This is a genomic window from Nonomuraea aurantiaca, assembly GCF_020215705.1.
GTDB classification, from domain to species: Bacteria; Actinomycetota; Actinomycetes; order Streptosporangiales; family Streptosporangiaceae; genus Nonomuraea; species Nonomuraea aurantiaca.
Genome location: NZ_JAIWNB010000032.1, coordinates 54,921 through 108,997, shown reverse-complemented (window position 1 = coordinate 108,997; position 54,077 = coordinate 54,921). Strand labels below are relative to the sequence as shown.

The 54,077-nt window shown below is 68.9% G+C and carries 57 protein-coding genes and 1 pseudogene (1 of these 58 only partly in view); 23 read left to right on the top strand and 35 right to left on the bottom strand.

Annotated elements, in window-relative coordinates; genetic code table 11:
- The first annotated feature begins 147 nt into the window (after nucleotides 1-147).
- Both LDL49_RS46875 and LDL49_RS46870 read left to right on the top strand, forming a co-directional pair.
- Nucleotides 148-420, top strand: a complete 273-nt coding sequence (locus LDL49_RS46875) for a hypothetical protein (protein ID WP_225301426.1) — start codon at nucleotides 148-150, stop codon at nucleotides 418-420.
- Nucleotides 378-707: an RpnC/YadD family protein gene (locus tag LDL49_RS46870; RefSeq protein ID WP_225301425.1), complete on the top strand. Its 330-nt coding sequence runs from the start codon at nucleotides 378-380 to the stop codon at nucleotides 705-707. The genes LDL49_RS46875 and LDL49_RS46870 overlap by 43 nt, the downstream gene beginning before the upstream one ends.
- A gap of 118 nt (nucleotides 708-825) precedes the next feature.
- On the opposite strand, the gene LDL49_RS46865 is transcribed toward LDL49_RS46870, so the two are convergent.
- Nucleotides 826-1,911 (bottom strand): epoxide hydrolase family protein, encoded by a 1,086-nt coding sequence (locus LDL49_RS46865; RefSeq protein WP_225301424.1) that lies wholly within the window; start codon nucleotides 1,909-1,911, stop codon nucleotides 826-828.
- 113 nt (nucleotides 1,912-2,024) lie between these two features.
- Here LDL49_RS46865 and LDL49_RS46860 point away from each other — a divergent pair, with 113 nt between their 5' ends.
- From LDL49_RS46860 to LDL49_RS46850, 3 genes are all read left to right on the top strand, one after another.
- The gene (locus LDL49_RS46860) at nucleotides 2,025-2,498 is read left to right on the top strand and encodes a MarR family winged helix-turn-helix transcriptional regulator (RefSeq protein ID WP_225301423.1); all 474 of its coding nucleotides are present in this window, start codon (nucleotides 2,025-2,027) and stop codon (nucleotides 2,496-2,498) included.
- 224 nt (nucleotides 2,499-2,722) lie between these two features.
- Nucleotides 2,723-3,013 carry a hypothetical protein gene (locus tag LDL49_RS46855; RefSeq protein ID WP_225301422.1) on the top strand — a complete coding sequence of 97 codons (291 nt, stop codon included), beginning with the start codon at nucleotides 2,723-2,725 and terminating at the stop codon, nucleotides 3,011-3,013.
- A gap of 179 nt (nucleotides 3,014-3,192) precedes the next feature.
- On the top strand, nucleotides 3,193-3,870 hold the full coding sequence (locus LDL49_RS46850) for a DUF6461 domain-containing protein (protein ID WP_225301421.1): 678 nt from the start codon (nucleotides 3,193-3,195) through the stop codon (nucleotides 3,868-3,870).
- A gap of 50 nt (nucleotides 3,871-3,920) precedes the next feature.
- On the opposite strand, the gene LDL49_RS46845 is transcribed toward LDL49_RS46850, so the two are convergent.
- Nucleotides 3,921-4,151, bottom strand: a complete 231-nt coding sequence (locus tag LDL49_RS46845) for a DUF397 domain-containing protein (protein ID WP_263656404.1) — start codon at nucleotides 4,149-4,151, stop codon at nucleotides 3,921-3,923.
- A complete protein-coding gene (locus LDL49_RS46840) occupies nucleotides 4,133-4,960 on the bottom strand; it encodes a helix-turn-helix domain-containing protein (RefSeq protein WP_225301420.1) in 828 nt (275 codons plus the stop codon). The genes LDL49_RS46845 and LDL49_RS46840 overlap by 19 nt, the downstream gene beginning before the upstream one ends.
- A gap of 262 nt (nucleotides 4,961-5,222) precedes the next feature.
- Here LDL49_RS46840 and LDL49_RS46835 point away from each other — a divergent pair, with 262 nt between their 5' ends.
- Nucleotides 5,223-5,501, top strand: a complete 279-nt coding sequence (locus LDL49_RS46835; RefSeq protein ID WP_225301419.1) for a hypothetical protein — start codon at nucleotides 5,223-5,225, stop codon at nucleotides 5,499-5,501.
- On the top strand, nucleotides 5,498-5,776 hold the full coding sequence (locus tag LDL49_RS46830; protein WP_225301418.1) for a hypothetical protein: 279 nt from the start codon (nucleotides 5,498-5,500) through the stop codon (nucleotides 5,774-5,776). The genes LDL49_RS46835 and LDL49_RS46830 overlap by 4 nt, the downstream gene beginning before the upstream one ends.
- Before the next feature lie 264 nt (nucleotides 5,777-6,040).
- Here the strand turns inward: LDL49_RS46830 and LDL49_RS46825 are convergent, their stop codons facing one another.
- Nucleotides 6,041-7,588 (bottom strand): FAD-dependent monooxygenase, encoded by a 1,548-nt coding sequence (locus LDL49_RS46825; RefSeq protein WP_225301417.1) that lies wholly within the window; start codon nucleotides 7,586-7,588, stop codon nucleotides 6,041-6,043.
- Nucleotides 7,589-7,683: 95 nt separating this feature from the next.
- Here LDL49_RS46825 and LDL49_RS46820 point away from each other — a divergent pair, with 95 nt between their 5' ends.
- Nucleotides 7,684-8,328, top strand: a complete 645-nt coding sequence (locus LDL49_RS46820; RefSeq protein WP_225301416.1) for a TetR/AcrR family transcriptional regulator — start codon at nucleotides 7,684-7,686, stop codon at nucleotides 8,326-8,328.
- A gap of 248 nt (nucleotides 8,329-8,576) precedes the next feature.
- Here the strand turns inward: LDL49_RS46820 and LDL49_RS46815 are convergent, their stop codons facing one another.
- Together LDL49_RS46815 and LDL49_RS46810 are read right to left on the bottom strand one after the other, a co-directional pair.
- Nucleotides 8,577-8,963, bottom strand: a complete 387-nt coding sequence (locus LDL49_RS46815) for an SCO5389 family protein (protein WP_225301415.1) — start codon at nucleotides 8,961-8,963, stop codon at nucleotides 8,577-8,579.
- 77 nt (nucleotides 8,964-9,040) lie between these two features.
- The gene (locus LDL49_RS46810; protein WP_225301414.1) at nucleotides 9,041-9,982 is read right to left on the bottom strand and encodes an ATP-binding protein; all 942 of its coding nucleotides are present in this window, start codon (nucleotides 9,980-9,982) and stop codon (nucleotides 9,041-9,043) included.
- A 69-nt stretch (nucleotides 9,983-10,051) separates the two neighbouring features.
- Here LDL49_RS46810 and LDL49_RS46805 point away from each other — a divergent pair, with 69 nt between their 5' ends.
- Nucleotides 10,052-10,681 (top strand): tetratricopeptide repeat protein, encoded by a 630-nt coding sequence (locus LDL49_RS46805; RefSeq protein ID WP_225301413.1) that lies wholly within the window; start codon nucleotides 10,052-10,054, stop codon nucleotides 10,679-10,681.
- Here LDL49_RS46805 and LDL49_RS46800 read toward each other — a convergent pair.
- The 4 genes from LDL49_RS46800 to LDL49_RS46785 all read right to left on the bottom strand — a co-directional run bounded on the left by LDL49_RS46800 (nucleotide 10,651) and on the right by LDL49_RS46785 (nucleotide 13,800).
- A complete protein-coding gene (locus LDL49_RS46800; RefSeq protein ID WP_225301412.1) occupies nucleotides 10,651-11,046 on the bottom strand; it encodes an RrF2 family transcriptional regulator in 396 nt (131 codons plus the stop codon). The genes LDL49_RS46805 and LDL49_RS46800 overlap by 31 nt on opposite strands.
- Nucleotides 11,046-11,900: an ABC transporter permease gene (locus LDL49_RS46795; protein ID WP_225301411.1), complete on the bottom strand. Its 855-nt coding sequence runs from the start codon at nucleotides 11,898-11,900 to the stop codon at nucleotides 11,046-11,048. The genes LDL49_RS46800 and LDL49_RS46795 overlap by 1 nt, the downstream gene beginning before the upstream one ends.
- A gap of 62 nt (nucleotides 11,901-11,962) precedes the next feature.
- Complete coding sequence (locus LDL49_RS46790; protein ID WP_225301410.1) at nucleotides 11,963-12,763, bottom strand: ABC transporter ATP-binding protein; 801 nt, start codon at nucleotides 12,761-12,763, stop codon at nucleotides 11,963-11,965.
- A 5-nt stretch (nucleotides 12,764-12,768) separates the two neighbouring features.
- Nucleotides 12,769-13,800, bottom strand: a complete 1,032-nt coding sequence (locus tag LDL49_RS46785; RefSeq protein WP_225301409.1) for an ABC transporter substrate-binding protein — start codon at nucleotides 13,798-13,800, stop codon at nucleotides 12,769-12,771.
- A 105-nt stretch (nucleotides 13,801-13,905) separates the two neighbouring features.
- Between LDL49_RS46785 and LDL49_RS46780 the strand changes: the two genes are divergently transcribed.
- On the top strand, nucleotides 13,906-14,634 hold the full coding sequence (locus LDL49_RS46780) for an SAM-dependent methyltransferase (protein WP_225301408.1): 729 nt from the start codon (nucleotides 13,906-13,908) through the stop codon (nucleotides 14,632-14,634).
- A 25-nt stretch (nucleotides 14,635-14,659) separates the two neighbouring features.
- Here LDL49_RS46780 and LDL49_RS46775 read toward each other — a convergent pair whose 3' ends face one another.
- Nucleotides 14,660-16,027, bottom strand: a complete 1,368-nt coding sequence (locus tag LDL49_RS46775; protein WP_225301407.1) for an LCP family glycopolymer transferase — start codon at nucleotides 16,025-16,027, stop codon at nucleotides 14,660-14,662.
- A 126-nt stretch (nucleotides 16,028-16,153) separates the two neighbouring features.
- On the opposite strand from LDL49_RS46775, the gene LDL49_RS46770 reads away from it, so the two are divergent.
- Complete coding sequence (locus LDL49_RS46770; RefSeq protein ID WP_225301406.1) at nucleotides 16,154-16,981, top strand: class I SAM-dependent methyltransferase; 828 nt, start codon at nucleotides 16,154-16,156, stop codon at nucleotides 16,979-16,981.
- Here LDL49_RS46770 and LDL49_RS46765 read toward each other — a convergent pair.
- The 4 genes from LDL49_RS46765 to LDL49_RS46750 form a co-directional block, all read right to left on the bottom strand.
- Nucleotides 16,936-17,853 (bottom strand): NAD-dependent epimerase/dehydratase family protein, encoded by a 918-nt coding sequence (locus LDL49_RS46765; protein WP_225301405.1) that lies wholly within the window; start codon nucleotides 17,851-17,853, stop codon nucleotides 16,936-16,938. The genes LDL49_RS46770 and LDL49_RS46765 overlap by 46 nt on opposite strands.
- Nucleotides 17,850-19,079: a cytochrome P450 gene (locus tag LDL49_RS46760; protein ID WP_225301404.1), complete on the bottom strand. Its 1,230-nt coding sequence runs from the start codon at nucleotides 19,077-19,079 to the stop codon at nucleotides 17,850-17,852. Before LDL49_RS46760 ends, LDL49_RS46765 begins: the two co-directional genes overlap by 4 nt.
- On the bottom strand, nucleotides 19,076-20,026 hold the full coding sequence (locus LDL49_RS46755; protein ID WP_225301403.1) for a 3-oxoacyl-ACP synthase III family protein: 951 nt from the start codon (nucleotides 20,024-20,026) through the stop codon (nucleotides 19,076-19,078). Before LDL49_RS46755 ends, LDL49_RS46760 begins: the two co-directional genes overlap by 4 nt.
- A gap of 124 nt (nucleotides 20,027-20,150) precedes the next feature.
- Complete coding sequence (locus LDL49_RS46750) at nucleotides 20,151-21,131, bottom strand: polyprenyl synthetase family protein (protein WP_225301402.1); 981 nt, start codon at nucleotides 21,129-21,131, stop codon at nucleotides 20,151-20,153.
- A 277-nt stretch (nucleotides 21,132-21,408) separates the two neighbouring features.
- On the opposite strand from LDL49_RS46750, the gene LDL49_RS46745 reads away from it, so the two are divergent.
- Nucleotides 21,409-22,410: a hypothetical protein gene (locus LDL49_RS46745; protein ID WP_225301401.1), complete on the top strand. Its 1,002-nt coding sequence runs from the start codon at nucleotides 21,409-21,411 to the stop codon at nucleotides 22,408-22,410.
- A gap of 209 nt (nucleotides 22,411-22,619) precedes the next feature.
- Here the strand turns inward: LDL49_RS46745 and LDL49_RS46740 are convergent, their stop codons facing one another.
- Entirely contained in the window at nucleotides 22,620-24,062 is a 1,443-nt protein-coding gene (locus LDL49_RS46740) for an ATP-binding protein (RefSeq protein WP_225301400.1), read from the bottom strand.
- Between the two features lie 178 nt (nucleotides 24,063-24,240).
- On the opposite strand from LDL49_RS46740, the gene LDL49_RS46735 reads away from it, so the two are divergent.
- Nucleotides 24,241-25,194 carry a serine hydrolase domain-containing protein gene (locus LDL49_RS46735; RefSeq protein ID WP_225301399.1) on the top strand — a complete coding sequence of 318 codons (954 nt, stop codon included), beginning with the start codon at nucleotides 24,241-24,243 and terminating at the stop codon, nucleotides 25,192-25,194.
- Between the two features lie 44 nt (nucleotides 25,195-25,238).
- Here LDL49_RS46735 and LDL49_RS46730 read toward each other — a convergent pair whose 3' ends face one another.
- Nucleotides 25,239-26,198, bottom strand: coding sequence for a quinone oxidoreductase family protein (locus LDL49_RS46730; protein ID WP_225301398.1), 960 nt, complete (start codon nucleotides 26,196-26,198; stop codon nucleotides 25,239-25,241).
- Nucleotides 26,199-26,282: 84 nt separating this feature from the next.
- Here LDL49_RS46730 and LDL49_RS46725 point away from each other — a divergent pair, with 84 nt between their 5' ends.
- The gene (locus tag LDL49_RS46725) at nucleotides 26,283-26,891 is read left to right on the top strand and encodes a TetR/AcrR family transcriptional regulator (protein WP_225301397.1); all 609 of its coding nucleotides are present in this window, start codon (nucleotides 26,283-26,285) and stop codon (nucleotides 26,889-26,891) included.
- A 35-nt stretch (nucleotides 26,892-26,926) separates the two neighbouring features.
- Here LDL49_RS46725 and LDL49_RS46720 read toward each other — a convergent pair whose 3' ends face one another.
- A complete protein-coding gene (locus tag LDL49_RS46720) occupies nucleotides 26,927-27,796 on the bottom strand; it encodes a LysR family transcriptional regulator (RefSeq protein WP_225301396.1) in 870 nt (289 codons plus the stop codon).
- Nucleotides 27,797-27,867: 71 nt separating this feature from the next.
- Between LDL49_RS46720 and dapA the strand changes: the two genes are divergently transcribed.
- Nucleotides 27,868-28,746 carry a 4-hydroxy-tetrahydrodipicolinate synthase gene (gene dapA, locus LDL49_RS46715; RefSeq protein WP_225301395.1) on the top strand — a complete coding sequence of 293 codons (879 nt, stop codon included), beginning with the start codon at nucleotides 27,868-27,870 and terminating at the stop codon, nucleotides 28,744-28,746.
- Here dapA and LDL49_RS46710 read toward each other — a convergent pair.
- Entirely contained in the window at nucleotides 28,708-29,853 is a 1,146-nt protein-coding gene (locus LDL49_RS46710; RefSeq protein ID WP_225301394.1) for an FAD-dependent oxidoreductase, read from the bottom strand. The two genes, dapA and LDL49_RS46710, sit on opposite strands and share 39 nt — an antisense overlap.
- Nucleotides 29,854-29,937: 84 nt before the next feature.
- On the opposite strand from LDL49_RS46710, the gene LDL49_RS46705 reads away from it, so the two are divergent.
- Nucleotides 29,938-30,381: a MarR family winged helix-turn-helix transcriptional regulator gene (locus tag LDL49_RS46705; protein WP_225301393.1), complete on the top strand. Its 444-nt coding sequence runs from the start codon at nucleotides 29,938-29,940 to the stop codon at nucleotides 30,379-30,381.
- A 67-nt stretch (nucleotides 30,382-30,448) separates the two neighbouring features.
- Here the strand turns inward: LDL49_RS46705 and LDL49_RS46700 are convergent, their stop codons facing one another.
- Genes LDL49_RS46700 through LDL49_RS46690 form a run of 3 tightly spaced genes read right to left on the bottom strand, consistent with a single transcriptional unit; the run spans nucleotide 30,449 to nucleotide 37,962 of the window.
- The gene (locus tag LDL49_RS46700; protein WP_372470673.1) at nucleotides 30,449-35,305 is read right to left on the bottom strand and encodes a DNA repair ATPase; all 4,857 of its coding nucleotides are present in this window, start codon (nucleotides 35,303-35,305) and stop codon (nucleotides 30,449-30,451) included.
- A 6-nt stretch (nucleotides 35,306-35,311) separates the two neighbouring features.
- Complete coding sequence (locus tag LDL49_RS46695; RefSeq protein ID WP_225301392.1) at nucleotides 35,312-37,408, bottom strand: flotillin family protein; 2,097 nt, start codon at nucleotides 37,406-37,408, stop codon at nucleotides 35,312-35,314.
- Nucleotides 37,408-37,962 carry an OB-fold-containig protein gene (locus LDL49_RS46690; RefSeq protein WP_225301391.1) on the bottom strand — a complete coding sequence of 185 codons (555 nt, stop codon included), beginning with the start codon at nucleotides 37,960-37,962 and terminating at the stop codon, nucleotides 37,408-37,410. Before LDL49_RS46690 ends, LDL49_RS46695 begins: the two co-directional genes overlap by 1 nt.
- A gap of 132 nt (nucleotides 37,963-38,094) precedes the next feature.
- Between LDL49_RS46690 and LDL49_RS46685 the strand changes: the two genes are divergently transcribed.
- The gene (locus LDL49_RS46685; RefSeq protein ID WP_225301390.1) at nucleotides 38,095-39,039 is read left to right on the top strand and encodes an NADP-dependent oxidoreductase; all 945 of its coding nucleotides are present in this window, start codon (nucleotides 38,095-38,097) and stop codon (nucleotides 39,037-39,039) included.
- Nucleotides 39,040-39,112: 73 nt separating this feature from the next.
- Here LDL49_RS46685 and LDL49_RS58790 read toward each other — a convergent pair whose 3' ends face one another.
- The gene (locus tag LDL49_RS58790; RefSeq protein ID WP_225301389.1) at nucleotides 39,113-39,622 is read right to left on the bottom strand and encodes a CGNR zinc finger domain-containing protein; all 510 of its coding nucleotides are present in this window, start codon (nucleotides 39,620-39,622) and stop codon (nucleotides 39,113-39,115) included.
- A 124-nt stretch (nucleotides 39,623-39,746) separates the two neighbouring features.
- Here LDL49_RS58790 and LDL49_RS46675 point away from each other — a divergent pair, with 124 nt between their 5' ends.
- Nucleotides 39,747-40,607 carry an alpha/beta fold hydrolase gene (locus LDL49_RS46675; protein WP_225301388.1) on the top strand — a complete coding sequence of 287 codons (861 nt, stop codon included), beginning with the start codon at nucleotides 39,747-39,749 and terminating at the stop codon, nucleotides 40,605-40,607.
- 33 nt (nucleotides 40,608-40,640) lie between these two features.
- Here the strand turns inward: LDL49_RS46675 and LDL49_RS46670 are convergent, their stop codons facing one another.
- The 5 genes from LDL49_RS46670 to LDL49_RS46650 all read right to left on the bottom strand — a co-directional run bounded on the left by LDL49_RS46670 (nucleotide 40,641) and on the right by LDL49_RS46650 (nucleotide 45,582).
- Nucleotides 40,641-41,555 carry an aminoglycoside phosphotransferase family protein gene (locus tag LDL49_RS46670; RefSeq protein WP_225301387.1) on the bottom strand — a complete coding sequence of 305 codons (915 nt, stop codon included), beginning with the start codon at nucleotides 41,553-41,555 and terminating at the stop codon, nucleotides 40,641-40,643.
- Between the two features lie 79 nt (nucleotides 41,556-41,634).
- Nucleotides 41,635-42,657: an MBL fold metallo-hydrolase gene (locus LDL49_RS46665; RefSeq protein ID WP_225301386.1), complete on the bottom strand. Its 1,023-nt coding sequence runs from the start codon at nucleotides 42,655-42,657 to the stop codon at nucleotides 41,635-41,637.
- 198 nt (nucleotides 42,658-42,855) lie between these two features.
- Complete coding sequence (locus LDL49_RS46660; protein WP_225301385.1) at nucleotides 42,856-44,064, bottom strand: hypothetical protein; 1,209 nt, start codon at nucleotides 44,062-44,064, stop codon at nucleotides 42,856-42,858.
- 117 nt (nucleotides 44,065-44,181) lie between these two features.
- Nucleotides 44,182-45,060: a 1,4-dihydroxy-2-naphthoyl-CoA synthase gene (locus LDL49_RS46655; protein WP_225301384.1), complete on the bottom strand. Its 879-nt coding sequence runs from the start codon at nucleotides 45,058-45,060 to the stop codon at nucleotides 44,182-44,184.
- Nucleotides 45,061-45,069: 9 nt separating this feature from the next.
- Entirely contained in the window at nucleotides 45,070-45,582 is a 513-nt protein-coding gene (locus tag LDL49_RS46650; RefSeq protein WP_225301383.1) for a PadR family transcriptional regulator, read from the bottom strand.
- Nucleotides 45,583-45,658: 76 nt separating this feature from the next.
- Between LDL49_RS46650 and LDL49_RS46645 the strand changes: the two genes are divergently transcribed.
- Nucleotides 45,659-46,234, top strand: a complete 576-nt coding sequence (locus tag LDL49_RS46645) for a hypothetical protein (protein ID WP_225301382.1) — start codon at nucleotides 45,659-45,661, stop codon at nucleotides 46,232-46,234.
- A gap of 34 nt (nucleotides 46,235-46,268) precedes the next feature.
- Here LDL49_RS46645 and LDL49_RS46640 read toward each other — a convergent pair whose 3' ends face one another.
- Nucleotides 46,269-46,601 carry an ArsR/SmtB family transcription factor gene (locus LDL49_RS46640; protein ID WP_225301381.1) on the bottom strand — a complete coding sequence of 111 codons (333 nt, stop codon included), beginning with the start codon at nucleotides 46,599-46,601 and terminating at the stop codon, nucleotides 46,269-46,271.
- Between the two features lie 86 nt (nucleotides 46,602-46,687).
- Between LDL49_RS46640 and LDL49_RS59475 the strand changes: the two genes are divergently transcribed.
- A complete protein-coding gene (locus LDL49_RS59475) occupies nucleotides 46,688-46,858 on the top strand; it encodes a DUF3073 domain-containing protein (protein WP_225301380.1) in 171 nt (56 codons plus the stop codon).
- On the opposite strand, the pseudogene LDL49_RS46630 reads toward LDL49_RS59475, so the two are convergent.
- Nucleotides 46,821-47,834, bottom strand: a pseudogene (locus LDL49_RS46630) (cytochrome P450); the annotation flags it as partial. The gene LDL49_RS59475 and the pseudogene LDL49_RS46630 overlap by 38 nt on opposite strands.
- Before the next feature lie 207 nt (nucleotides 47,835-48,041).
- Between LDL49_RS46630 and LDL49_RS46625 the strand changes: the two are divergent.
- A complete protein-coding gene (locus LDL49_RS46625) occupies nucleotides 48,042-48,638 on the top strand; it encodes a TetR/AcrR family transcriptional regulator (protein ID WP_225301379.1) in 597 nt (198 codons plus the stop codon).
- A 44-nt stretch (nucleotides 48,639-48,682) separates the two neighbouring features.
- Here LDL49_RS46625 and LDL49_RS46620 read toward each other — a convergent pair whose 3' ends face one another.
- The 4 genes from LDL49_RS46620 to LDL49_RS46605 all read right to left on the bottom strand — a co-directional run bounded on the left by LDL49_RS46620 (nucleotide 48,683) and on the right by LDL49_RS46605 (nucleotide 51,829).
- Nucleotides 48,683-50,089: an LCP family protein gene (locus LDL49_RS46620; protein ID WP_225301378.1), complete on the bottom strand. Its 1,407-nt coding sequence runs from the start codon at nucleotides 50,087-50,089 to the stop codon at nucleotides 48,683-48,685.
- A gap of 114 nt (nucleotides 50,090-50,203) precedes the next feature.
- Nucleotides 50,204-50,470 carry a DUF6510 family protein gene (locus LDL49_RS46615; protein ID WP_225301377.1) on the bottom strand — a complete coding sequence of 89 codons (267 nt, stop codon included), beginning with the start codon at nucleotides 50,468-50,470 and terminating at the stop codon, nucleotides 50,204-50,206.
- Nucleotides 50,471-50,503: 33 nt separating this feature from the next.
- A complete protein-coding gene (locus LDL49_RS46610) occupies nucleotides 50,504-51,229 on the bottom strand; it encodes a ferredoxin reductase (RefSeq protein ID WP_225301376.1) in 726 nt (241 codons plus the stop codon).
- Nucleotides 51,230-51,829, bottom strand: coding sequence for a molybdopterin-dependent oxidoreductase (locus tag LDL49_RS46605; RefSeq protein WP_225301375.1), 600 nt, complete (start codon nucleotides 51,827-51,829; stop codon nucleotides 51,230-51,232).
- Nucleotides 51,830-51,959: 130 nt separating this feature from the next.
- On the opposite strand from LDL49_RS46605, the gene LDL49_RS46600 reads away from it, so the two are divergent.
- Together LDL49_RS46600 and LDL49_RS46595 are read left to right on the top strand one after the other, a co-directional pair.
- Nucleotides 51,960-52,556: a TetR/AcrR family transcriptional regulator gene (locus LDL49_RS46600; RefSeq protein WP_225301374.1), complete on the top strand. Its 597-nt coding sequence runs from the start codon at nucleotides 51,960-51,962 to the stop codon at nucleotides 52,554-52,556.
- Nucleotides 52,557-52,911: 355 nt separating this feature from the next.
- Nucleotides 52,912-53,373: an STAS domain-containing protein gene (locus LDL49_RS46595; protein WP_225301373.1), complete on the top strand. Its 462-nt coding sequence runs from the start codon at nucleotides 52,912-52,914 to the stop codon at nucleotides 53,371-53,373.
- A 13-nt stretch (nucleotides 53,374-53,386) separates the two neighbouring features.
- Here LDL49_RS46595 and LDL49_RS46590 read toward each other — a convergent pair whose 3' ends face one another.
- Nucleotides 53,387-54,077, bottom strand: partial view of a TetR/AcrR family transcriptional regulator gene (locus LDL49_RS46590; protein ID WP_225301372.1) — the 3' portion only. Its footprint extends 23 nt past the window's final position; 691 of the gene's 714 nt are visible here — the last part of the coding sequence; the start codon falls outside the window, past its right edge; its stop codon occupies nucleotides 53,387-53,389.

The following is a 54,077-nucleotide window of genomic DNA, read 5'->3' as shown; positions in this document are numbered from 1 at the left end:
GCGACGGTCGGCCGTCCCGGCGAGGGGATCTGACCGCGGTACAACCGGACCGCCTGCTGTTTCTTGCCCAGGCCCATTCACCAACACCTCCAACGGCGAAGTGTTGCGAGCACCGGTTGAATCCACCCCCACCGCCCTCAACTGGCGGTGGAGATCCTGCGCGACTTCCTTGGGGTGGACCTGCCCGCCACTCCGCTGATCCGGCGGGAGGCGAGCACCTTCAACACCCGCCCTTCCGATGACATCGAGGCCGACCTGGTTCTGGTGCTGGGGCCACCACAATCGCCCGTCCACGCCATCATCGTGGAGATCCAGCAGGACAAGACCAAGGACCCCCAGCAGTTCGCCCGTTACGCCGCCGCCAATACGCATACAGCATGTCCGCGCCCGACATCCGCCGCCTCTTGGAGGAGATCATGAAGTCCGCGTCCACTGAATGGCCGGTCTACAGCCCCTTCGCCCGCGAGCACTTCGGCCGCGGCAAAGCCGAAGGTAAGACGGAGGGCAAAGCGGAGGGCAAGGCGGAGGGCAAGGCGGAAGAGGCTGGTAGGTCGGTGCTGCTCGTGTTGGCTGCCCGTGGCTTCGATGTGCCCGACGACATCCACGCCCGGATCGTCACCTGTACGGACCTTGCCCAACTCGAGACCTGGCTCGCCCGAGCGGCCACCGCCCAGACCCTCCAAGGGCTGTTCGACGAAGTGAGCTGAGTGCCGGGCCGCCTGGTCGGCGTCGGCTCTACCACCTGCTCCGTACGATGACCTTGACCGGATCCCGGGCTCTGGGCCGGAGTGTCACCGGATTACCAGCGGGTGCGAGCCGGTAGCCCTACTTGACGCGGGTCAGGAAGAAGTCCCTGACGTCCTCGGCGAGCAGTTCCGGCACCTCCATCGCGGCGAAGTGGCCGCCACGCTCGAACTCTGACCAGTGCCTGATGTCGTACAGCCGCTCGGCCAGCGGTCGCACCGACTGCGTGATGTCGTGCGCGAACACCGCCACGCCGACCGGCACCTGGCACTGCACGGTCCGCCCCCGCGGGGCGTCGTGGTGCAGCCGCGCCGAGGAGGCCGCGGTGGCGGTCAGCCAGTACAGCGAGATGTCGGTGAGCATCCGATCGTCGCTGATCTGCGAGCGGGGGTCCGTCCACTGCGCGAAGCGCTCGGCGATCCAGACCAGCTGGCCGACCGGCGAGTCGGTCAGGGCGTAGCCGATGGTCTGGGGGGTGAGGGCCTGCAGCGCCTGGTACGGCGGACGATTCGCGATCAGCTGCCTGACCTTGTCCAGCCGGGCTTCATCCGTCGCGGACAGTTCGATACCGGCATCCGGGTCCGGCCGGGTCGGCAGGTAGTTGATGTGTGCGCCGACGACTTGCTCGGGTGCCACCGCGCCGAGCGCCAGGGAGATGCCCGCGCCGAAGTCGCCGCCCTGTGCGCCGTAACGCTCGTACCCGAGACGGCGCATCAGCTCGGCCCAGGCCCGCGCGATCCGGAAGGCGTCCCAGCCACGCTCGTGGGTCGGCCCGGAGAAGCCGTACCCCGGGATGGACGGGATCACCAGGTGAAAGTCGCGCGACAGCGGCTCGATCACGTCCAGGAACTCCAGGAACGAGCCGGGCCAGCCGTGGGTGAGGATCAGCGCGAGCGCGTCCGGCTTCGCGGACCGGACGTGGACGAAGTGGATGTTCTGGCCCTCGATCTCGGTGGTGAAGTGCGGGAGCTCGTTGAGCTCGGCCTCGTGCTCGCGCCAGTCGTACTTGGTCCGCCAGTGCTCGGCGAGCTCCTTGAGCCGCGCCAGCGGGAAGCCGTAGTCCCACCCGGCGTCGGCGACCTCGTTGGGCCAGCGGGTACGGGCAAGCCGGTCGGTCAGGTCGTCGAGGTCGGCTTGGGGAATGTCGATACGGAACGGCTTGATCATGGTCTCAGCTCCAGAGGGGTTCGTTCGCTCGCCAAACGTTCGAACGACTAACGTTTATGCTGTGAACGATAGCACAATCATTAGTGCGCCAAACGATTCGTTAGACTTGGCACATGGAGAACCCATCCGAGGAGACGCCCACCCGATGGGCGGGCCTGCCCAGCTGGCTGCTCAGCCAGACCGCCAACCACGCGCACCGCCTGGTGGGCGACGGGTTCTCGTCTGTCGGCGCTCGCGGATACCACTACCGCCTGCTGGCGACGCTGGAGGAGTCCGGCCCGGCCAGCCAGGCCGCGCTGGGCCGCCGCAGTGGCATCCACCTCAGCGACATGGTCGCGACGATTAACGAACTCGCCGATGGCGGACTGGTGGAGCGCGCCCCGGACCCGGCTGACCGGCGACGCAACATCATCTCGCTCACCTCAACGGGCAAGCGGCAACTGCGGCGATTGAAGAAACGGCTGGCCGAAAGCCAGGACGAACTGCTGGCTCCGCTGTCACCCGAGGAGCGACGGCAGTTGACCGAACTGCTGTCCAGGCTGCTGGATCACCACGACCAGCGAACCGGCACCCCAGAAGAGCAGTAGCGCTAACTGGGAACACACGCAAGAAGTCCTCGCAGGCCCCGCCCATGTATCACACGGCCTTAGCGTTGAGACGTGCAGCATCAGTGCCTTCTCGGACTGCTCCAGCGCCGAACCGAGGATCCACTGCACCCGATCCGCTGTCGCGTGTTCGTCAGCCGTCGAGTGCAGATGTGACCGACAGTGGTCGCAGCGGAAACTCGACTGTACTGGGGCATGCTGGAGTCATGACTGATGATCAGGTAGCCGCAGCTGTCCGTGCATTGATCAATCGGTACGACCCCGAAGGTCTGTTGGACATGGGGGCTCCTGAAGACGAATACGACCCCCAGGTGGGTGATCTCATCGCTCTCGTATGCGGTAGGGAACAGATCACCGCTGACGCTGTCGGCTCCGTCTGGAACCGATGGTTCGACGATGTCTCCGATTGGTGCACCCGGCAGCCTGAGCAGGTTCGTGAGGTCGCGGCCGCGCTGGAGAAACTTCGTGGCCAACGACGGCGCTCAAATCTTTCCTGACAGTAGGCGCGTTACTTACTGGTGGAGTCGCCCATTCAACTATCGCGAGTTCTCGGTGCCGAGGGGCGCGGTAGTGACTATCAGTGATTCCAGCGGCAGCAGGTCGCTCTCGAACACAGGTGCGCGCGCAAGGTCGGATTGGGCCTGATTATGTCGGTAGGCCCTGCCAAGATCCCGGTATGACGATCGATGCGCTGGCGCCGTTCCGCTGGCTGCAACCGCCGTACGGCGATCGGGGCGACCTACTCGGCGAGATCTATTGCGTGACCTTGCTGCGCGGGCTCGACCCGGCCGAGGTGCTGCGCCGGTTCGGCGCCCGCACGAGCACGGAGATGAGCTTCGCCGAGCTGGATCTGGCGAGCTCCGACTTCACGATGGTGACCGGTGGCGGCGAGGGAGGCGGTCACGTCGGAGTGGTCGCAACCGGTGATGGGTGCGCGGCGGTGGAGCCGTACGGCTGGTCGGGGACGGGCGACCCGACGCTGGCGCGGCTGTCGGTCGGCACCGAGGTGGTGTCCGTCTCGCGGCATGACTACGCCTGCGACTACTTCCACTACGCCGCCGACGGCATCGTGATCACAGCTTTCGACCCGACCGCTCCTGAGGATCGCTCCGGTGCCGACACGGACCGGCTTGCCGGCCTCATGCGCGAGTTCGGCCTGCCCCTGGAAGAGGGCTCGGACGAGGAGTGGGACCAGCGGTACGACGATCTGTCCGAGCACGGCCTCGCGCGGATGTTCGCGATGGCGGCCCGCCTCGCCGGCGTGACGTTCACCGCCGACCTGCTGAACGGACCACTGCTGGTGGGGGCGATCGCCGACCTGCCGCAGGAAGACCTTCAGCGCGAGACACCCTGAGACGGCAATAACCCCTATGCGGCTGACAAGAGTCGCGCTGCCGGAGACGGTCAGCTTGGTCGGTCGAACTCGCCGTCCTTGACGCCGCTTAGGAAGGCTCTCCACTCGCCGGGAGTGAAGGTGAGTGCGGGGCCACCCCGGTCCTTGCTGTCGCGGACGGCGACGATTCCGGGGATGTTACTTGCGACCTCTACGCACTGGCCGCCGTTTGAACCGGAACGGGAACTCTTCCGCCAGACGGCCCCGGACAAGTCGATGTCGTTCAGGTCTGCTGCTTCCATTGGTTCCGCCCTTCCTTGATCATCTCTAGAGACGGACCGGGGCGGAGCGCCTCTGTGCGTAGTTTGTCATAGATGTCCCAGACCAGAGAAACGAGTTTATGATCTGCCGAGACTTCCGCCTTTGCTGCGGAGTCTACTGAGACAGTGGTCGGGGCGTCGGAAAGCTCGGCAATCGTGAATGCGGACATCATGCCTGTCGTGCAGGTGGTGTCATGGGGGACGATCTGTATCGTCACGTTGGGCCGCTCTCCCGCGATGAGCAGGTAATCAAGCTGCTCCTCCATAACCTTGGCACCCCCGATGGGGCGACGAAGCACCCACTCATCCAAGAGCACGAGCAAGGTGGGCGGCTTGTCTTGTTGAAGTATTCCTCTACGCCGCATACGAGCATCAACCTTGTCTTGTATGTCCTGCTCGGAAACGAATAAGCCACCGAGAAAAACGGCTCGCGCGTATGCCTCCGTCTGGAGGATGCCGGGAATCTGGAGCGGGTCCCAACTTCGGAGCGCCCGTGCGTAGGGTTCTATTTCCTCTGTCCAACGGATGTACCAGTCGGGGCCGGTGGGAGAGGTGATATTGCGGCATAGGCGTTTGAACCGGTCACCTGTCCCGAAAACCTCATCACACCCTGCGGCAAGGTCGGGTTTCGGGGTCCTGTCGCCTTTCTCGAGATGCGCTACGAGGGATGACGAGCAGCCCAGGTGTTTCCCCAGCCGGACTTGTGTCATGCCTACTTCTCTGCGAACACGACTGAGCTCCTTGCCAAAGCGCTGAGCTGCCGTCAGGCGCGGGTCGAGATCGTTGGCCATGTTCGTCCTCCACCTGTATCTACCCAAGCGTGACGCATCTTTGACAAGTATTGACGGTCATCCCCTCTGGTGGGGGCGTTTTGGGCCCCGACTGTGCGCCCCCTTCGTCTACTGCACAAGTTCCTTCATGGGCATTCTGGAAGTTCAAGGCGTTAGGCCTGAGTGCGGCCATGACATGAATGGACAATTCGGTCAAGAAGCCCGGGTTATTGTGACAGGCCAAGATCTCGAATGGATGGCCTCAGAGGTGCGGCGGTGATCTGTGGACAGTGGCTCCTTCGATGTGCAAGAGCAGTTCGTTCGGCTGTGGCAGCTCGGGTTGGGGCTGACGGATCTCGGCGAGAATGTCGCCGTCGATCTTCCGCGCGGGAAGTGTCCGGTGCTGCTGGTGATTTATCAGCCTTTTCCGCTACGGATACGAGCGAAGCTTTACAAAGGCGAGCGCGTCTTCGCGTGGGGCTGGATGCCTTGGTGCCGAATACCGGTGCTGGAAGACACAGCTGTGTCGGCGGAACGGCTTCTCAAGTTGGTGGCCCGGTGAATATCTGGGGCGCGGATCAGGACGGCTTCTTCGTGTGGGGTGCCACGGACGGCCGCGGCCGTGGCTCAGGTGGAGTGGCCGGGACTGGTCTGAAAGCTGCCTCACAGCTGTACGCCGCGATCAGCGCTCTGGGGGGCGACGCGGTCGGGTCCATGCACGTGGTCCATCTCGACCGCTATGCGCGTCAACCGTCCTACATCTACGGGCCGGTGGTCCTGCGCATTCGCCGAGAAAGAGCGACGGGCGAACTCAGTCTCAGCATCGGTGATGACTGACACATCTGAAGCCGGGAACGCGAGCTCGTGTGCCTGCTCGCCACCGGCCGCACCGACGAGAAGGCGGGTAGGAAGCCGGGGCCGTCTGTACGGACAACCCGCCGCATGATGGCACGCCTGATGTCGATGCTGAAGGCCCGCAGCCGCTTCGAAGCGGGCGTGCTGGCGGCTGGCGCGGCTGGATGTGAACTGCTGCTCAACACCCCGTGCATGAGGTGATGTCATAGCCGACAAATTTGATCACGAGTGTATGCAGCGTGTTGATCAAGGCGTTCCGCCAGGGCATGAACGTCGGCTTTGTTGCACCCCGAACCAGGAGGTGAGGGCGTCCGCCAGGCCCTCGGGGTCGGCTGTTGCGCGGGCCCAGGCGACGTAGCCGTCCGGGCGGATGAGGAGACCGGCCAACTCGCTGCGGGCTGTGCTGGGTGTGGTGATGATCTGTACCCGGTCGGAGTGCCCGGCCGCCACTGAACGGATCCGCGCCGAGTCGGCCAGATCCAGCAGGACCGCACGGCCCTGCCGCAGGGGTACGGCGACGAGTTCCCGGACTTCGGGGTCCAGGTCCGGCATGAACCGGCCTACCAGCGGGTGTGCCGAGCCGGGCGAGTAGTCGATCTCAGTGCTGTTGGCCATCGCGACGAAGTGGCGCATGACCGCGGGGATCTCCAGCACCTCGGCGAACACCTCTCGCAAGGCTTCGACCTGCGGACCAGGCCGCATCAACGCCACCTGCGCGCGGCTGTTGCGCAACACCCACGCGCCGATCGGGTGCCGTTCGGCGGTGTAGGTGTCCAGCAGGGACTCCGGCGCCAGGCCGCGGACCACCAGGCCGAGCTTCCAGCCCAGGTTCATCGCGTCCTGTAGGCCAAGGTTGAGCCCTTGGCCCCCGATCGGCGCATGCACGTGCGCGGCGTCACCGGCCAGCAGCACCCGGCCCTTCCGGTACGTGGCCGCCAGCCGGGTGTTGTCGCTGTACCGGCTGGCCACGGTCAGGCTGGTGACCGTGGCGTCGACACCGCCGGCCCGGCGGATGCTGGCCTGCATCTCCTCGAGGGTGACCGGCGCGGTCCGGTCACCGGGCCCGCCGTCGAACTCCATGGTGGTGATCTCCCCCGGGACCAGCGGGGACACGGTGACCATGCCGCCCGGCCCGCGTGGGTTCGAGGGAAGTGCGGCGAGATCGGCCACCTCGACCATGGCTACACGACCGGTCATGGTCGGCTCAGTGCCGACGAACTCGATCCAGGCGCGCTTGCGCACAGTACTGTGACCACCGTCGCAACCAACCAGGTAGGACGCGCGGACGGTACTCCCGTCAGCCAGTACCGCGACCACGGCCTCACCCTCCTCGACCACATCGACGACCTCACTGCCGTGCCGGACCCGCACGCCCAGTCCGGTGGCCCAGTCGAGCAGGAACTGTTCGAACACGTGCTGCCTCAGCAAGTGCGGCTCCCGCTGCAGGGTGTTGTCGCCGGCGCCTTGCTGAAACAGCCTCAGTCCGGCGAAGTGGCCTCGTGCCCTGGCGGATCGGAGTTCGGGGACCGGGGCGGCGGAAGAGTCGTCGTGGCCGCGTGCGGCGTTCAACCGCGCGAACGTCTCCTGCTGCACGCGTGCCAGCGGTTCGGTCAAACCGCGCAACCGCAGGCTCTGCGTGCTGCGGCCATTGATGCCGCGCAGGCCGAGGCTGCGAGTACGTCGTTCGGCGCCATCGGCGGTTTCGAGTACCAGCGGCTCCAGCCCCGCCAGACGCAGTTCACCAGCCAGCAGCAGGCCGACCGGTCCGCCCCCGACAACAAGCACATCGGACATGCCAACTCCTATTTACGCTGTATATATTTACGCCGTAAATGGCAGCATGTAGGCTGTGATTCTGTCAAGCGGGGAAGCGACGGAAGGACGAGCGCGTGGCACCGAGGCAACCACTGACCAGGCGACGCATCCTGGACGCTGCCCTGGCCCTGGCCGGCACGGAAGGCTTGGACGGGCTGTCCATGCGCAAACTCGCCAAGACCCTCGGCGTGGAGGCAATGGCCCTGTACAACCACGTGACCAATAAAACAGACATCCTCGACGGCATCGTCGACCGAGTATTCACCGATATCGACCGCGCCGACCCCGACCTTCCCTGGCCTGACCGAGTACGCGCCACCGCGCTGAGCATGTACCGGGCGCTACGCCGCCATCCGGTCGTCCCGCTGGCCCTGGTCACAGACCGGGCCAACCCGACATCACTACGGGCTCTGCAGCCGATGGACGACCTCTTCGGAGCCTTCTCCGAGGCGGGACTGAACGATGACGGCGTACGCCAGGCATTCGGAGCGGTACAGAGCCTGATCTATGGATCGATCTTGCTGTCGACCACTGGATTCATCCACGACGCCGGCCAGGCCATCCCACGTGAACAACTCGCCCCTTACTCCCACCGCCTCGACTCGGACAAGCTGCCACACTTCAGCCGTATGTTGCCCGCGCTGTCATCCGGGGATGCCGAAAGCGACTTCGTACGCCAGTTGGACGTATTGATCGCCGGCCTGTCGGTGCTGAAGTGAGCTGCGACGGCACAGGTCGGCACTGCGACCTCTCAGAAGGCATCTGATCTAGATCCAATGCCGTGTAGTTAAGTCTTGGGGATGAGAGTCAAGGGTCTGGCGTGGCCAGAATGTCGATGCTTGCCACTGGCCTTTCCGGCGGATCGTGCTGATGGCCCGTATTGACCTTGGCTCGGTACAGCATCGCCATCCAGGCGCAAAGGGAGAGCGGCGGGCCGGGAGAACCGGCCCGCCGTGGATGGATGGAGCTAGCAGTCCACCAGTTCGGGCTTCTGGTTGAGGATCTGCGCGCGTGGCGTGACGAACTCCCGCCAAGCGTCCGCGGCCGACGGAGCGAACACCGCCACCCGGTGGCAGTTCTGGAAGGCCAGGCGGACGCCGAAGTGACGCTCCAGCGCGCCGCGCATCGAGTCGCTGGCCAGGCAGCGCAGGAGCTGGCCCCGGGCTTCCTCGCTCGGCGGCGGCACCTGGTTGTCGGCGAAGTCGGCGCCGGTCCTGTCGCGCTGCTGGACCAGCTCGCTGATCACCGACCAGGCGTACGGCAGAGAGTCGCGGACGCAGGCGATGAACGCCGCGTCGTCGACCTCGCCGGCTCTGGCCTGATCGAGTAGATCGTTCGGAACGGTCAGCGACATGCTGTCTCCTCTCAACGGGGATTGATGCGAACGCTAGGCGGGCTCGGTGAGGGCTTCCAGATGACCGGAGGGGACAGTCATGTGGTCGGCCGGCCGCCGTAGACGAACTCCGGGTCGATCTGGTCGGCCAGGTCGAGGCCGGTCTTGGCGTTGGCCCAGGAGCGGGCGTTGCGCAGGTGGAACTCCTCGGTCTGGCGGCCGAAGCGGGCCCAGTCCTTGTCCTGCGCGTCGAGGTGCTTGCGCAGGATGGCCAGCGCGTCGGCGTTGGTGGGTTCGAGGTCGTCGAGGGAGAAGCGGTGGCCCTGCTCCATCGCGCGTATGGCGGAGGAGTGCTCCATCCACGTGAGCAGGTCGTCGCCCACCTGGCTGTGCAGGAAGTCGACGTCGGACGGGCTGTGCACCTTGTTGCCGATCACGGCCAGCGGCACGTCGTAGTCGGCGGCGTAGTCGCGGTATTGCCGGTAGACGCTGACACCCTGCCTGGTCGGCTCCGCGACGAGGAACGTCAGGTCGAAGCGGGTGAACAGGCCGGAGGCGAAGGAGTCGGACCCGGCGGTCATGTCGACCACCACGTATTCGCCCGCGCCGTCCACCAGGTGGTTGAGCAGCAGCTCGACGGCTCCGACCTTGGAGTGGTAGCAGGCCACTCCCAGGTCGTCCTCGCTGAAGGGACCGGTGGCCATCAGCCGCATGCCCTCTGCCGTGGTGACCGCGAACTCGCTGGTCGCCAGGTCCTTGAAGCTCAGCAACCGGGAGCCGCGGCCCGGCGGGGTCGTCTTGACCATGGCCTGGGCGGAGGGGATGCGCGGGTTGTCGCCGCGCAGCAGCTCCTTGATCTCGGTGAGCCGGGAGCCCAGCGGCTCCGGCGGGTCCTCGACGCCGAGCACCAGTGCCAGATGCTGGTTGATGTCGGCGTCCACGATGACCACCGGGCCGCCCTGGCTCGCCAGATATCTCGCGAACAGCGCCGACATCGTCGTCTTTCCGCTGCCGCCCTTGCCGACGAACGCCACTTTCATGAGCACCCTCCCGATGGTTATGAAAACCGTTACCGTTTCATGTCGCACTCATCATGCCAGACTGAGTGCGTGAGTGACGACGAATTGGCGCAGGCTGCGGGGCTGCGCGCGGCGGCCATCGAGGCGACCACGATCGTGACGGCGGGCGAGCGGGGCGACGACTCGGCGCGGGCCGTACGGCTGCGGGATGCGGGCGAGCGGGGCGACGAGTTGGCGCGGGCCGTGGGGTTGCGCGAGGCGGGCAAGCGGGACGAGGCTCGCGAGCTGCTGGTGGCGCTGGCCGCGCGGTATCCCGATGACGCTGAGGTGGCCTACCAGACCGCGTGGGTGCACGACGCGCTCGGCCTGGAGGCCGAGGCGGTGCCGTTCTATGTACGCGCGCTTGCGGGTGACGGGCTGAACGCCGAAGACCGGCTGGGCTCCTTCGTCGGTCTGGGGAGCACCTACCGGGTGCTGGGGCGGGTGGCGGAGTCGCTGGCGACCTTCGAGCGCGGGCTGGCGGAGTTCCCTGGCGACGCGGGGTTGCGGACGTTCAACGCCATGGCGCTCTACAGCTCCGGCCGGGCGCGCGAGGCCGTCAGTACGCTGCTGGCGATCGTCGCCGAGTCGGACCGGGCGGGCGGCTACGCCAGGGCCATCTCCTACTACGCCGAGAACCTGGACGAGCGCTACGTCGAGAACTTGGACGAGACGATCTGAGCGAAGGTCACCTCCGTGAGCAGGCGTTCCTCGTGCTCGCGCAGCGCGCTCCAGACGTCGGCCAGCGGGCCCGCGACACCTGGATAGCCGCCGTGCGCCGGATACTCGGGCTTGCCCTCGATGACCGCGATCACGTCGGCGAGGGTGATGTCGTCCGCCGGGCGGGCCAGCCAGTAGCCGCCCTCAGGGCCGCGCAGGCTGTGGATGAGCCCGGCCCGCCTGAGTTGCAGCAGGATGTTGTCGAGGAAGCGGCGCGGGATGTTCTGGGCCGAGGCGATGCGCTCGGCCGGCACCGGTCCCGGCGGTGCCGCGGCTAATTCGGTGACCGCCCGCAGCGCGTAATCGGTTCGCGCGGAGACCCGCATCACACCGGATTGAGGCCCCAGCGCCGGCGTAGGGCGCTGTCGGCGGCCTCGAACAGCATGTCGATCACGATGCCGATCACCAGGATCACGATCATCGTGCCGATCAGTCCCGGCGAGTCGGACAGTTCCCGCGAGATCGCCAGCTGCTCGCCGAGCGACGACTGGTACGCGATGATCACGAGCAGCTCGCCGGCCATCAGCGAGCGCCAGGCGAACGCCCACCCCTGCTTCAGCCCCGCCAGGAACGACGGCAGCGACGCGGGCAGGATCACGTGCCGGTAGAGCTGCAGTCGACGGAACCCGAGCACGTGCCCGGCCCGCAGCAGCAGCGGAGGCGTGTAGTCGACACCGGTGATCAGGCCGTTGGCGATCGACGGGGCGGCACCCAGGATCACCACGAACGTGATGGCGCTCTCGGTCAGCCCGAACAGCAGGATCGCGAACGGGAACCAGGCGATCGACGGCATGGTCTGCAGGCCGGTGATCAGCGCGCCGAAGGCGGCCCGCAGCACCTTCACCCGCGACACGGCCGCGCCGACGATCAGGCCCACGAGCATGGCCAGCGCGAAGCCGGTGACGGCCCGGCGCATGGTGGTCGCCACCGCCTGGTAGAACTCGGGGTCGCCGAGGCGGTGCCCGAGGTCCTGGAAGGTGGTGATCGGGCCGGCGAAGACGTACTCGGGCCAGCGGCCGCTCAGCACGACCAACTCCCAGGCGACCAGCACCAGCGCGACCGCGGTCAGCATCGGCCAGAGCCTCGCCCAGGCCCGGGACGCCACTCCGGCGCGCTGCTCACCGGCCAGCTCCAGCGCGTCGAGCCCGGCGAGCTGACGCGCGTGCGTGTCAACGGCCATCGCTCGCCTCCGATCCGTACGCGGCCGGCCTGTGCGCGGCCGGCCCGTGCACCGCTGTTCCGTCAGTGACCATGGCGCAGCACCTCTTCCTTCAGGCGGTCGGTGATCGTCGCGGCGAGCCCGGCGACCTCCGCGGAGTCGGTGCGGCGGGGCCGGGCGAGCTCGACCGGGAACTCCTCGACCACGCTGCCGGGACGGCTGCTGAGCAGCACGACCCTGTCGCCGAGCCGGACCGCCTCGCGGACGTTGTGCGTGACGAACAGGACGGACAGCGCCTGCTCCCGCCAGATCCGCTCGAGCTCGTCGTGCAGCAGGTCGCGGGTCATCGCGTCGAGCGCGCCGAACGGCTCGTCCATCAGCAGCACCGCGCCGCCCTCCGAAGAGGAAGAGGACGAGGACGAGGAGGACTGGGCGAGCGCGCGGGCCAGGGCGACGCGCTGGCGCATGCCGCCGGACAGCTCATGCGGGCGCTTCTTCCCGAACCCGCCTAGGTGCACCATCTCCAGGAACTCGCCCGCCCTGATACGACGCTCGCGCTTGGCGAGGTTGTCGGCGCGGAAGGCCATCTCGACGTTGGCCGACACCGTGAGCCACGGGAACAGCGCCGGCTCCTGGAACATCATCGCCACCTGTCGCCCGGCAGTGGAGATCTCCCCCTGTGTCGGCCGGTCGAGCCCGGCGACCAGCGAGAGCAGCGTGCTCTTGCCGCAGCCGGAGGCGCCCAGGAGGCAGACGAACTCGCCGGGCCGTACCGACAGCGAGACCTTGTCGAGGGCGAGCAGCCCGTTGCCGCCGTGACCGTAGACCTTGGAGACGGCCTCCAGCCGGACCGCCGTCGTACGATCGACCACCTGCGTCGTCATGTGCGTCACCTGTCCGAAATCGACTGCTGACCCTGCGCGGCCAGCACCTCGTTGAGTGGCTTCAGGTTGTAGATGCCGTTCAGGTCCACCGGCTTGAGCAGCCCGACCTTGACGGCGTGGTCGGCGCTGCCGGTGAGCGAGGAGGCGATGGGGTCGTTCGTGAACGTGATGTTCTTGAACGCGCTCTGCAGCACCTCGGGCTTGAGCGGCTTCTGGGTGAGCTTCTCGATCGCGGCGTTGACGGTCTGCGCGGCCGCGGCGGGGTCGTCGTTGAGGTACTTGGTGGCCTCGACGTGCGCCTCGATCAGCTTCTTGAGCAGGTCGGGGTTGGCCTTGGCCCAGTCCTGCCGGACGATGAGGTGGGTGATCACGAACTGCTTGTTCGGCCAGAGGTCGCGCTCGTCCTGAAGGATCTTGCCCTTGCTCTCGATGACCAGGCGGCTGGCGAACGGCTCGGGCACCCAGGCGCCGTCGATGTCACCGGTCGCGAACGTCTGCAGCGTCTGCGCGTTCTCCTGGGGCACGATGTGGACGTCGCCGCCGCCCTTGGTGTCGGTCTTGAGCCCCTTGCTCTCCAGCCAGTAGCGCAGTGCGACGTCCTGGGTGTTGCCGAGCTGCGGCGTGGCGATCTTCTTGCCCTTGAGGTCCGCGGCCGAGTTGATCCCGGGCTTGACGACCAGGTACACACCGCCGGACGCGGCGCCCGCGACGATGTTGATGGCCTTGCCCTTGGACTTCTCCCAGGCGTTGATCGCCGGGTTCGGGCCGATGTAGGTGGCGTCGACCGCGCCGGAGAAGACCGCCTCGATCGCCGCCGGGCCGGCGTTGAACGTGCTGGTCTTCACCGGTACGCCGAGGTGCTTGGCGTAGAAGCCCTTCTCGACGCCGACCAGGGCGGTGGCGTGGGTGATGTTCGGGAAGTAGCCGAGGCGCAGCTCCTTCGCCGCGCCGGTGGGAGAGGCGCTGCTCCCGCAGGCCGCCACGAGCGCGGTGAGTGCGGTTGCGGCCAGAGCGGCTAGCACCCTGCGAGCGTTCATGCCCTACTCCCTATTTCCTACTTAATAAGTCGGCTATGTGCATATGAAACTCTCCAAATCCCGACACGTCAAGTTGGTATAGGGGGATAACTAGGATCTGTCCGTATGGAGAGACAGCTGATCAGCCATATCGCGCACGCCGACCACCCGATCGCCTCCCCGATCAGCGAGGCGAACCTGCTCCGCTTGCTGCGCCGGGCCAAGCTGCCGAGCGGCGCGCGGATCCTGGACCTGGGGTGCGGCTCGGGGGTCTGGAGTGTTCGGCTTCTTGAGCTGTACGGCGACGCCACCGCCGACGGTGTGGACCTGTCCGACGCGGGCTTCATCGACGCCCGCCGGATGGCGGCCGAGGCCGGGGTGGCGGACCGGCTGACCCTGCATCATGGCTCCGCGACCACCTTTGCCGCAGCTGAGCCGTACGACCTGGTGCTGTGCGTCGGCGCCACGCACGCGTTCGGCGGGCTGACGCCGTCGATGGAGGCGATCGGCGGCCTGCTCGCTCCCGGCGGGCTGGCGCTGGTGGGTGAGGGGTTCTGGGAGCGGCCGCCGGGCCGGGAGATCGAGGCGGAGATCGGCGAGTACGCGGACCTGCCGGGCACCGTGGCACAGGCCGAGTCGGCCGGGTTTCACACCGTGTACGCCCACGTCAGCGAGCGGGGCGAGTGGTACGACTACGAGTGGTCGTGGACCGGGACGCTCATCGACTGGGCGTTGCGGCATCCCGGCGACGACGGTGACGCCGCGATGGCCGCGGCGCTGGAGCACCGGAAGATGTGGCTCGACGGATATCGTGACCTGCTCGGGTTCGTGACGCTGCTGCTCAGACGCGCCTGACGGCAGGTGGCTTGATGGCGGGCCGCTAACGGCAGACCGAGTCCAGAGTGATCGGGTTCTCCGGACTTCCCGTCTGCGGGGCGGCCTGCGGGTGCCGAGTGGGCGAGCTCTGCTCGGCCAGGGCCTGGGTGACCTTGTGCCGGATCAGGAGCCAGTCGGGGTAGACGGTGTCGATCAGCGGCGGTACGAAGTTCAGGCTCTTGATCTTGTGCTCCTTCACCTTCTGCGCCAGTTCCACCAGGTCGGGCAGGACGTTCTGCGGGATGTCGGTGGAGATCGCGCGCTTCGTCGCCACGGCCAGCTTCTCGAAGCTGTTCAGCACGGTCACCGGGTCGGCCTGCTTGGCGACGGCGTTGAGCAGGCATTTCTGGCGGCCCATGCGGACATAGTCGTCGCTGTCCGTACGCGAGCGGCCGAACCAGAGCGCTTCCGCGCCCGAGAGCTTGCGGGTGCCGGGGCTCAGCAGGCCCTCGCGGTACTTGCCGTAGACGATCGGCTCCTTGATGGTGACCGTCACACCGCCCATCGCATCGATGATCTGCGCGAAACCTCTCATGTCGACCAGGGCGTAGTAGGTGATGGGGATGCCGAGGATGTCGCTGATCGTCTTCTTGAGCAGGGTCGGGCCGCGCTGTCCCTTGCGTACGCCCGGCTCCATCTCCGGATAGTCCTCGGCGTACTGGAAGACCTCGTTGAGCAGGCCCGGAGTGTCGGGGCCCGCGCCGGTGAAGCCGTCGGGGAAGCGGTCCCTGGGCGGGCCTTCCGGCATCCGTACACGCTGCAGATTGCGCGGCAGGCCGAGCAGGGTGGTCGCCCCGGTGGCGACGTCGACGCTGGCCACGGTCATGCTGTCCGTGCGCACGCCGGGACGGCCGGGGGCGGCGTCGCCGCCGAGGAGCAGGAGGTTGATCCGCCTCGCGCCGTTCCACGGGTCCTGCGACACGATGGGGGAGACGCTGGCGGTGAACAGGGTGTTGACCACGTCCCGCGACACGTAGGCCACGCGGGCCGCGTAGACGGCCGGGGCCAGGATGAGCCCGCACAGGGCGATGGTCAGGACGGTGGTCACCGCGCGGCCCACGCGGTTCGCGGGCGCCGGCCGTACCAGCAGGTACGACCAGATGATCACGCTCGTCCAGACGACCCCGAGCGTGGCCACCATGATGGTGAGAGCGGTGAGCCAGGCGGGCTGCACGGCCAGCGAGAGCAGCCTGCTGCTGAACACGGTGAGCACGATGAGGATCGAGGCGAGCATCAGCACGTACGTCACCATGAGGGCGATGCCGGTCCGCCGCCGGTCGGCGGCCAGGTGAGCCACCCCCCACAACAGAGCTGACGCCAGGGTGAGCGCGATGCTGAAGCCGAGGCCGTACCCGCGTTTTCTGACTGTCATCCCTGGTCAACCCCTTGTTCTACGAACTATGGCCAAGGTTAGTAACGGTTTGGAGACGGGCGAATTGGTGAAAAGGCAGTGTCGCGGCAAGTTTCGGTGAAGTCCATCTTGAGATATAACGTGTGTGTGAGACGCGGAAGCTACGGATTCGACGCCCCATGGGCACTCGCCGGGCTCTTCTTCGGGGCGGTGGTGCAGCTGGCGTTGGTCGCGGTCTCGTTCGCCTTCGACGTACCGGCGGCGGGGATCGCGTTCCTGCTCGGTGCGCTCTACACGCTGGCCAGCGCGGGCAGTTACCTCTATACGACCCGCCGGGGAAAGTTCGCGGTGTGGGGCGAGGAGCTCGGCCGGATCGAGGGCGACGAGCAGGTGCTCGACCTCGGCTGCGGGCGCGGGATGGTGTTGCTGCTCGCGGCCCGGCGGCTGCGCGGCGGCCGGGCCACCGGCATCGACCTGTGGAGCGGCAAGGACCAGTCGGGCAACGCCGAGAGCGTCACCAGGGCCAACGCCGAGGCCGAAGGGGTGTCGGACCGGGTCAATCTGGTCACGGGGGATATGCGCGAGTTGCCGTTCGAGGACGGGCGGTTCGACCTGATCGTGTCCAGCCTGGCCATCCACAACATCCCGACCGCCGAAGGACGCGACCAGGCCGTCAAGGAGGCGCATCGGGTGCTGCGGCCGGGTGGGCTGATGCTGATCGCCGATTTCCGGCACACGTCGTGCTACGAGGATGTGCTGCGTGGGCTGGGCGTGGTCGATGTGCGCAGGCGTGACCTGGGGTGGCGGTTCTGGTACGGCGGGCCGTGGTTCAAGTCGGAGATGCTGGAGGCCCGCAAACCAGGTTCAAACGGTGTGGAGGCGCGTTCGGCCGACGGTGAGGGCGCGGCCGTGCCGAAGGTGGGGCGGCTTCACCAGGATGCGGCGCCCGTGAAAGACGTCGGCGACGGCGCGTAGCCCAGTCGCTCGCGGGCCGCGGTGATGTCCAGCGTGCGCTCGACGGCCAGGTGGCCGACGGCGTAGCGGGTCAGGCGCGGCTCTCGGGCGAGCCGCGCGGAGACCGCCGCCACACCGTGGGCGAGCGTCTCGGAGATCGTCGCCAGGCCGTGGGCGAGATGCCGGGGCAGGTAGAGCGGGGTCGCGTCGATGCCCTTTTCCCTCAGTACGGCACGGAGCGCGTCGTCCAGCACGACCGGCTCGGCGTCGGTCACGTTGTACGTCCCGAGCGGACCCGTGACGGCCAGCAGGCAGGCCAGGGCGAGGTTGGACACCGATGTCAGGCTGACCCGCTGCCGCCCGTCGCCGACCGCGACCAGCCTGCGGCCTCTGACCGCCCGCAGCACCCGGGGGAGCAGCGTGGTGTCGCCCGGACCGTAGACGGCGTGCGGGCGCAGGATCACCGCCCGTCCCTCGACCAGGCGTTCGGCCGCGGCCTTGGAGGCGCCGTAGGCGTTGACGTACCGGCTCACCGGGGCCTCGTGCTCGCGGGCCATGATCGTCGGCCGTCGCGGGTCGTACACGCTGGCCGTGCTGACGTGCACGAACCGGGCGTGCGGGAAGGCGGCCATGGCGTTCGCGGTGCCGGTGTGGTTGGCTCGCCAGATCCCGGCCGGTGGGCCCCAGTCGGTGACGCTGCCAGCGCAGTGGATCAGCGCGTCGAGGTCGAGGTCCGGGCGCTCGTCGCCGGTCAGGTCCCACGTGCGGTACGTCGCTCCAGGGATCTCCGCGGGCCTGCGCCCGAAGCCGTACACCTGCCAGCCCCTGGCCACAGCCGCCCGGCAGACCGCGCCCCCTACGAAACCGGACGCCCCGGTGACCCCGATCCTCACGCGGCCCTGATCAGCAGGTGCTTGTAGGTCGGGAGGAGTACGCCCCTGGCGGCTCGCCGCGCCACCACCTTGACCGGGCGGGCGAGCACGACCCCGGCCACCGCGCGGATCTCGGCCAGCGCCAGCGGGTAGCCGATGCAGAAGTGCGGCCCCGCGCCGAACCACAGGCGGCGCAGCTCCGGCGGGTGCGGCCGGGACGGATCGAACGGGCCGTACGCGCGGGCGCAGTTGTGCGTCACGATCAGCACGCGGTCACCGGGCCGGGCCAGGACCTTGCCCAGGCGTACGGGCTCGGCGACGGAACGCAGCATCACCGGGGTCGGCGTGGTGATCCGCATCGCCTCCTCGATCGCCGGCTCCAGGTCGGCGCCGAAGGCGTCGTGGTCGTGCAGCAGCGCGACCAGCCTGGGGACGAACGTGGCGACCGTCTCCGTCCCGGTGAGGAAGAACGCCCCGGCCGCCCCGCGGGCCTCCGCGGCCGACAGCCCGAGCTCGCGCATCCGGCCCATCACCGTGGTCGAGTCCCCGGCGTCGTAGGCGGCCTGCGCTATGTCGCCGATCCCGTCGAGCACCTCGCGGGCCACGGTGAGCTGGCGGGCGTTCAGTCCCCGGGTACGCAGCGAGACCATCGACACCACCCGCTCCCCGTCGGCGAACAGCCGCCTGGCCCTGGTCGCCGGCACCTCGCCGAGCCCGATCACCCGGCAGATCACCGCCCCGGCCAGCAGCCGCATCTCGTCCACCAGGTCGACCGTGTCGCCTTTCGCCAGGCGTACACGGAGGTCGTCCAGGGGGCCGGCCAGCACGTCGGAGACCAGCGTGGCGACGGACGACGGCGTGAACAGCGGCGCCAGCTTGGCGCGGAGCGCGGCGTGCGGCTCGCCCTCCATGTTGAGCAGCACCGACGGGCCGAGCACTGGCGTCCACAGGTCGCCGGGCGAGCCGGGGCCGTCCTTCCGGAAGCGGCCGTCCATGAGCACGCGCCGGGCCAGGGCCGCGTCGTTGACCACCACACCCAGACCCGGCACCCGCACCACCGGGCCCAGGCGGGCCAGCAGGCGCATCAGCGGGTAGGCGAAGGGGTGGGCGGCGAGGTAGAGCCGCGTCTCGTGGCGCCGCCCACGCCGGACGCGCTGCTCGTGGCGCTCGGGTCGCTCGGGCTGCTCTGGTCGCCCGCGCTGCTCCTGGGTCTCGCGACGCTCGGGCGGATCGTCGCGGCTGTTCACAGGTCCGCCAGCATGACGCCCAGGCTGATGCCGCCGCCGAGGCCGAGCAGCGCCACGCGGTCGCCCTCGCGGGCGTGCGCGAGTTGGAGCGGGAGCGTGACCGACGCGCAGTTTCCGTGCTCGGGCAGCGTGATCACCAGCCGGTCGTCGGGGAGGTCGAGCGCGCGCGACAGCACCTTCAGGTACGGCAACGCCACCTGGTGCACCGCGATCACCGCGAAATCGTCCCACGTCAGGCCGGTGCGTTTGAGCGCGTTGAGGAAGAGGTCGGGGCCGACGAGCTGGAAGGCCTCCTTCAGCCGGCGGCCGTCGCCGCGGAAGTAGGAGTACTCCGGGTCGCGCGGATGCATGGAGCCACCACCAGGAAGGGTGCCGATGCCCCACGCCGTACTATCCGCCGAAAAATCGCGATAAAAGATGCCGCGGAGGGGGTCGGCCTCCACGAGCACCGCCGCGCCCGCGTCCGACAGCGTGTATCCCGCGAACGCGTCCACGAACTGCGCCCGGTCCCGCACCCGCCAGCGGATCGCCCGCGACGGCGTCTCGCCCGAGCACACCAGCACCCTGCGGTACGCCCCGGAGACGATCAGGCCCTCGGCCACCTGGATCCCGTTGAGCAGGCTGTTGCAGGCGTTCTTGACGTCGAACACCGGGCACGACAGGCCGAGCTTGGCGGCCACGATGTGCGCGGTCGCGGGCTCGACCAGGTCCTGCGAGGCCGAGGCGAAGATCAGCAGGTCGATGTCGGTCGCCAGCCCCGTGGCGGCCTCGACGGCCAGGTCCGAGGCCTGCTGATCGTCGGCGGCCACGTGGCGGCGCCTGATGCCGGTCATCCGCTCGATGATCCCGGTCGGCGGCCGGTAGCCCTCGATGCGTCGCTCGACCTCGTCGCTGGTCAGCGTGTCTGCGGGAAGGTACGTGGAGGTCTGGGTGATGCGGGCCTTCATGGGCCGAAACCTAGCGGGTCGGCCTTGCAGAACGTTTGCCGGCCGTTCACCGGGCCCGGTCGCCGCGCGTCCGGACGTGCCGGTGGGCGACCCTATGAGCGACCACTAATCATTTCAATGAATCTCAATTAACGGTGGCCAGGAGAGTTATTTGCGAAACCTGCTCGATGTATGCCGTGGGCAAGGCGTACAGGATGCCGGCCGTTTCGGAATCGTGAATCACCGGCAGGGCGGCGAGCGCGTCGGCGGCCAGGCCGCGGCAGTATTCCAGAGTTCTGTCCACCATGTCGCCGGCGCGCAGGCGACGCAGGACTTCCGCCACCTGGTCGTCGGTCATATTCCTGCCCAGCAATTCCGACACGTCCGCGCCGGCCATCAGCAGGGGCAGGCTGTAGACGCCCTGTCGCAGGTCGTTGCCCGCGGGTTTGCCGAGTTGCCGGCTGGAGGCGGTCAGGTCGAGCAGGTCGTCGAGCACCTGGAAGATCAGCCCGAACCGCTCGCCGTACGCCGCCATCCTGGCCCGGTCCTCCAGCGAGGCACCCGCGCACACGGCGGCCACCAGGCACCCGGCCCGGAACAGCGCGGCGGTCTTACCGGTGACGGATCGCAGCGCGCTCTCGACGGTCCGGTGCGGGTCGAACAGGTCGGTGGTCTCCAGGTACTGGCCCTCCGCCAGCTCGACGACGGTCGCGGCCAGCACCTCGGCCACCGGCCTCGACACGGCCGTGATGGCCGCCAAACCCGCCCTGGCCAGCATGAAGTCGCCGATCACCAGGGCCTTGCCGGCGCCGAGCTCGGCGTTCAGCGTCCTGGTGCCGCGCCGCTCGGTGGCGTTGTCCATCAGATCGTCGTGCACGAGGGAACCGGCGTGAATCAACTCCACACACGCCGCGGCCGTGATCACCCGCCGGTCGGGCTGCTTGCCCAGGGCGATCGCCGTGGCCAGGGTCATGGCGGGGCGCAGCCGCTTCCCGCCGGCACTGATGATCCGCTCGGCGCCCGCGTTGATGCCCGGCAGCGTGGAAGATCCGCTGAGGCGGCGGATCCTGGCCTCGACCTTGCGCAGTCCTTGGGCGATGGCGGGGGTGTTCAGCAGTCGGTCCATGGTCACCAGCCTGCTCCGCGGCGGCTGAGCCATCCCTGAGAAACGCTGAGGAAATTCTCAGCCGACTGCCCGAATTGCCGTCGATTACTCGTAAGTACGGTGACTTGGAGAAAGATCTGGGGTCTAAAAGTAATTGCGGGAAATGGCAGATCGTCCGACTGGTTAAAATCCTCGAGTGTAAAGAAATCCAGATCGTTCTGGGAGATAGATGCTCCATTGTTGGGAGGTAGGCTCCAGCGGCCGAAACAACAGCGCATCCATTTCTGGGGGACTGACCTTGTACAAGCACGCCATCACCGCTCTAGCTCTGACCGCTTCCGGCCTGCTGCTGGCTGCGGGGCCAGCGGCCGCCGCCGACGAGTTCGACAGCGGCTTCACCAGCTCCCCGAGCAGTGCGATCGGGGCGCGGAACGACAAGGCAGAAGGCCACTTCTTCGCCACCGACTACTGGCACGGTGTCCAGGCGGGCACGTTCGACCTCAGCCGCTCCAGCCTGACCGGTGTCCGCACCGTCCCCACGACCGTCTCCCTCGCGAACGCGGCCTGCCCCGCCAAGGTGAGCGTGGCCTGCCTCGACTCGGTGACCACGGTCCGGCCGTCCGCCACGAGCAGCACGTCCTGCTCCGCCGCGGTGACCACCGTCCGGCCCATCGCGACGACCGGCTCGCCCTGTGCCGCCGCGGTGAGCAGCGTCCGCCCGGTCGAGGTGACCACGGTCCGGCCCGCCGCCACGAACGGCTCGCCCTGTGCCGCCGCAGTGGCTACTGTCCGGCCGGCTGCCACGAGCAGCACGGCCTGCCCTGCCGCGGTGACCACCGTCCAGCAGACGCCGGTCCAGCCGGCCCCGGTTCAGCATGCCCCGGTTCGGCCGGCCGCTGTGAGCTCGGCCTGCCCCGCCGTGGTGACCATGGCCTGCCCCGCCAGCACGACCACCGTCCGGCCCGCGAACGTGAGCACCACCTGGGCCGCCAACATGACGACCACGGTCCGCCCCGCCATCGTGGGTACGGCCTGGACCGCCAACGCGATCACTGTCCGGCCCTCCATCGTGGGTACGGCCTGGGCTTCCGTGTCGACCGCGGTCCGGCCCACCGTCGCCATCGCCATGAACACCGGCCGCGCCGAGGACTGCAAGCCGGCCCTGTCCTCCTCTCAGTCCCAGTCCCAGTCCTACGCCTGGAACGGCATCCGGACCGCCGGCTGGAGCGGTTGGATGGCATCGACGGAGCGCGACTCGGCGCGCGGTTCCGAGCACGCATGGGCGATCGTCACGAGGTAACCGCATCGTGAGATGAGCACGGGCGCGGGTCCATCGTCCCTGGCGACGGTCCGACCCGCGACCCTGACGGAACCGCTCCGGGCCTGACCTGACGCCTGGCGCGGTTCCGGCACTCACCTTCTCGAGCCGTCTGCTCTCCGCTGAGTGAGCAGACGGCTCGTCGGCGTTCGAAGGTGGCTTGTTCCGAACGAAACCCGAAGGCGCTGCGGTCAGTGAGAACGCCAGGCGGCCAGCAGATCCTCGGGCCCCCATGACTGGTCCAGGGGAAGGCCGGACTCGAAGCCCGCCCTTGAGACGGCGATGGTCGGGGTGTCCAAAGAGGTGCCTGGCACGAAGGCGGTGCTGCGGACCAGCTCCTCATGATCGCGCTGGTCGAACAGGCGATTGTCGTACCACTTGATTGATCCGACGAAGTGCACGTGTGTCGCTACCGGGCCTCTGTCGGCGCCCACCAGGTCGATCTCGGGATTGTTCTGGCGGTTCCACCAGCTGCCGATCTCCTCGGTGTCCGGCCACCGGTCATCCGGCAACGCTCTGGCCAGGGTCTGGCGGATGACCGGCTCCACGGCGCGTCCCCGCCACGCCGTCCAGGACCGCTCGATGCGTCGCAAGGCCAGATCCGGGCGGCCCCGCTCGCTGTCGGCGATCGCGCGCTGCAGGAACGCGAGCCAGAAGCGCAGATAGTGATCGGATATCCGGTATCGCTTGTTCTTGGTGTCCGGCTTGGTAGACAGGGGCAGGTCGGTGGCGATCACTCGCTTGGCCACCAGGTTCGTCAGGATCGGGGCGAGAGTGCCGGGCAGAATCGGGGTGCCGCCGCCCGTCTTCGCGGCGATATTCGAGAACGTACGCTCGCCCGTACCCACCGCTTCCAGGACGGCGCGAACGTGCGAACCCTGGGGAAACTCGCCCAGCATCGAAAGCTCTCCGGCGGCGAGGAGCGGTGACAACGGTGAGTCGAGGCTCCTGCGGAGGAAATCGACGCGTGACAACCCTGGCTCCCACGAACGAACGATCTCCGGGAATCCTCCCGTGATGAGAAGCGCGTCGATGGCGTCGGCCGCCGGCAGCCGCGTCATTTCGGCGACGTCGGCGAGGTTCAACGGCTGAACGGTCATTCGGGCGGCCCGGCCGAAGAAAGGCCGACCGTATTGCTGAAGCGCCTCCATCATCGTCAGATCGCTGCCCACGAGGAGGAGCAGGATGGGTTTGGCGGAGAGGAACCTGTCCCAGACGGTTTGCAGCGCTCCCTCGAACTCGCCGTCCTGCTCGACCAGCCACGGCACCTCGTCGAGCACCACGATGCACGGGGCATCGGCCGCCGCGGTGACCAGCGACTTCAGAGCCTGGTTCCAGTCCTGTGGCTGAGCGTCCTGGATGAGCTCCGACATCGGGAGCCCTGCGGACGCCACCGCTTCGACAAAGTCGTTGCGCTCGGCGCCAGAGGCTCGCCCACGAGACGCTTGGAAAACGACGTAGGGCAGCCCGGAGCGATCACAGAACTCCTGCGCCAGGCGGGACTTGCCGACCCTTCGGCGCCCGGTCATGATCAACGCTCGGCCGCGGGTGGTCAGCTTCCCGTCCAGGACCAGGCGCAACTGTTCGCCGAGCGTTCTGAGGTCCTGAGATCGTCCCGAGAATTCGATCACCACGACCGCTCACGCTCCAAACTATGATCCAATCAAACTATGATCTCATCATATATTCCTTGGTCGCGAGAGGGCAGCTCATCGGAGGTGAGGTCATGGGTGGTCTGGCACCATGAGCGCGGTTGACTCTCACACGGTGTCAGGTCATAGACCGGGAAGTCCCAGCGAAGAGGAGGTCGTCATGGCATTGGCGGATCGGGTGGACGCTGTCCTTCAGGCGGGTAAGGCGCCGAATCTGCACGGACTCGTGGTCGTCGAGCACGGGCAGATCATCCTCGAACGGTACGGCGCCGGCCAGGACGTCCAGCTCAACAACCCCCTCGGGCACGTCACGTTCGGGCCGGACACGCTGCACGACGTCCGGTCCGTCACCAAAAGCGTGGTCTCGCTCCTGTACGGCATCGCCTTGGCCGAGAAGCTGGTGGCGCCTCCGGAGGAGGGATTACTGGCGCAGTTCCCGGAATATCAGGATCTGGCGGCTGATCCCCAGCGAGCCCGCCTCACCATCGAGCATGCCCTGACGATGACGCTCGGGATGGAGTGGGACGAGAGCGTGCCGTACACCAGCACCGCCAACAGCGAGCTGGCGATGGAGTACGCGCCCGACCGCTACCGCTACGTGCTGGAGCGGCCGATCGTGGAGGAGCCGGGGCAGCGGCGGGTGTACTCCGGCGGAGCAACGGCGCTGATCGGGCGGCTCGTCGTCAAGGGGACCGGACGGTCGCTGGCCGAGTTCGCCAGGAGCGCGCTGTTCGAGCCGCTGGGCATCGGCGCGTTCGAGTGGTCGCAGGGTGACGACGGGGACGAGATGGCGGCCTCGGGGCTGCGGCTGACGCCGCGCGACATGGCCGCCATCGGCACCGTCCTGCTCGACGGCGGGCGCGGGATCGTGCCGCGGAGCTGGATCGAGGAACTGTCGCGACCCCGGGTGAAGATCGACGACAGGTCCCACTACAGCTACCAGTGGTACGTCGGCACCGGCGAGCGCCCCTCGATCGCCGCGCATGGCAACGGGGGCCAGACGATCCACGTCGCACCCGAGCGCGGGCTGGTCGTGGCCGTGACGGCGGGCGAGTACAACGTCGAACAGCTCAGCGCCGCGGCCGTGCTCGACGCGGTCCTAGAAGGGGCCTGACCGGCCGTCCTCCGCGGGGTCCCATCGCCTGACCCGCCCGACCGTCAGGGCGTCAGGATCAGCCTGCCCAGTGCCGTGCGGCTTTCGAGGCGGCGGTGCGCCTCGGCGGCCGACTCCAGTGGCAGGGTGGCCTCGACGTACGCGCGGCTGCGTCCGTCGGCCACCCTGGCCAGCATCTCCGGGTAGCTGACGCCGAACACCCCGGCGCCCCACGCGGGCCCGCCGCACCCGATGACCGACACGCCGCCGGCGAGCAGATCGGCGGCGCTCACCGCGGCGGGCGCGCCGCTCAGCAGGCCGTAGCAGAGCATGCGTCCAGAGCCGGGCGTGAGGTGATCGAGCACCTGCCTGGCCGACGGCCCGCCGATCGAGTCGAAGACCACGTCCACGTCGGGCAACTGGCCGGGCCAGTCCGGCTCCCGGTGGTCGATGACCTCGTCGGCCCCCATCTGCCGGGCTCGCTCCCGCTTCGGCTCGGCGCCCGCGGTGGCGATCACCCGTTCCGCGCCGAACTCCTTGGCGTGGCGCAGCAAGTACGTCCCGACGGAGCTCGCCCCGGCCTCCACCAGCACGGTCTCCCCGCCCTTGAGCCCGGCCCGGTGCAGCAGCGCCAGCGCGATGGCGCCCGGCGCGGCGGCGGCGACGGCGTCGACCGGCGACACACCGTCGGGCACCGGGCAGATCAGCGACGCGGACACCGCCGCGTACTCGGCGTAGGAGCCGATCCCGCCGGTCACGCCGGCGACGGTGGTGCCCAGCAGAGCCTCATCGACTCCGGCCCCGACCTCGGTCACCACGCCGACGACCTCGGCGCCGAACACCGCGGGCAGCGGCACCGGCATCGGGAACGGCATCGTGCCCGCCCGCAGCTGGGTCTCCGCGTAGCTGACGCCGATGGCCTGCGTACGGATGACCAGCTGCCCTTCTCCCGCCTTCGGCTCCGGCCAGTCCTCGGCCTTGAGCACCTCGGGACCGCCCAGTTCGTGGACAACGATCGCGCGCATGGGACACACTCCTCGTAAGTGAACCTTTGGTCCAGTTAATATATGGACCGGCGGGCAACTTTGTCTATGGGGGACAATGATCCGATGGAACGGCGGGAGCGGGCCGACGCGGCACGCAACAGGCGGGCGATCCTGGCGGCCGCCGAGGAGCTGCTGCGGGAGCATCCGCCGGAGGAGGTCTCCGTCGAGCGGGTCGCCGTCGCGGCGGGGGTGGGCAAGGGGACGGTGTTCCACCGGTTCGGCAGCCGTATCGGGCTCATGCAGGAGCTGATGTCGGAGCGGGCGCACGCGTTGGAGCAGGCCGTCGTGGACGGGCCGCCGCCGCTGGGGCCGGGCGCGCCGGCCGGGGAACGGCTGGTGGCCTTCCTCGACGCGGTGGTCGCGATGGCCGCCCGAAACGCGGGACTGATCGCCGCGCACGAGCACGCCCGGCTGACCCAGAAGGCCGGGGGCGGGACGCGGCTGGCCAACCCGATCTACGTGTCATGGCACCGGCACGTCTCGGCCCTGATCGCCGAGGCGCGGCCGGATGTCGACGCCGACCTGGCCGCGCACGTGCTGCTCGGCACGCTGCACACGCAGCCGATCGGCAGCCTGCTGCTCTCCGGGGAGTCGGCCAGGGTCGCCGCCACTCTGGGCGATCTGGCCAGGGGTCTACTCGGCGACGCAGGGGGTCCGCTCAGAGGGACGTAGGAGGCCCGCTCAGAAGGGGGGCGGGTGACGGCCGCTCAGAGTGGGAGGTGGGTGATCGCTGTGTGGAAGGCCGCGACGGCCGCCTTGATCGCGGGGTGCTCGCCGTACCCCCTGCGGAAGGCGGCCAGGGTGCGGCGGCTCAGCGGCAGTCCGGTCAGCGTCACCCCGTGCGGTGGTGCGAGCGCGGCCAGACGCGGGACGAGCGCCACGCCCTGACCGGCGGCGACGAAGGCGAGCACGGTGTCGAAGTCGTCGATCCGGTGACGGACCCGTGGCTCGAAGCCGGCCGCCTGGCAGGCCCGGATCGCCATCGCGTGGCACAGGGTTCCCGGCTTGCCGACGATCCAGGCGTCATCGCGCGCGTCCGCGATGGTGGCCCGGTCCGTGAGGTACATCTGCTCCCCGAACAGCGGCTCCGTCTCCAGCGACGCGTCGGTGACCGGCGGCACGAAGTCGTACTCGTGCACGAGCGCGACGTCCAGCTCACCCGCCCGCAGCACGGCGGAGACGTCGGCGGGGTCGATCTCGGAGATCATCGGCCGCAGCCCCGGATGCGCGCGGGACAGCTCGGCGAGCGCGGGCGGCAGCAGCACGCGCGCCGCCGTGGGGAACGCGCCGACCCGCAGCGGCCCCGACGGGCCGCTGCGCACTGCGGCGAGCGCTGCGGACGCCCTTTCCAGCTGTTCGAGTATGTCCTGCGCATGTTCGACGAGCAGGTGGCCGGCGGGCGTCAGGGTGACCGTCCGGCCCGTGCGCTCCAGCAGTGGTACGCCCGCCTCCCGTTCGAGGGCGCTGAGCTGCTGGGAGATCGCCGACGGGGTGAAGCTGAGCGCCTCGGCGACGGCGGCGATGGTGCCGCGCTGGGCGAGTTCGCGCAGCAGGTGGAGCTTGCGAGGGTCGAGCATCAGACAAGCTTAAGCTCGTCAGCAGAAATCCGCGCTGGACCTAACGTATTGTGCCGCGTCAGGCTGAAGACATGCTGACAGGAATCCATGTGCCGCTGGTCACGCCGTTCACCGAGGAGGGCGAGGTCGCCGTCGAGGCGATCGACAAGCTCGCCCGCCACGTCCTCGACCAGGGCGCCGCCGGGCTGGTCGCGCTGGGCACCACCGGAGAGGTCGCGGCGCTGACGCCCGCCGAGCGGGCTCGGGTGATCGAGGTCTGCGTCGCGGTCTGCGCGGACCGCGAGGTGCCGCTGACCGTCGGCATCACCGGCAACGACACGCGCTCGACGGCCGCGGCGCTGCAGGAGCTGCCTTCCGGGGTCTCCGCCGCGCTGCTGACCGTGCCGTACTTCCTGCGGCCTTCGGAGCGCGGTGTCATCGCGCACTTCGAGGCGCTGGCAGAGGAGACGCCGGTGCCGTTGGTGATCTACCACATTCCCTACCGGACCGGGCAGGCCGTCAGTGCCGCGACCCTGCGTCACCTGGGCGGGCACCCGATGATCGCCGGAGTGAAGTACGCGACGGGCGGGATCGACCAGCACGCCCTGGACCTGCTCGGGGACCTGCCCGAGGGGTTCGAGGTGCTCGGGGGCGACGACCTGTTCATCTCGCCGCTGCTGGCGCTGGGGGCCGCGGGCGGCATCCTCGCCTCGGCGCACCTGGCCACGGACCGGTTCGTCGAGCTGGCCGCGGCGTGGCGCGCGGGTGACGTGGCCAGGGCCCGGTCGCTGGGCCATCGGCTCGCCCGGCTGTCGGCCGCGCTGTTCGCCGAGCCGAACCCGACCGTCATCAAGGGGGTCCTGCACGCCAGGGGCCTGCTCCCGACCCCCGGCGTGCGCCTGCCGCTGCTGCCCGCCGGAGCGGAAGCGGTGTCACAAGCTGACCTGGTGGCGGTACATCCAGGACAGTGACTCCTGGCTGGCCAGCTTCTTCAGGAAGATCGGCATCATCAGGTCGCGGAACACCCGGGCGACCGGGCCCGCGGCCTTGTTGTTGCTGATCGTCCGCGAATAGGCGACGACCTTCTCCACCCGCCCGCGCCGCTCGCTCTCGAACCGCTCGAACGCCGCCCGGTGGTCCTTCGCCTCACGCAGACACCTGGCCAGCACGACGGCGTCCTCGATGGCCAGCGAGGCGCCCTGCCCGGCGCTCGGCGAGGTGGCGTGCGCGGCGTCCCCGGTGAGCACCACCCGTCCCTTGTGCCAGGTCGGCAGGGGCGGCAGGTCGTGGATCGGCAGCGCCAGCGCCACCTCGCTCCGCTCGATCACCTCGGCGGAGAAGTTCGCGTCGTCCCGGAACGCCGCCACCAGCACCGGCTTCCAGTCCGCGGGGACGTCGCCCAGCTCGCGGGGCAGGTTGGCGAACCACCAGGTCTCGCCGGAGGCGGCCACGGTGTAGCCGAAGAAGGCGCGCTTGCCGAAGACCATGTTGTAGACGCCCGGCTCGCCGGTGAACCTCCGGTCGTGGACGAGTCCGCCGGAGCTGTAGAGGCCGCTGTAACGCGGCTTCGGGGCGCTCGGGTCGAGCAGGGCGCGGGTCCGCGAGTGGACGCCGTCGGCGGCGATCAGTATGTCGCCCGTCTCCTCCGTGCCGTCCTCGAAGCGGGCCGTCACCTGGTCGCCCGTGTCGTCGAAGGAGACCAGGCGCTTGCCGTACGAGATCTTGATGCCGCGGGAGAGTGCCTCGTCGCGGACGATGCGGTAGAGGTCGGAGCGCAGGATCGTGTGGCTCACCGTGCCGTCGTCCAGGGCCAGGCCGTTGGCCACCTCGCCGAGGCGCTTGCCGGAGCCGCTCCACATGACCATCCTCGGGGTGGGGATGCCGGCGGCCAGCACTCGGCGGTGCGCGCCCAGGACGCGTAGCGCGTCCAAGCCGTTCGAGGCGACGTTGAGAAACGAGCCGACATTCTCGGCCGTGTCCGGGTAGGCCTCGAAGATCTCGGCGTCGATGCCGGTCTCACGCAGGGCCATCGCGGTGGTGGGGCCGCCGATGCCGCATCCTATGATCAGAGCCTTCATGGTGATAACCTTTCGTTCGGTCGAACGAAATATATGCCGGGAGGGAGGGCCGTGTCCAGAGATATTTCGGAACACCGAAAGAATTTGCTCGAAGCCCTGTTCGTGGCCGGGCGGGACAACAGCAACGCCGCCGTGATGTTCCACAGCGCCGTCGGCGAGCTGCTGGGGGTGGGGATGACCGAGGAGAAGGCGCTCGACCTGCTGCAACGGCTGGGCCCGCTGACGGCGGGGGAGCTGGCGCAGCACACCGGCCTCGCGCCCGCCTCGGTGAGCGGGCTGATCGACCGGTTGGAGAGCAAGTGGCTCGTACGCCGTACCCGCGACACCAAGGACCGGCGGCGGGTGATCGTCGAGGTCAACCACGAGGCGCTGGCCGGCGGCGCCGAGGTCTTCGAGCCGCTCGTGACCGGGCTGTCCGAGCTCTACGCCGGCTACTCGGACGAGCAGCTGGAGCTGATCCTCGACTTCCTCAACCGGGCCACGGCCATCCAGCGCCAGTGCACGTCGCAGCTGACCTCGTCGCCGTGACGCGCGCGTCAGTCGCCTGACGGTCCGTCTGTCCGCCGCGTCACCGCGAAGCCGCGGTGACCGCGCGTCAGTCCGTCGTGTTCTCCCTGATGGCCGAGCCGACCTCGCCCACCCGGTCCGCGAGCAGGCCGAGGGCGCCCACGGCCCTGGTCATCGGGTCGTCCTCGGCGCCGCCGAGCGCCTTGGCGCGCAGGTAGGCCGCCTTGATGTCGCTCCAGCGGGCGGCCTGGGCGGGGGTGAGCCGGCCGCGCAGCTCGGCGAGCTTGAGCAGGTTGGCCTCCGCGTCGCTCGTCAAGGTCTGCGCCTCGCCGAGGTAGTGGTCGTCGATGACCGCCTCCAGCTCGGCCTCGTTCATGGCGGGCACGATCCGCTCGGCCAGCTTGTTCATGTTCCGGTACGAGCCCTGCAGGCGGAACGGCGGCTCGGTGCGCGCGGCGTCCGACTGCCCGGCCGAGGCGATGTACGCCTGGTTGTTGGCCAGCACGACCTCCTGCACCCGCACCAGCTTGCGCAGCACGCTGAGGATCTGGTCCAGCTCGGTCTTGGCATACGGGTGCCGGAGCTGGTCCGGCCGGGCGCTCTGGTCGCCGCGCGCCAGCCGTACCAGGAGCTCGACGTCGGCCCGGTCACGGGCGGAGAGCGGCGCGAGCACCGGGTTGGAGGTGAGCGCGTTGTCGATGTAGCTCAGCGCGAACAGCTCGTCCTTGCCCGAGAGCACGTCGCCGAGGTTCCAGACGTCGGCGCGGTTGGCGAGCATGTCGGGGATGCGGAAGCGCCGGCCCGACTCGGTGTACGGGTTGCCCGCCATGCACACCGCGAACCGCTTGCCGCGCAGGTCGTAGGTGCGGGTGCGGCCGTTCCATACGCCCTCGATCCGGCGCTGGGCGTCGCACAGCGAGATGAACTTCTGCAGCAGCTCGGGCGAGGTGTGCTGGATGTCGTCCAGGTACAGCAGCGTGTTGTTGCCGGTCTCCAGGGCGAAGGAGATCTTCTCGACCTCCTGCCTGGCCGTCGCGTCGGGCGCCTCCGCCGGGTCGAGCGAGGTGACGGTGTGGCCGAGCGCCGGGCCGTTCACCTTGACGAAGACCAGGCCGAGCCGGCTGGCGACGTACTCCATGAGCGTCGTCTTGCCGTAGCCCGGCGGCGAGATGAGCAGCAGCAGGCCCATCTGGTCGGTCCGCTTGTCCCCGCCGGCGGCGCCCAGCTGCTTGGCCAGGTTGTCGCCGATCAGCGGCAGGTACACCTCGTCGAGCAGCCGGTTGCGGACGAACGCGCTCATGACCTTGGGGCGATACTCCTCCAGCCGCAGCCGGGCCCGCTCGGCGGTCACCAGCTCGGTGCGCCGCTTCTGGTAGGCCCGGTAGGCGGGGACGCGTTCGGTACGGAAGCGGCGGGTCCTGGCCAGCGTCTCGTCCAGGCGCAGCTCCAGCTTGCGGTCGGCGACGCGCGGGTGGGTGCCCAGCAGGCCCTCCACCGTGGCGGTCAGTGTGGCGCTGGAGTCGTGCCGGGGCAGGTCGCAGAGCTGTACGGCGATGGACTCGGGCACCTCGGGGCCCTTGCCGAAGGCGCCAATCCAGGCCCGGGCCAGCTCCAGCCGCTCGGGCAGCGCCACGGCCTGGAGATCCTCCTCGAACTCGCGTGACCTGGCCGGGCCGAGCGCCTGGTGGAAGCCCTGGAGGAGGGCGCGGGCCGCCGCGCTGGTGACGAAGCCGGTGGGCTGGGTGGCGAGCTCCTCGACGAGATACTCTCCGGCGAGCGAGGCGATCTCGCCGGGCCCCGGGTGGAATGCGGCGATGTGCGAGCCCAGTTCCGTTGCGAGAGCGGCAAGCTCCGGTGTCGGGCCGAAGACCGTGCGGGCGCGCACCAGCGACGCGGCCCGTGTGGCCAATGTTTTACGTGAAACCTCGTCCACCCCGAACGCCCAGTACAGCTGGGCCGCCGCCCGGGCGTCCGGCGGATACCGCAGCAGCCCCGCTCCCTCCCGGAGCCGCAGCAGCGTGTCGAGGATGGCGGTCGCGTCGTGGTCGTGGACGCCGCGTTCGTACCCCTCGTCGTAGCGCTGTTCGGCCGCCTGCCGTACGAGGTCCTGGAGCGGCCCGCCCGGCACCGCCACGTCGAGCAGCGAGGCGGCCAGGTGCTCGGCGCGGTAGACCTCCGGGGTCTCCGAAGCGAGCAGCTGCTCCCAGAAGGGGCGCGTGTCGGCGAACGCGGCGGGGGCGGGGGAGCGATAGTCGGTCCCGGTGATGGCGAAATGCATGTCGCCGTCGTGCGGCACCAGCGTGAGGTCGATCGGCTGGGTGTTGACCGCGAACCGGTGCCGCCCCAGGCGCAGCGTCTCGCCGCCGTCGGAGAACAGGTCGAGGCGGTCGCGCAGGGCCCGGCCCGCCTCCTGCTGCGCTGCCTTGACCCTGCCGTCCAGCTCCTCGGCCCGTACCGCGTCGCCGAGCCCGCGCAGCTCGGTGGCGACCGAGCGGAGCTTGGCCACCATCGGGTCGGTGGCGAAAAAGGTGTTGACCTCGTCGAGCGAGCCCAGCGACGGCAGCCGCCTGGTGATGCTGCCCAGGATGCGCTCGGCCGAGGCGAAGATCCGGTCGGCCCGGCGGGCGAGCTCGTCCAGCTGCGTCTGCTTGCGGGCCGAGAACGCCTCGTAGACGTCGTCCCGCTTGCCCGCGAGCCGGGCGGCGAAGTCGTCGAACTCGCCGAAACGCGTCTCCAGCGCCTCCAGCCGCAGCATCAGCCTGCCGAGCTGCTCGTCGCACCGCTCAGGCGTGTCCGCCACCGCCAGCGCGCCGGTGATGGCCTGCCCGAGCAGCGCGAACTCGGCCGCGAACGCCGCCCGTCCTTCGGCCCCGAGCAGCTCCCGCCGGCGGCCGTCCAGGAGGGCCCGCGCCCGGTTCACGCCGCCGAGCACCTCGGCGATGCGCTCCAGGATGGCGGTGCGTACGGTGGCGTCGGCGATCTCGAGCGAGCCCACGACCTCGGTGACGACCTCCAGCCCCTCGGACTGGGTGGCCAGGCGTTCCGTGACCGGCTCGGCCTCGGCGACGGTGGTGATCGCGGCGGCCTCGGCGGCCAATCGCTCGACCGCCTCGTGGTAGCCGGTGAACGCGTCGGCCCCTTGGAGGAACACGACGGCCCGCTGCCCTACGGAGACCAGCTCGTCGGCCAGCGATCCGGTCAATTTGTCCAGCTGGGCGAGGTCGAGGTAGCGGACCTCGCGCAGCGTCACCAGGCGGCCCTGGGCCCGGCGCAACGTGGCCAGCAGCGTCACCCAGGCGTCGGCGGTTGCGGGGGTGTCGCCTCGGGCCTGCCGGACGAGCCGGGTGGTCTCCTCCGTGGCCTCGGTGAGGGTGCGGGCGGCCTGGCGGGTGAGCGCCTCCACGTGCTCGTACTCGTCGAGGACCTGCTCAGCCGTGGCCCGTACCTCGGAGAGCGGGGCGCGCAGGCCCTGCTCGCCGAGCCAGTGGTAGTGGTCGAAGGCCCGCGTACAGGCGGCGATCAGCGCTTCGAACGTGGCGGCCGACGGCGCCATCTCGCCGATCATGCGGGCCACCGACAGGCAGTCGGAGATGCCGCGCACCAGCTCGGCGTTGCCGATGCGCTCCAGCGGGCCGGTGCCGGTGGGCTGGGCGGCGGCGTAGGTGTCGGAGACGTACGGCGTCTGCCAGACCTGCATGGGGTGGACCCGCGTCGGCTCCTCGGAGGTGGCGCGGAAGACCACCATCGTGCCGTCGTCGAACAGGGAGTAGCCGTGGCAGACGATGGGATTGGCCACCTCCTTCCTGATGACGTTGTACGGCAGGAGCAGGGAGCGGCCGTCGCCCCTGGCGTGGAAGACGTACATGACGTCCTCGCCGTTGGGGGAGCGGACCACCCGCTCGAACTCCAGGTCCGTGACGTCCGTGTCGAACGTCTTGCTGACCCCGGTGGCCAGGTAGTAGCCGCCGGGGAAGATCAACCCCTGGTCCTCGGGGAGACGCTGGCAGGCCTGGCCGATGCCGTCGAGCCTGGTCACGGCCTTGGTACGGGTGTTGAAGACCAGGTGGCGCCAGTCGGGCTCCTTGTACGGCCGGATCCTGATCAAAATGAGCGGGCCGATGACGGCGTGCTCCACGTCGGCGTCGGCCAGGCTCTGGAGGGGCTCGGCCACGGGCTCGGCGTAGATGCCCTCGCCGGTCTCGGTGTTGTTCTCGATCTTGATGGTGAGGTCGCCGCCGACCGTTTCGACGAACACCTCGTCGCGGATGGAGATGTGCGGGTGGCGGCCGAGCACGTGGTCGTCGCGGGTGGCCGGGGTCCACACGAAGTCGTGCGAGGGCGGGAAAGCATGGTCCCGCTCACCCCTGTTGTCCTGATATTTCGTGACTCCTTGGGGGTCGACCGTCCATCGGAAGACCCGGGTGTCGGCCGGCCCGGTCTGGAAGACGGCCAGCAGCTTGCCCTCGACGCGTCTCAGGTGGTGGAGCCTGGAGTCCTTGTAGTAGCGGTACAGCTCGGCGAAGTCCTTCTGGAACGCCGGTTCGTCCAGGGCCGGGAGACGGTCGGGGTCGAACCTGAAGGCGTCGCCGTCCCTGGTGAAGCGGTGCACGGAGAAGACGTCGGCGACCGTGGTCTCCGGCTTCAGCCCGATGAAGACGTTGTAGCCGAACAGCATGACGCCGCCCAGCGAGACGATGTCCCGGGGAACGCAGTTGTTGTCCGTACGGATGCGCTCGGTGCCGAGCAGGCGGAGCTCCGTGCCGCCGAAGACGGTCAGGCGCTGGGCGTTGACCCCTTCGGTGGCCGCGGCCAGGGCCTTGGCCTGAGCTTCCAGCCGGGACTTGAGCACCTCATAGGTCCCGGCCTCCAGGCCGACCTGGCCGGCTGGAGCGGTCGCGCCGGGCTCCGCCGTACGGGAGTTTTGGCGCTGTGCGTCGTCGGTCACGCGCGATCAGACCTTCGCGGCGGTGAGCGCGGCCACCGGGGAGTCGGCCACGCCCAGGCGGCGGGCCGTCTCCAGGAGCTCGCCCAGCGGGCCCGAGTCGGGGCCGCCGTTCTGGATGAGCCGGAGCAGCAGCGCCGACACGGTCAGGTTCTTCAGGTCCTCGGTGCTCACCCCGTTGACCAGCGCGCTGAGGTCACCCGCGAGGCTGGCCGACCCGTTGAGGTACGGCGCCGCCAGCGTGCCGGCGACCTGCGAGTGCTCCACGAACCCGTCCACCACCTTGCCCGCGGTGATCGAGCCCACGACCTTGTCGAAGAACATCGTGTCGCCGCCGACGATGTCGATGTTCGCCTTGGCCAGACCGGCGGCCAGCACGCTTGCCTGCGACTCCGCCACCTGCCGCGTGACGTCGATCTGCTTGAGGCGTACGTCCTTGTCGGCCTCCAGTCGCAGGCGGAACTCCTCGTGCCCCCGGCTCGCGTCGTCGAGCGCGGCCATCGCGGCGGCCTTCTCGGTCAGACCCTCGGCCTCGGCCTTGAGCTTCTCGCCCACCGCCGTCGCGGCGGCCAGGGCCATCGCCTGCTCGCCCTCGGCCCGCGCCTTGAGCCGGTCGCCCTCGACCATGGCCATGGACCTGGCGCCCTCCGCCTCGGCCCGCAGCCTCTCGGCCAGGACCGCCGCCTCCGCGCGGCCGACCTTCTCGATCGCCTCCGCGTCACGCTCCTTGACCTGGACCTCGGCCAGCCCGGCAGCCGCCGACTCGGCCTGGATGCCCTCGGCCAGCCTGATCTTGGCTCGGGTGTCGAGCTCGGCGGCCTGCTGCCTGGCCTCGGCCAGCGTCAGCTCCTCGCGGGCCTTGAACTTCGAGGCCGCCTCCGCGGCCTCGGCCGCCTTGATGCCCTTGACCAGATTCTCCTGCGCCTCGGCCTCGGCGGCGATGATCACGCTCTGCCGGGTACGCTCGGCCTCCTCGACCACGCGCAGCCGCTTGATGCTCTCCTCCTGCTCGGCCACCGTCTTGTCGACGGCGATCCGCTCGCGTACCACCTCGGCGATCGACCGCTTCTCGGTCTCGACCTCTTTGTCCTTGGCGATGCGCGACAGCTCGGTCTCCCGCTCGCGGGCGATGATCTCCAGCATGCGGTCCTTCTCGATCCGCTCGGTCTCGATCGCGATCACCCGCTCGCGGTTCTTCTCCGCGACGGCGACCTCACGGGCCCGGTTCTCGTGCTGGACGCCGAGCTGCTCGTCGGTCTTGATGTTGGCCGACTGCGACTTCAGCCGCTCCTCGGCCGCCACGCGGGCGATCTCCGCCTCCTCGCGGGCCTTCATCGTCTCGATCTCGCGCCGCTGCTTGACCTCGGCGTCGGCCTGCCGGCGCTGCAGCTCCAGGATCGCCTCGCGGGCGTCCACGTTCTGGCGGGTGATCTCCTTCTCCTCGCGGCGCTGGAACTCGTTGGTCCGTACGTGCTCGATCGCCGTCAGTTCAGTGATCTTGCGGATGCCCTGCGCGTCGAGGATGTTGCTCTTGTCCAGCGCGGCCAGCGAGGTCTGCTCCAGGTAGTCGATGGCCGCGTCCTCCAGGCTGTAGCCGTTGAGGTCGGTACCGATGAGCCGGACGATCTGGTCACGGAACTCGTCACGCTTGGTGTAGAGATCGACGAAGTCGAGCTGCTTGCCGGCGGTCTTGAGCGCCTCCGAGAACTTCGCGTTGAACAGCGCCTGCAGGGTCGACTCGTCGCTGGCCCGGACGGTGCCGATGGCCTGGGCGACCTTGATGACGTCCTCGGCGGTCTTGTTGACGCGTACGAAGAAGGTGATCTTGATGTCGGCCCGGATGTTGTCCCGGCAGATCAGCCCCTCGCGGCCGGTCCGTTCGATCTCGATGGTCTTCACCGAGATGTCCATGATCTCGGCCTTGTGAAAGACGGGGAGCACGGTGGCCCCGGTGAACGTCACGTCGACCTTGTTGACCTTCGAGATGATGAGGGCCTTGCCCTGTTCGACCTTCCGGAAAAGGCGGCTGATGACGGCAAGTAAGCCGATCACGATGACCAGCACGACGGCGAGGAATATGCCGAATCCGGTGGAGATGACGTCCATCAGTGCTCGCTTTCGTAAGGCATGACCCAGAAGAATTCGCCGTTGGTGTCGTATTCGAAGATGAGCGCGTTGTCGCCGCGCGCGAGCCGGTCCTGGCCCGTCGTCCTGACCTGAACGACGGCCGAGGAGCCGTCTGGCGCCGTGACCTCGGCCTGCCCGAAGTCGGCGGTCGCCTGGCCGGTGCGGATCACGCACATCTGGCCGACGAAGTCACCGCGCGACGGGCGCCGCGAGTCGGGGAAGAGCCGCCGCAGCGGGCTGAGCAGGGCCCGCGTGGCCAACCAGGCCCCGAGCAGGGCAAGGATGGGTACGGCCGGGAGCGCGATCCCCGGTGCCACTTGACTGCCGATCAAGGTGAGCAACCACGCGAACGCGATCAGTAGGGAGAGTGCGATCCCGGCGGGCACTCCGCCCAGTCCCAGCCAGGGCGCCTCGCCGTCTTCGAAGTCGAAGAGGCCGGTTATGACAATGAACCAGTAGCCGGCGACCACGACGATAAGGAAGGTGAATACCACCGTCGGGAAGCTCAGCACGACATGTAAGAACTCGGTCATCGAACCCCGGATACCCCGTCCCCCTGTGCTGTCCGTCGGACTATATACAGATAAAGCGGGACTAAAGCCGAAAGTTCCCGAAATGCGATCTGACTTGACCTCAAGTGCAGTTGAGGATGCACAGTCGACCCCATGAGCGGAAATTTCATGAAAGCGGCGGCGTTTGCGGAGTTCGGGGGACCTGAGGTCCTCAGCCTGATGTCCCGGCCCATGCCGGAGGCCGGGCCGGGTCAGGTCCGGGTGCGGATCAAGGCCGCCGGGATGCAGCCCTTCGACACGGCGGTGCGGGCCGGTTGGACGCCGCCCGGCCTGACCGACCCGTTGCCGCGGATCCCCGGCAACGAGTTCGCGGGGGTGATCGACCAGGTGGGGCCGGGCGTGGCGGACCAAGGAGAGCCGGGCGTGCGCCTCGACGTTGGCACGGAGGTGCTCGGCTTCTCACTGCTGAACAGCTACGCCGAGTACATCGTGGTCCCCGCCACCGACGTGACCCCCAAGCCCCCGGAGCTTCCCTGGGAGGTGGCCGGCGCGCTGACCGCCGCGGTGCAGACCGCCGACATCGCCATCGGCCAGCTGAACCCGGCCACGGGCGAGACGATCCTCATCCACGCCGCCGCCGGAGCCGTCGGCTCGGTCGCCGTCCAACTCGCTGTCCGTAGGGGTGCCACCGTGATCGGCACCGCTCGCGAGGAGAACCACGCCTACCTACGCGATCTGGGCGCCATCCCCGTCGCTTACGGGGACGGCCTCACCGCCCGGGTACGCGCGCTCGCGCCCGGCGGGGTGGACGCGGCTCTGGACGGCGCGGGCGGCGCGGCGCTGGACGCCTCCCTGGAGCTGGTCCCGGACCGTGGCCGCATCCTGACCATGGTCGACCATGCCAAGGCGGACGAGCTGGGCATCATGGTCACGAAGGGCGTCCGCACGGCTGAGCGTCTTGCTCGGTATGCCGCTCTTTGCGCCAAGGGGGAGCTGAAGTTCCTGATCCGCCGGACGTACCGGCTGGAAGAGGCGGCGGACGCGCACCGCGAGATCGAGACCCGCCACGGCCGCGGCAAGCTCGCCCTCCTCATCTGACCCTCCCACTGCTGTTTCAGGGCCGGTCAGCCCGTCGTGCTCGGCGAGGGGTGACCGATCTTTTCCGGCTGGGTCAGCCCGCGGTGCGCTGGCGTTGGTTGAACCGGCCCACCTTCGCCCGGTTGCCGCACGCCTCCATCGAGCACCAGCGCCGGCTGCCGTTCTTGCTCGTGTCGAGGAACCACAGCACACACTCCGGGTTCGCGCACTTGCGCACCCGCTCGGGCCGCTCGCGGAGGATCCGCACCAGGTCCGCCGCCGCCACCCACGCCGCATGCCACGCCGCCTCGTCCACGACGACCAGCTCGTACGGCTCATGCGGCTGGTGCGGGTCGGTGGTGCGGATCAGCGGGCGGCGGCTGCCGTGGCCGAGCACGGCGTTGAGTCGCTCGGGCCCGCCCCCGTCCAGCACGGCCCGGAGGGCGGCACGCGCCTCGACCAGCCGATCCCGTACGCGCTCCAGCTCGTCGCCACCCGGCAGCCCGTGATCGTCGAGCCAGGCCCGCACCCCATCGAGGTCGTCGAACTGATCGACCGGCACCCCATGCTCCGTCCACACGGTGTCCACCAGGTCGAACGCCACAGACTCCCCACGAAGCGGCCGCACTCTCACAGGATCTAACCCCTCAAATCAGTTTGACCGGTTAACCAGTATCATGCTATCACTTAACCAGCAAAGCCGATTTAGCTGGTTAAGAGGAGTCGCTATGACCACCCGCTACCGCACCACCGTCATCGACGGCCTGGACGTCTTCTACCGCGAGGCAGGCGACCCGTCGGCCCCCACACTCGTCCTGCTCCACGGCTTCCCCACCTCCTCGATCGCCTACCAGGAGCTGATCGCCGACCTCGCGGATGAGTTCCACCTGATCGCCCCCGACTACCCCGGTTTCGGACACAGCTCTGCCCCGGCCGTCTCGGAGTGGGACTACACCTTCGATCATCTCGCCGACGTCGTCGGCCGGTTGCTGGACGGGCTCGGCGTGACCAGGTACGCCATCTACGTCAACGACTACGGCGCCCCCGTGGGCTTCCGCCTGGCTCTGCGCCATCCTGAGCGGATCACCGGCATCATCACCCAGAACGGCAACGCCTACGAGGAGGGACTGACGCCCTTCTGGAAGGGCCTCCGCGAGATCTGGGCGAATCCCGCCGAAGCCGACCTCACCCCGCTGCGCGCCCAGTACGCACGTGAGGCCACGCACTGGCAGTACACGCACGGTGTCCCCGACGTCTCCCTGGTCAATCCGGACAAGGAGGCTCTCGACCAGGCCCTGCTCGACCGGCCGGGCGTCCACGAGATCCAGCTCGCGCTGTTCCTGGACTACGCCACCAACGTGGCCGCGTACCCGCGCTGGCAGGACTACCTCCGCACCCACCAGCCGCCGCTGCTCGCCGTCTGGGGCCGCAACGACGAGATCTTCGGGCCGGAGGGCGCGAAGGCGTTCGCCCGCGACGTACGGAACGCCCAGGTCCACCTCTTGGACGCCGGCCACTTCGCCCTGGAAACCCGCCGCCCCCAGATCGCCGCCCTCGTTCGCACCTTCCTCCACGGCCTGTCCGACTGACCGACGCCCCGCCCGCCCCTGACGGTGGCCGGCCTACAGGCGGTGATGGACCGCCTCGGCTACGGCGAGTTGGATCTCGTCGAGCTCCCACTCGCCGCCCGCCACGTCCCAGAGCGAGTTCTGCAGCACCCGGCCGAGCGTCCATCCCGCAGCCCGCCGCCGATCCAGCCCGAGCCCGTCCACCATGAAGTCGAACCGCCGCAACACCGCCCGCCGTACATCCCCCGTCGCCACGACCTCCTCCCACCGGTTACGCAGCGCGGGCATCAGGTCGAACCCGGGATCGCCGGCGAGCGGTTTGGGGTCGATGGCCAGCCACGGCTCCCGTACCCCGGCCAGCACGTTGTCGTAGTGCAGATCCCAGTGCAGCAACCGATCGCCCGGCTCACCCACCAGCTCGCGAACCGCCCCCGCGCAGACCTCCAACCAGCGCCGATCCCGCTCCCTGGGCAGCACCGCCACCGCGCCCGAAACGCGGTCGAGCATGCCACCCGCGATGTCCCCCAACCGGCGTATCCCCGGGGGAGCGGGCAGCACCACCAGCCGCCGAAGCAGCTCGGTGAGGATCTCCAGCGCCTTCATGACATCGGGTACGGACGACAGCGGCCGCTCGGCGTCGAGCCGTTCGAGCAGCAGGGTGCCGGTGGCAGGATCCTCGTCGGCCAGCAGCACCGACCCGTCACCCGCCCAGGCCCGCAGCCCCGGCCCCTCGCCGGCGTTCTCGTCACTCACGGGCTGCAGCTTGAGCGCCGCCCGCGTCCCATCGGCCCGCACCACGGGCAGCACCAGCGACACCAACCCGTGCGCGGGCGCACCATCCAGCCGCAGGTCCCATTGCTCCAGGTACCGCTCGGCCAGCGCGGGTAACCCCGCCGACCAGGCCCGCCCCGCCTCGCCGTCGTACTTCACGTGAGACCTGGTCAAGGCGGCAGGCACAACGATCTCCATCCACCCAGTCTGCCGCAGACGACACTCACGGTGCTTCCCAGCCGTTACCCGCCGAGGCCGCCCAGACGCTCCCGGTCGTTCACCCGCAGCAGGCGTGGGCCGATCGTCCGGGTGAGGCGGCCCCGGCGGCTGAGGACGCGCCGGCGTTCGCCTCTTGGTCTTGGACGATGCGGCCGCGCAGCATGATCTCCATGACCTTCATGAAGCGCTGTGTCCTGGAACGGCCGATGACGAACGGATTCGCCGCTCCCGTGGACCCGGCCCGCAACTCCTCGATGCGCGCCAGGCTGTTGTCGCAGCCTCCATGATTGTTCAGCTCGACGTCTACCCCTGTCTGCCTCATCCTGGAGGCGAAGGCGAGCACAGAGGAGAGATTGGTGCGCTTGTCCGCGGTCGCGGCGGGTGGCGCGGTCCCGCCCCACAACATCGCGGTGTGTCGTAGCCCCTTCCAGCGCACCGGGAAGATCGGCGAGACGGTGCCCGGCGTGTGCCCGGGCGTGTGGTGGAACGCGACTGTGGTGTCGCCGAGGGTGAGCCTCTGTCCGTCGGATATCTCCAGGTCTCGCTTGGGCGCATTGGCCGGACGTTCGGCAGCGATGACATCCCAGTCGGCTCGGCTCATCATGACTCGGGCGCCGTACTGGTCGGCGAGGAACTGGGCGCCGCCGAAATGATCGCTATGGCCGTGGGCGACCACCACGTACTTGATCTTCGCTGGATCCACTCCCACAGAACGCAGTCCGGGAACGATGATCTTTTCCGCGTCGTCCGGTGATCCCATCGCGTCGATGAGGATGACACCCTGGGAGGTGAGCAGGGCCGTGGCCTGGACGAAGCTGGTGCCCACCACCGCGACGTCGTCGAAGATCCTCAGTGGCGCGAGGGGCTTCGCCGACGGCATCGGGAGGCCCGGCGTGAGCACTTTGACGAGGGCTCGCAGCACCGGGTCGTCGCCGGCCAGCCTGGCCGCTCGGTCGTAGTAGTGCTGTGCGCTCTTGGGGGCGGCGGCGGCCGATGCTTCGGCCTCGCGTCCCGCCAGCGGCAGGAGGGCCGCGGCGGCCAGCAACGCACGGCGGGACGGGCTGGACTGCCCGAAGGACATGGGCGAACACCTGCTTTCACGGGCCAGAGACCTGGACGCGATCACGACCTCGATTGACGTCGATGCCCGCTCAGCAGACCAGAACCGATCTTCTTGCGTCCAATATTGATATTCATCTTCCATCGATGAGGAAGTGGATATGGAAGCTGATCAGGCCCCGGCCCGGCGTGCTCCCCGGGCCGGTCCACGTGGGCAGAATCAGGGCTTGGTCGCGGAGCGGCGGCGCATGAGGAGGCCGCCCGCGCCGGCGGCTGCTATCAGAGCGGAGCCCGTCAGTACGAACAGGCGGCCGTCCGGACCGGCGTCGCCACCCGCGCCCGTGTCGGCTCCTGCCTTCGGGGTGGCGGAAGGCTCGGACTTGAAGGAGGTCTTGGTCGATGACTTGGGGGTCGGGGACTTGGACTTGGTGGGGGTCGGCGAGGGGCTGCTGCCGCTGCCTGCCCCAATGGTCAGGGTGTACGTCTTGAGGCTGGTGTCGCTCTGAACCTCGCACTCGATGACGGGGGCGGTCGGTGAGGTGCCGATGTTGATGGCCGCCGGCTTCACCGTCGCCGAGCCTGAGTTCTTCGAGGTGGTCTTCATGTCGACGCTGGTGGGTAGCGTGATGGGCGCGCCCGCGGTGACCGCGGCCAGCTCGCCCACTCCGGTCGCGGAGGTCAGCTGGGTGATGCCGGAGATCGAGGCGTAGGGGTACAGCTTGCTGCCGGCGGGCAGCCCGGTGGACGGGGCCTCGAGTTCGAAACCTGTCTCATAGGTGCCCGACCAGCCGATCGAGAACTGTTCGCCGGTCTTGGGGGCGCTCGTCGGCATCGTCAGCGTGACCTTGACCTTGACGGTCTGGGGAGTGGCCTCCGTGCCGGTCTTGCAGGAGTAGGTCACCACGTCGCCGGAGCCGGTCCCGGTGCCGCCCTGGCCGACCGTGATCACCACGCTGGTCGTGCTGGTGGTCGTGCACGAGGTCACCTCCGACGGCGCGCTGGCCAGGCTCAGCTTCAGGCTGCCCTGCTCGGTGGAGCCCTGGACCGTCACCTCGCCGCCCGTCGTGGCGGTCACCGACACCGTGCTCGTCACCTGTCCGGCCAGCACGGATGCGGATCCGGAGGTGACGCTCGCCCCGGTCTTGCTGAGATCCGTGTGCGTTCCGCCGGTCACCATGAGTTTCCCGGCGACGTGGACCTGCGTGGTGGTGGTCGGTGCCGTGCGCAGAGTCAGGGCGGGAATGCGCCACTTGACGTCGAACGTGCCAGTCGCCGTGTCGGGCATGGTGAGCGGCACGCTGAGGGAGGTGTCGCTGAACGGGCCGCCGGTACAGGTGTAGGCCAGGGTGAGGGTCTTCTCGGCCATGGCTTGCGCGGGAGACGGCAGGCATAACGCGATCACCGCGCCGACGAGCCACAGAGCGGACATATGCCTGACTAAGCGGCGCCACACCGTGGATGCCGGCAACTGTCTCATCTCCATCCCGTACGGGGGCCACAGGACGTATCAGAATTCCAGCCCTTGGTCACGATTGGGTGGAGGTGGTCAGTAATGCCAGGGGAAAGGAGACCAGTCGGGTGCCCGCTTTTCCAGGAACGAGTCGCGGCCCTCGGCGGCCTCGTCCGTCATGTACGCCAGCCGCGTCGCCTCACCGGCGAACACCTGCTGCCCCACCAACCCGTCATCGACCATGTTGAAGGCATATTTCAACATCCGCTGTGCCGTGGGGGATTTGCCGTTGATCTTGCGGCCCCACTCCAACGCCCTCTCCTCCAGCTCGGCATGGGGGACGACGGCGTTCACCATCCCCATCCGGTGCGCGTCGGCGGCGGAGTAGGTGTCACCGAGGAAGAAGATCTCGCGGGCGAACTTCTGCCCCACCTGCCGGGCCAGGTACGCCGATCCGAAGCCGCCGTCGAAGCTGGCCACGTCGGCGTCCGTCTGCTTGAAGCGGGCGTGCTCCTCGCTGGCCAGCGTGAGGTCCGACACCACATGCAGGCTGTGCCCGCCGCCCGCGGCCCAGCCGGGCACCACGCAGATGACGATCTTGGGCATGAAGCGGATCAGCCGCTGCACCTCCAGGATGTGCAGCCGGCCGGTGGACGCCGAGCCGTCGGCGTACTGGTAGCCGTCCTTGCCCCTGATCCGCTGGTCGCCGCCCGAGCAGAAGGCCCAGCCGCCGTCCTTGGGCGAGGGGCCGTTGCCGGTGAGCAGCACGCATCCCACGTCCGTGGTCTGCCGGGCGTGGTCGAGCGCGCGATAGAGCTCATCGACCGTCTGCGGCCGGAACGCGTTGCGCACCTCCGGGCGGTTGAAGGCGATCCGCACGGTTCCCTGGTCGACCGCCCGGTGATAAGTGATGTCGGTGAAGTCGAATCCCTCGACCACCTGCCATGCCTTCGGATCGAACAGTTCGGAGACCATGGGGCGAGCCTAACGGATCTGCCCTTCGGCCCATTCGGCCCACTGGCGCTGCGTGGTGGCCATGCGCAGGCCGTACTCCAGCGCGATCCTCCCGTACACCGACAAGTTGTCCTGCCCGCTCTCCACGAAGCCCCGGATGCTTTCGATATGTTCCAGTTGCTTGGCCATGAGCTCGGCTCGCCGCCGCAGGTACTCCCTGGCCTGCTGCGGATCCACCTGGGCCAGGAAGAACACGCGCAGCAGCATGTCGCTGCGCGCGGCCCCGACCGGCTCCACCTCGGTGATCCAATGGCGCAGCTCGGCCAGGCCCGCGTCGGTGATGGCGTACTCCTTGCGGCCGCGCGGCCCCTCGGCTGCCACGCTCACCAGCCCGGCGTCGCTCAGCTTGCCGAGCTCGGCGTAGAGCTGGCTCTGCGTGGCCGGCCAGACGTTCGCGAGGGAGACGTCGAATATCTTCATCAGGTCATAGCCGCTCGCCGGCCCCTCGGAGAGCAGGCCGAGCACCGCGTGTCGAAGACTCATATTCCTATATTGACATATCGACGCCGCAGGTTCTACCTTCGACATGTCTACATAGGAATGTCGTAGGGAGCTTGAAATGCGCGGTCTGCTGGGATTCGCCCCCTGGATCCTCTACGCGATCATCGCCACCGGCGACGAGTGGCGCTGGGGCGCCATCACCGGCCTCGTCATCGCGCTGGTCCTCGTCGTCGTGGACCGCCGAGCGGGGCGCGCCTGGGAGGAGATGGTGATCGAGTCGAGCGCCGCGGTGTTCTTCGCCTGCCTCACAGTCCTCTCGCTGATCGATCCGCATTCGTTCCTCACGCCGTACGGCCCGGCGCTGGTCAACGTCTGGCTCGCGGGCACCGCCTGGGGCTCGCTGGCCCTCCACCGGCCGTTCACGCTCGGCATCGCGCGGACCATGGCGCCCAAGGAGGTCTGGAACACCCCGGGCTTCTACCGGGTCAATGCGGTCATCACCACGGTCTGGGCGAGCGCGTTCACCGTCGCCGCTGTGTCGCTGACGTTCGTGCTGGCCGCCGCGCCGCATGCGACGGCCGTGGTCATCGCCATCAAGGTGGTCACGTTCGCCGCCCCGGCCGTCTTCACCGCCCGCTACCCCAAGGTCGTCCAGGCCCGCGCCCGCCGCGCGGCCGCCGCCGAAGCCAAGTAGCCGCAAGGAGCCGGCGGTGTGAGCGGGCGCCCGTTCAAGGGACCTCGGCTCGTAGTTCGGCGAGTAGCTCGCCCTGGTCGGCGAGCATGTCGGTGAGGATGCGGCGAGCGGCGCCGAGCAGGTCGGCCAGCTCAGGGGTGGCCAGCGTGTAGACGACGGTGCTGCCCTCGCGGATGGCGCTCACGATCCCGGCTCTTCGCAGCACGGCCAGCTGCTGGGAGAGGCTCGACGGCTCGATGTCGATCTGGGCCAGGAGTTCCCGGACGGGAAGCGGGCCTTCCTGGAGTAGCTCCAACACTCTGATGCGAGCGGGGTGGCCGAGAGTTCGGAAGAAATCGGCCTTGGCCTGGTAGACCTCCACGTGCATAGTGTCAGACTAATCCAGCGCACTTGCATAATTCTTCAAGTCGTAACGTTGTTGGCTAGGATGACAGCGGGGACTAGGGAGTAGCCATGGGCCGAGGAAGAGCCAAGGCGAAGCAGACGAAGGTCGCTCGCCAGCTTAAGTACACCAATCACAACATCGACTACGACCGGCTCCGCAAGGAGCTGGGCGCCGACTCGCCGCATGACGAGATGCACCCGACTACGGCGTCCGAGCAGGAGTCCGAGCACGTGCGCTGACGCGTGTCAGCTTCGCAGGGGCAAGGGTGACGAGCTTGAGCCGCCTGGCCTCCGGCGCCGGATCCGGTGCGGAGAGCTCCAGGCGGCCCAGCACCTCTCGGAGGATGACGCGCATCTCCAGGAGGGCGAGTTGGGCGCCGACGCAGAAGCGCCGGCCGCCGCCGAAGGGCATCCACGCCTTGCCGTGGGCGTCCGCGCCGTCCAGGAAGCGCTCGGGCCTGAATTCCTCGGGTGACGGCCAGATCGACGGGTCCTGGTGGATGAGGGCGATGAGCGGTGCCGCGTACCATCCGGCGGGCACCTCATAGTCGCCCAGCCGCAGCGGGGCGTCGACCAGCCGGGGCGCCTCGAAGACGACCGGCCTGACGCGCAGAGCCTCCTTGACCACGGCATCGAGATACTCCTCGTCGTGCGGCAGCCGGTCGAGCACGTCCGGCGTGCGCAGCAGCCGCTCGAACGCCCACGCCAGCCCCGTGGCCGTCGTCTCGTGACCGGCGATGAGCAGGGTGATCAGCTCGTCGCGCACCTCCTGGTCCCCGAGCTCGGTCTCGAGCAGCCTGCCCAGCACGTCGGTGCCGCCCGGCTCGGCGCGCCGCCGGCCGATCTCGTCGAACAGGATCTCGTCGACGGCCGTACGCAGCCGCAGGAACCGCCCGTACTGCGTGAACGGCAGGCGCCGGGTGGCCTCGCGCACCCTCGGCGGCAGCATCATCAGCGTCGCCGAGCCGCCGATCTCGATCAGCTTCGGCAGCAGCACGCGTAGCCGGTCGAGCCGCCGGTCGTCGCGGATGCCGAAGACCAGCCGGAGTATGACCTCCAGCGTGATCTCCTGCATGCGGTCGCGCAGCCCGAACGGGGTGCCGAGCGGCCAGGTCGCGATCTTCTCGGCGGCGATGGCGGCGATCTCGCCCTCGTACCCGGCGATCTGCTTGGCGCGGAGCGGCGGGGTGAGCAGCCGCCGGTGCCGCCACCACGGCCGGGAAGCCGAAGAAGCGCAGCGTGAAGATCGGGCCGTACTTGCGGCGGCACTTCTCGAACACGCCTACCGGGTCGCTCAGCATCCAGGCGGTCTGGAGCAGCGCGGGGAGTCTCGGTCCAGGGGGAAGCATCGCTTCGACCTTTCTGTCGAGTTGTATATATACGTACGTCATAGACGCTCGTATATATCGATAGCATAGAACGCGTGTCGAGAACAGAGCTCGGTGGATACCGGGAGAGACTCCTGGCGGCGGCGGTCAACTGCCTGCAGGAGAAGGGCTACGCCCGTACGACGGCCCGCGACCTGGTCGCCGCGTCGGGCACCAACCTGGCCTCCATCGGCTACCACTTCGGCGGCAAGGACGCCCTGCTCAACGAGGCGATCGTGGCCGCCTACGACGCCTGGATCGAGCACGTGGAGGAGTCGGTCTTCGGGGGTCCGCTGGGGAGCCCGAGGGAGATGCTCGAACGCGCCATGGTGGCCCTGGTCGACGTCTTCGCGGAGATGCGGCCGCAGCTGGTCCTGGCGGTGGAGGCATACCCGGCCGCCCTGCGCGAGGACGTGCTGAGAGAGAAGCTGGCCGCCGTCTACGCCAGGGCCAGGAAGGCGGGCGTCGACATGATCGACCGGGCGGTGGCGGAGCTGGGGATGGAGCTGGGGTTCGCGCCGGACGCCCTGATCGCGGTCCTGATCGCGATCTCGGACGGCCTGATGATCCAATGGCTCCTGGACCCGGAGAGCACCCCCGACGCCCACCAGGTGGTGGAGGCGCTGGCCGCACTGTCGGCCTTCATCGCCTGATCAGGACGCGTACGCGGGGCGCGTACGCGTCGTGAGTCGCGCGATCAGGGCGACGCGCAGGTGTCGTGAGTCGCGTCGAAGCCCTTCAGCGCCTCGGTGTCGTCGGTGCGGATGGGCTTGGTGCCCTTCCAGTCGTCGCCGATCACCAGCACCAACCGGCTCGTCTGCGCTCCCGGCACCAACCGCATCGTGGACGTGAGCAGGTCCTTGGTCAGGGTCGGGACGCCCGTCTCGCCGTTGGGCCCGTAGAAGATCGTCGTCTTGGCGTTCGGCTTGCGGGGCGTGTCGCCGATCTTGGTGATGTGGTAGCCCCGCTGCTCCAACGCGGCGGCCACCTGCGTGCCGAGACCGGTGCGGTAGGTGCCGTTGCGCAGCTCGATCTGCATCTTGGACCTGGACACCTTGGTCTGCCCGCCCTTGACGCCCTGCACGCTCTCGTCCTTGGACACGATCTGGAACAGCTTCCCGGCCTGCGGCTGGACCCACTCCACGCGGCCCGGCTGGGTGAGCGAGTAGTGCCACGGCGTGGTGATGAAGCGGATCTGCCCCACGTTGAGGCCCTGCAGGCTGGTCGCCAGGTCCTTCATCACGCCGGGGGTGAGGTCGGGGTCGGTGGTGACGGCCTTGGTGCCGGCGTCGAGGAAGTTGAAGAGCCTGCCCGGGTCGGTGAGCGTCTGCCCGCTCATGACCTTCTTCACCATCGACGCGATGAACATCTGCTGCCGCTGGATCCGCCCGATGTCGGAGCCGTCGCCCATGCTGTAGCGGGCACGGACGTAGCCGAGCGCCTGCTCGCCGTTGACCGTCTGCCGCCCGGCGGCCAGGTGGAGCAGCGCCTTCTTGTCGTTGACCGCCTCGGGCAGGCAGATCTCCACGCCGCCCACCGCGTCGACCATGCTCTTGAAACCGGTGAAGTCGACCTTGACGAAGTGGTCGATGTGGATGCCGGTGAGCGACTCGATCGTCTTCCAGGTGCAGGCGATGCCGCCGGAGTTGAACGACTCGTTGATCATGCCCAGGTGCGGCTGCTGGCCGGTCAGCCCGGCCTTGGCGCGGCAGGCGGGCAGCTGCACCAGCGAGTCGCGCGGGAAGCTGACGACCATGGCGTTGTCCCGCTTCGACGAGATGTGCGCCAGCATGATCGTGTCGGTACGCTCACCCGCGACGCGGTGGCCGTACTTGGCGTTCTTGCCGTCGCGCTGGTCGGAGCCGACGATCAGCACGTTCATCGCGGTGTCCGCCACCTTGGGCGGCCGGCTCGCGCCGAGGTCATCGGCTGTGACGGCGTCGTGCTTCACGTTGCCGTACAGCTTGAGGTAGACGCCGACCGCGACGCCCGCGATCACCAGCACGATCGTCATCACGATCGCGATCGTCCACCACAGCCAGCGCTTGCGGCCGCGGGCCGGCGCGTGGGGGGATGGTGGCGCGTCCAGCAGCCCGCTGTTCACGTGACTCCCATGGGACAGGGCCGCGGGCCGCCGCCCATGGCCAAGACCTCCGCCGTACAGATCTCGGCCGGTTGGACGTGCCCGAGTGTACTAAGCCGGATCGAGTGGGATCCGCTATTCGGGCAGTCGCACGCGCAGCGACACGGCGCCCCGCAGGTCGAGCCACGCCGCGCCCGGCCCGCGTACCAGGCGCAGCACGACCTCGTCACAGCCGGGGCAGCGGGCGACCAGCCCCGGTTCGGGGCCATACACGCGGAGTTCGGCTACGGGCCCGGTCAGCCCGCAGCTCGCGCACCGCCCGACGGCCGCGGTGACGTCCACGGCGAAGATCTCGCTCAGTGGGCCGGCGAGGGAGTTGCCGTCCAGGTGTTCGGCGGTCATGTCAGTCTCCGGTCGATGCCTTCGGTGGTCAGGTCAGTCTCCGGTCGGGCCGAAGCGTTCGGTCCTGATGCGCTCGGGCGCGTGCCCGAGCGCGAGCAGCAGGTCGGCGGTCGCCTCGACGAACCCCGTCGGGCCGCAGACGTAGCACTCCGGCTCGAAGCCGGCGGGCCAGCCGCCTTCCGCCAGGTCGTCCAGCAGGATGCGGCCGGCCGGGCGGGGCCAGCCGTCCGGCGCCGCTCGGGTGTAGATGTACCCGACGTCGAGCCCGGCGTCGGGGCGGCGCAGCTCCTCGGCGTAGTAGCGGCTGCCGGGCTCGCGCAGCGAGTACAGCAGCCGGAACGGCACCCGGCTGCCCGCCCGGCGACGCGCGCGGATCATGGCCATCAGCGGGACGATGCCCGAGCCGCCGGCGACCAGCAGCACCGGCGAGGTGCTCTCGGGCCGCCAGACGAACCAGCCGCCGACCGGCCCACGGATCTCCACCTGGTCACCGGGCTCCATGACCTCCGTGAGGTAAGGCGAGACCTCCCCGTCGGGTACGCGTTCGACGGTGAGCTCGACGGTGTCGCCGTCGGCCGGGGCGGCCACCGAGTAACTGCGCTGGGCGCTGTAGCCGTCGTCGGCGGTCAGCCGCACGTCCACGTGCTGGCCGGCCAGGTGTCCCGGCCAGTCCGGCACCCGGAAGACCAGCGTGCGGGCGCTGCCGGTCTCGTCGCGCAGCGCGGTCAGCCTGGCGGGCCGCCAGGTCAGGCGGCGCACCTAGTCGCCCTCATAGCGCTGCTCGCGCCACGGGTCGCCGTAGTTGTGGTAGCCGGCGGTCTCCCAGAAGCCCGGCCAGTCCTCGTCGAGCAGCCGGATGCCGTGTATCCACTTGGCCGACTTCCACAGGTACAGGTGTGGCACCAGCAGCCGGGCCGGGCCGCCGTGCCGGGGTTCGAGCTCCTCGCCGTCGAACTTGTGGACGATCCACGCCTTGCCGTCGAGCAGGTCCTCCAAGGGCAGGTTCGTGGTGTAGCCGCCGTACGAGTAGGCCAGCGCGTACTCGGCGGCCGACTCGACGTCCTCGAACAGGGTGTCCAGCGAGACCCCCTGCCAGCCGGTGCCGAGCTTGGACCACTTGGTCACGCAGTGGATGTCGACCGTCGGCGTCTCCTGCGGCAGCGCCATCAGCTCCGGCCAGCTCCACCGGTGGGTCTGCCCGGCCTCGGTGTCGATGGCGAACTCCCACCGCTCCAGCGGAATCCGCGGCGTCGGCCCCGTCGACAGCACCGGGAAATCGTCGACCAGATATTGGCCGGGGGGCAACCGGTCGTCGTCGCCCCGGCGCCGGCCCTGGAAGCCGCGCGAAATGATGCCCACCGGCACTCCCTTCAGCGATGCACCAGATCACGTTCGCACGTTCGGGTCCGAGGTGCACTTCTCCTCGCGCTGGTTATGCCAAGTCATGCGTATTGAGTACCGTGGGGGAACGTAAAAGAGAGGAGCACGGGTGCCCAAGCAGGTGGACCACGAGGCCCGGCGTACCCAGATCGCCAAGGCGCTGTGGCGGGTGGCACAGGCGCGGGGGCTCGACCGGGTGAGCCTGAGAGAGGTCGCCGCGGCGGCGGACATGTCGCTCGGCCAGCTCCAGCACTATTTCACCAACCGTGAGGACATGATGGTCTTCGCGGTCGAGTTCATGAACAGGAAGAACGTCGAGCGCGTGGCCGAGCGCATGCTGGCCGCCGGATCGCAGACGCCGCGGGCCAGGCTCCGGGCCATCGTCCTGGAGATGCTCCCTGTCGGCCAGGCGGCGGAGGCGGGCAGCCTGATCAACATCAGCTTCCTGCTGGAGGCCGCGCGCAGCGAGCCGCTGCGCGACTACGCCCGCAAGCGCGCGCTCGCGCTGCGTGGCGTGCTGGAGGGCCAGATCGCGCTGGCCATGCGGGCGGGCGACGTCGAGGGGTCCCGCGATCCGGCGGCCGAGGCGGCGCTGCTGGTCAGCCTGGCCGACGGGCTGCGCGCCAACTTCCACCTGGGTGTGCACACCGCTGAGGAGACGGTGGCGCTGATGGACGGGCAGCTGGACCGGCTCTTCGGCGGTTGATCCAAGTCAACTGTCTTGCTATGGTCGAAGCAATACAGTTGACTTGGAAAGGACGCGCTGACGGCCGCGGTGGCGGGCGAGCAGGGCTACCGCATCCCCGACCTCGCCGCGGGCGACGCCCCCGCGCTCGCGGAGGGGGCCGCGCCGGGCATCCTCACCGAATTCCTGGTCTAGGGCCCGCTCGACCTGGTTCAGGGCACTCACGGACCCCGGGCCGCATTCGTCCGCGGACACGATGAGCTGGACGGAGCAGGGGAGATTCGCGGCCTGTGATGGCCTTCACGTTGTCCCAGCCGTTGATTGCGGCTTTTCCCGGGCAGAAAGAAGGTGACGCTACTGGAAGTGAGTGCGAACCATGAGCGCGCGTGCGGTGCGAATCGACACTATCCGACACGTTCATTGCACAGTCCTTCGAGCGAGCGGGGAGCTGGATCACGCCGGCCGTGCACGCCTGAGCGCGCGCATCCGGGAGGTATGGGACTGGTCCGACGGGCCCATCCTGGTATTCGACCTGACTGACGTGGTGTTCTACGACTCTTCCCTGATCGGGGCGCTGGCCGTGGCGTTGCAGCGCGTACGGGCCACGCACAGCGGCCGCATCATCCTGGCCCGCCCTCCCGACCGGCTGCTCACCGCGCTGGAACGTACTGGTCTGCTGGAGTACGTGGAGATCCGCGGCGGCGTCCAGGAGACGGTGGCGGAGATCATGATCGAGCGGGAGCGGGGACGGAAGTCCAAGGCGGGCTCCGGCGGCGCGCCCGTCGAAGAGGGCCGCGAGGCGCAGGACTTTCGAACCGTCCTGCCGTATCTGCGGTAGGCGTTCTTAGACGTCAGCCCTCAGGGATGCCGGACTCGGCGCGATCGGCGTCGATCAGGCCGCTGAGCAGGGCGACGGTGGCGGCGGCGAGGTCGCGCAGCCTGGCGTCGGGGATGGCCGCCTCGCTCTCGAAGGCGCGTCGGACGGTCCGCGCGAGCAGGTCAGCCCATTGCTCCGTCCCCCCGGCGGGGGCATCGCCTTCGGCGCGCAGGAAGCCCTCGAACGTGGCCTGGTAGGCATAGCCGACCTCGTCGGCGCGCATGTCGTCGCGGAGCAGTCCGTACTCGGCGAGCAGGTTGAGGTAGTCGCGCGCCATGCTGCCGTGCCGCTCGTCACGGGCGGTATCGGGCGAGCTGGTCAGCTTGCCGAGCAGGTGGGGGTCGGCCAAGAGGAACCCGCGCAGCAGCGGGCGGTCGGTGATGGCCAGGAAGTAGACGCGCGCGAAGTTGTGCAGCAGGCATGCCTCCAGATCCCGCCGCAACGCCTGCCGTAGCTCGTCCATGGCGTAGAGCACCTCGCGGGCGAAGACCACGCCGAACAGCTGCTCGCGGGTCTTCCAGTGGAGGTAGACAGTGCCCTTGCCGATGCCGGCTCCCTCGGCCACGTCGTCGATGGTCACCCGCCGGTAGCCGTGGCGCAGCAGCAGGTCGGCTGCCACGTCGAGGATGCGGGTGGCCCGCTCGGCTCGCTGCCGCGGGTCTCGA

Bases quoted from the DNA above. Each gene is read 5' to 3' on its own strand.
- LDL49_RS46870 (WP_225301425.1), top strand. From the start codon at position 378: ATGTCCGCGCCCGACATCCGCCGCCTCTTGGAGGAGATCATGAAGTCC.
- LDL49_RS46865 (WP_225301424.1), bottom strand. From the start codon at position 1,911: ATGATCAAGCCGTTCCGTATCGACATTCCCCAAGCCGACCTCGACGAC.
- LDL49_RS46860 (WP_225301423.1), top strand. From the start codon at position 2,025: ATGGAGAACCCATCCGAGGAGACGCCCACCCGATGGGCGGGCCTGCCC.
- LDL49_RS46855 (WP_225301422.1), top strand. From the start codon at position 2,723: ATGACTGATGATCAGGTAGCCGCAGCTGTCCGTGCATTGATCAATCGG.
- LDL49_RS46850 (WP_225301421.1), top strand. From the start codon at position 3,193: ATGACGATCGATGCGCTGGCGCCGTTCCGCTGGCTGCAACCGCCGTAC.
- LDL49_RS46845 (WP_263656404.1), bottom strand. From the start codon at position 4,151: ATGGAAGCAGCAGACCTGAACGACATCGACTTGTCCGGGGCCGTCTGG.
- LDL49_RS46840 (WP_225301420.1), bottom strand. From the start codon at position 4,960: ATGGCCAACGATCTCGACCCGCGCCTGACGGCAGCTCAGCGCTTTGGC.
- LDL49_RS46825 (WP_225301417.1), bottom strand. From the start codon at position 7,588: ATGTCCGATGTGCTTGTTGTCGGGGGCGGACCGGTCGGCCTGCTGCTG.
- LDL49_RS46815 (WP_225301415.1), bottom strand. From the start codon at position 8,963: ATGTCGCTGACCGTTCCGAACGATCTACTCGATCAGGCCAGAGCCGGC.
- LDL49_RS46810 (WP_225301414.1), bottom strand. From the start codon at position 9,982: ATGAAAGTGGCGTTCGTCGGCAAGGGCGGCAGCGGAAAGACGACGATG.
- LDL49_RS46800 (WP_225301412.1), bottom strand. From the start codon at position 11,046: ATGCGGGTCTCCGCGCGAACCGATTACGCGCTGCGGGCGGTCACCGAA.
- LDL49_RS46795 (WP_225301411.1), bottom strand. From the start codon at position 11,900: ATGGCCGTTGACACGCACGCGCGTCAGCTCGCCGGGCTCGACGCGCTG.
- LDL49_RS46790 (WP_225301410.1), bottom strand. From the start codon at position 12,763: ATGACGACGCAGGTGGTCGATCGTACGACGGCGGTCCGGCTGGAGGCC.
- LDL49_RS46785 (WP_225301409.1), bottom strand. From the start codon at position 13,800: ATGAACGCTCGCAGGGTGCTAGCCGCTCTGGCCGCAACCGCACTCACC.
- LDL49_RS46780 (WP_225301408.1), top strand. From the start codon at position 13,906: ATGGAGAGACAGCTGATCAGCCATATCGCGCACGCCGACCACCCGATC.
- LDL49_RS46775 (WP_225301407.1), bottom strand. From the start codon at position 16,027: ATGACAGTCAGAAAACGCGGGTACGGCCTCGGCTTCAGCATCGCGCTC.
- LDL49_RS46755 (WP_225301403.1), bottom strand. From the start codon at position 20,026: ATGAAGGCCCGCATCACCCAGACCTCCACGTACCTTCCCGCAGACACG.
- LDL49_RS46750 (WP_225301402.1), bottom strand. From the start codon at position 21,131: ATGGACCGACTGCTGAACACCCCCGCCATCGCCCAAGGACTGCGCAAG.
- LDL49_RS46735 (WP_225301399.1), top strand. From the start codon at position 24,241: ATGGCATTGGCGGATCGGGTGGACGCTGTCCTTCAGGCGGGTAAGGCG.
- LDL49_RS46730 (WP_225301398.1), bottom strand. From the start codon at position 26,198: ATGCGCGCGATCGTTGTCCACGAACTGGGCGGTCCCGAGGTGCTCAAG.
- LDL49_RS46725 (WP_225301397.1), top strand. From the start codon at position 26,283: ATGGAACGGCGGGAGCGGGCCGACGCGGCACGCAACAGGCGGGCGATC.
- LDL49_RS46720 (WP_225301396.1), bottom strand. From the start codon at position 27,796: ATGCTCGACCCTCGCAAGCTCCACCTGCTGCGCGAACTCGCCCAGCGC.
- dapA (WP_225301395.1), top strand. From the start codon at position 27,868: ATGCTGACAGGAATCCATGTGCCGCTGGTCACGCCGTTCACCGAGGAG.
- LDL49_RS46710 (WP_225301394.1), bottom strand. From the start codon at position 29,853: ATGAAGGCTCTGATCATAGGATGCGGCATCGGCGGCCCCACCACCGCG.
- LDL49_RS46695 (WP_225301392.1), bottom strand. From the start codon at position 37,408: ATGGACGTCATCTCCACCGGATTCGGCATATTCCTCGCCGTCGTGCTG.
- LDL49_RS46690 (WP_225301391.1), bottom strand. From the start codon at position 37,962: ATGACCGAGTTCTTACATGTCGTGCTGAGCTTCCCGACGGTGGTATTC.
- LDL49_RS46685 (WP_225301390.1), top strand. From the start codon at position 38,095: ATGAGCGGAAATTTCATGAAAGCGGCGGCGTTTGCGGAGTTCGGGGGA.
- LDL49_RS46675 (WP_225301388.1), top strand. From the start codon at position 39,747: ATGACCACCCGCTACCGCACCACCGTCATCGACGGCCTGGACGTCTTC.
- LDL49_RS46670 (WP_225301387.1), bottom strand. From the start codon at position 41,555: ATGGAGATCGTTGTGCCTGCCGCCTTGACCAGGTCTCACGTGAAGTAC.
- LDL49_RS46665 (WP_225301386.1), bottom strand. From the start codon at position 42,657: ATGTCCTTCGGGCAGTCCAGCCCGTCCCGCCGTGCGTTGCTGGCCGCC.
- LDL49_RS46660 (WP_225301385.1), bottom strand. From the start codon at position 44,064: ATGTCCGCTCTGTGGCTCGTCGGCGCGGTGATCGCGTTATGCCTGCCG.
- LDL49_RS46655 (WP_225301384.1), bottom strand. From the start codon at position 45,060: ATGGTCTCCGAACTGTTCGATCCGAAGGCATGGCAGGTGGTCGAGGGA.
- LDL49_RS46650 (WP_225301383.1), bottom strand. From the start codon at position 45,582: ATGAGTCTTCGACACGCGGTGCTCGGCCTGCTCTCCGAGGGGCCGGCG.
- LDL49_RS46645 (WP_225301382.1), top strand. From the start codon at position 45,659: ATGCGCGGTCTGCTGGGATTCGCCCCCTGGATCCTCTACGCGATCATC.
- LDL49_RS46640 (WP_225301381.1), bottom strand. From the start codon at position 46,601: ATGCACGTGGAGGTCTACCAGGCCAAGGCCGATTTCTTCCGAACTCTC.
- LDL49_RS59475 (WP_225301380.1), top strand. From the start codon at position 46,688: ATGGGCCGAGGAAGAGCCAAGGCGAAGCAGACGAAGGTCGCTCGCCAG.
- LDL49_RS46615 (WP_225301377.1), bottom strand. From the start codon at position 50,470: ATGACCGCCGAACACCTGGACGGCAACTCCCTCGCCGGCCCACTGAGC.
- LDL49_RS46595 (WP_225301373.1), top strand. From the start codon at position 52,912: ATGAGCGCGCGTGCGGTGCGAATCGACACTATCCGACACGTTCATTGC.